Origin of the sequence: Collinsella sp. AF25-2LB, from assembly GCF_003458415.1 — a bacterium.
In the GTDB taxonomy this organism is placed as follows: Bacteria; Actinomycetota; Coriobacteriia; order Coriobacteriales; family Coriobacteriaceae; genus Collinsella.
The window spans coordinates 60,142-117,812 of record NZ_QRUF01000001.1 but is presented as its reverse complement, the minus strand read 5'-3'; the positions used below and the strand labels follow the sequence as shown (position 1 = coordinate 117,812).

At 60.8% G+C, this 57,671-nt stretch carries 51 protein-coding genes and 1 pseudogene (1 of these 52 running past the window's edge); 6 read left to right on the top strand and 46 right to left on the bottom strand.

The annotated features are described in order from the left end of the window. The 3 genes from DWY51_RS00560 to DWY51_RS00550 form a co-directional block, all read right to left on the bottom strand. Positions 1–85: the beginning of a class I SAM-dependent DNA methyltransferase gene (locus tag DWY51_RS00560; RefSeq protein WP_117769399.1), read on the bottom strand. Its footprint begins 1,712 nt before the window's first position; only the first 85 of its 1,797 coding nucleotides appear in the window; its start codon is at positions 83–85; the stop codon falls past the left edge of the window. Positions 86–87: 2 nt separating this feature from the next. Then, a complete protein-coding gene (locus tag DWY51_RS00555; RefSeq protein ID WP_117769397.1) occupies positions 88–294 on the bottom strand; it encodes a hypothetical protein in 207 nt (68 codons plus the stop codon). 329 nt (positions 295–623) lie between these two features. Continuing rightward, the gene (locus tag DWY51_RS00550; RefSeq protein WP_117769396.1) at positions 624–1,352 is read right to left on the bottom strand and encodes a 3'-5' exonuclease; all 729 of its coding nucleotides are present in this window, start codon (positions 1,350–1,352) and stop codon (positions 624–626) included. Positions 1,353–1,821: 469 nt separating this feature from the next. Between DWY51_RS00550 and DWY51_RS09715 the strand changes: the two genes are divergently transcribed. After that, the gene (locus DWY51_RS09715; protein ID WP_255412934.1) at positions 1,822–1,947 is read left to right on the top strand and encodes a hypothetical protein; all 126 of its coding nucleotides are present in this window, start codon (positions 1,822–1,824) and stop codon (positions 1,945–1,947) included. Positions 1,948–2,434: 487 nt separating this feature from the next. On the opposite strand, the gene DWY51_RS00545 is transcribed toward DWY51_RS09715, so the two are convergent. After that, positions 2,435–3,826, bottom strand: coding sequence for an ATP-binding protein (locus DWY51_RS00545; protein WP_117769394.1), 1,392 nt, complete (start codon positions 3,824–3,826; stop codon positions 2,435–2,437). A 714-nt stretch (positions 3,827–4,540) separates the two neighbouring features. Between DWY51_RS00545 and DWY51_RS00540 the strand changes: the two genes are divergently transcribed. Further along, a complete protein-coding gene (locus DWY51_RS00540) occupies positions 4,541–5,539 on the top strand; it encodes a hypothetical protein (RefSeq protein WP_117769392.1) in 999 nt (332 codons plus the stop codon). 480 nt (positions 5,540–6,019) lie between these two features. Here DWY51_RS00540 and xdh read toward each other — a convergent pair whose 3' ends face one another. From xdh to DWY51_RS00515, 5 genes are all read right to left on the bottom strand, one after another. Beyond that, positions 6,020–8,797 carry a selenium-dependent xanthine dehydrogenase gene (xdh, locus tag DWY51_RS00535; RefSeq protein WP_117769390.1) on the bottom strand — a complete coding sequence of 926 codons (2,778 nt, stop codon included), beginning with the start codon at positions 8,795–8,797 and terminating at the stop codon, positions 6,020–6,022. Between the two features lie 12 nt (positions 8,798–8,809). Next, the gene (locus tag DWY51_RS00530) at positions 8,810–9,289 is read right to left on the bottom strand and encodes a 4Fe-4S binding protein (protein WP_117769388.1); all 480 of its coding nucleotides are present in this window, start codon (positions 9,287–9,289) and stop codon (positions 8,810–8,812) included. Positions 9,290–9,300: 11 nt separating this feature from the next. Then, positions 9,301–12,300 (bottom strand): putative selenate reductase subunit YgfK, encoded by a 3,000-nt coding sequence (gene ygfK, locus DWY51_RS00525; RefSeq protein ID WP_117769386.1) that lies wholly within the window; start codon positions 12,298–12,300, stop codon positions 9,301–9,303. 148 nt (positions 12,301–12,448) lie between these two features. Beyond that, a complete protein-coding gene (gene ssnA / locus DWY51_RS00520) occupies positions 12,449–13,804 on the bottom strand; it encodes a putative aminohydrolase SsnA (RefSeq protein WP_117769385.1) in 1,356 nt (451 codons plus the stop codon). A gap of 195 nt (positions 13,805–13,999) precedes the next feature. Next, complete coding sequence (locus tag DWY51_RS00515; RefSeq protein WP_035137475.1) at positions 14,000–15,394, bottom strand: uracil-xanthine permease family protein; 1,395 nt, start codon at positions 15,392–15,394, stop codon at positions 14,000–14,002. A gap of 352 nt (positions 15,395–15,746) precedes the next feature. Here DWY51_RS00515 and DWY51_RS00510 point away from each other — a divergent pair, with 352 nt between their 5' ends. Further along, positions 15,747–16,403, top strand: a complete 657-nt coding sequence (locus DWY51_RS00510; RefSeq protein ID WP_233504574.1) for a transcriptional regulator — start codon at positions 15,747–15,749, stop codon at positions 16,401–16,403. A gap of 112 nt (positions 16,404–16,515) precedes the next feature. Here the strand turns inward: DWY51_RS00510 and DWY51_RS00505 are convergent, their stop codons facing one another. Next, positions 16,516–16,893, bottom strand: coding sequence for a Rid family detoxifying hydrolase (locus DWY51_RS00505; RefSeq protein ID WP_117769383.1), 378 nt, complete (start codon positions 16,891–16,893; stop codon positions 16,516–16,518). A 300-nt stretch (positions 16,894–17,193) separates the two neighbouring features. Between DWY51_RS00505 and DWY51_RS00500 the strand changes: the two genes are divergently transcribed. Both DWY51_RS00500 and DWY51_RS00495 read left to right on the top strand, forming a co-directional pair. After that, positions 17,194–19,689, top strand: coding sequence for a U32 family peptidase (locus tag DWY51_RS00500; protein ID WP_117769381.1), 2,496 nt, complete (start codon positions 17,194–17,196; stop codon positions 19,687–19,689). 15 nt (positions 19,690–19,704) lie between these two features. Beyond that, positions 19,705–20,364 carry an RluA family pseudouridine synthase gene (locus DWY51_RS00495; RefSeq protein WP_233504573.1) on the top strand — a complete coding sequence of 220 codons (660 nt, stop codon included), beginning with the start codon at positions 19,705–19,707 and terminating at the stop codon, positions 20,362–20,364. A 59-nt stretch (positions 20,365–20,423) separates the two neighbouring features. Here the strand turns inward: DWY51_RS00495 and DWY51_RS00490 are convergent, their stop codons facing one another. The 27 genes and pseudogenes from DWY51_RS00490 to DWY51_RS00360 form a co-directional block, all read right to left on the bottom strand. Then, the gene (locus DWY51_RS00490) at positions 20,424–21,170 is read right to left on the bottom strand and encodes a DeoR/GlpR family DNA-binding transcription regulator (protein ID WP_117769379.1); all 747 of its coding nucleotides are present in this window, start codon (positions 21,168–21,170) and stop codon (positions 20,424–20,426) included. 3 nt (positions 21,171–21,173) lie between these two features. After that, complete coding sequence (locus DWY51_RS00485) at positions 21,174–22,253, bottom strand: Gfo/Idh/MocA family protein (RefSeq protein ID WP_117769377.1); 1,080 nt, start codon at positions 22,251–22,253, stop codon at positions 21,174–21,176. Between the two features lie 430 nt (positions 22,254–22,683). Further along, positions 22,684–22,989 (bottom strand): 50S ribosomal protein L24, encoded by a 306-nt coding sequence (gene rplX, locus DWY51_RS00480; RefSeq protein WP_006235043.1) that lies wholly within the window; start codon positions 22,987–22,989, stop codon positions 22,684–22,686. A gap of 13 nt (positions 22,990–23,002) precedes the next feature. Continuing rightward, entirely contained in the window at positions 23,003–23,371 is a 369-nt protein-coding gene (rplN, locus tag DWY51_RS00475) for a 50S ribosomal protein L14 (RefSeq protein ID WP_006235041.1), read from the bottom strand. A gap of 118 nt (positions 23,372–23,489) precedes the next feature. Then, complete coding sequence (rpsQ, locus tag DWY51_RS00470; RefSeq protein WP_006235040.1) at positions 23,490–23,750, bottom strand: 30S ribosomal protein S17; 261 nt, start codon at positions 23,748–23,750, stop codon at positions 23,490–23,492. A 16-nt stretch (positions 23,751–23,766) separates the two neighbouring features. Next, positions 23,767–23,982 (bottom strand): 50S ribosomal protein L29, encoded by a 216-nt coding sequence (gene rpmC, locus DWY51_RS00465; RefSeq protein WP_006235039.1) that lies wholly within the window; start codon positions 23,980–23,982, stop codon positions 23,767–23,769. 107 nt (positions 23,983–24,089) lie between these two features. After that, positions 24,090–24,485: pseudogene (gene rplP / locus DWY51_RS00460) on the bottom strand (50S ribosomal protein L16); the annotation flags it as partial. Continuing rightward, positions 24,485–25,195, bottom strand: a complete 711-nt coding sequence (rpsC, locus tag DWY51_RS00455) for a 30S ribosomal protein S3 (protein WP_006235037.1) — start codon at positions 25,193–25,195, stop codon at positions 24,485–24,487. The pseudogene rplP and the gene rpsC, both read right to left, overlap by 1 nt. Positions 25,196–25,201: 6 nt before the next feature. Next, the gene (gene rplV, locus DWY51_RS00450; protein WP_006235036.1) at positions 25,202–25,573 is read right to left on the bottom strand and encodes a 50S ribosomal protein L22; all 372 of its coding nucleotides are present in this window, start codon (positions 25,571–25,573) and stop codon (positions 25,202–25,204) included. A gap of 14 nt (positions 25,574–25,587) precedes the next feature. After that, complete coding sequence (gene rpsS / locus DWY51_RS00445; protein ID WP_006235035.1) at positions 25,588–25,848, bottom strand: 30S ribosomal protein S19; 261 nt, start codon at positions 25,846–25,848, stop codon at positions 25,588–25,590. A gap of 32 nt (positions 25,849–25,880) precedes the next feature. Next, positions 25,881–26,711 carry a 50S ribosomal protein L2 gene (rplB, locus tag DWY51_RS00440; protein ID WP_055250219.1) on the bottom strand — a complete coding sequence of 277 codons (831 nt, stop codon included), beginning with the start codon at positions 26,709–26,711 and terminating at the stop codon, positions 25,881–25,883. A gap of 179 nt (positions 26,712–26,890) precedes the next feature. Beyond that, positions 26,891–27,178: a 50S ribosomal protein L23 gene (rplW, locus tag DWY51_RS00435; protein WP_022094197.1), complete on the bottom strand. Its 288-nt coding sequence runs from the start codon at positions 27,176–27,178 to the stop codon at positions 26,891–26,893. Then, positions 27,179–27,805: a 50S ribosomal protein L4 gene (rplD, locus tag DWY51_RS00430; protein ID WP_006235032.1), complete on the bottom strand. Its 627-nt coding sequence runs from the start codon at positions 27,803–27,805 to the stop codon at positions 27,179–27,181. It abuts the gene before it with no gap. 46 nt (positions 27,806–27,851) lie between these two features. Then, entirely contained in the window at positions 27,852–28,472 is a 621-nt protein-coding gene (gene rplC / locus DWY51_RS00425) for a 50S ribosomal protein L3 (RefSeq protein WP_035137484.1), read from the bottom strand. Positions 28,473–28,931: 459 nt separating this feature from the next. Continuing rightward, positions 28,932–29,558, bottom strand: coding sequence for a histidine phosphatase family protein (locus DWY51_RS00420; protein WP_158556874.1), 627 nt, complete (start codon positions 29,556–29,558; stop codon positions 28,932–28,934). Positions 29,559–29,597: 39 nt separating this feature from the next. Then, a complete protein-coding gene (locus DWY51_RS00415; protein WP_117769373.1) occupies positions 29,598–30,752 on the bottom strand; it encodes a cation diffusion facilitator family transporter in 1,155 nt (384 codons plus the stop codon). A gap of 149 nt (positions 30,753–30,901) precedes the next feature. Beyond that, positions 30,902–32,116: a PTS fructose transporter subunit IIB gene (locus DWY51_RS00410; RefSeq protein ID WP_117769371.1), complete on the bottom strand. Its 1,215-nt coding sequence runs from the start codon at positions 32,114–32,116 to the stop codon at positions 30,902–30,904. A gap of 40 nt (positions 32,117–32,156) precedes the next feature. Beyond that, a complete protein-coding gene (accD, locus tag DWY51_RS00405; RefSeq protein WP_117769369.1) occupies positions 32,157–33,881 on the bottom strand; it encodes an acetyl-CoA carboxylase, carboxyltransferase subunit beta in 1,725 nt (574 codons plus the stop codon). Further along, positions 33,868–35,211, bottom strand: coding sequence for an acetyl/propionyl/methylcrotonyl-CoA carboxylase subunit alpha (locus DWY51_RS00400; protein WP_117769367.1), 1,344 nt, complete (start codon positions 35,209–35,211; stop codon positions 33,868–33,870). Before DWY51_RS00400 ends, accD begins: the two co-directional genes overlap by 14 nt. Positions 35,212–35,221: 10 nt before the next feature. Next, on the bottom strand, positions 35,222–35,644 hold the full coding sequence (gene fabZ, locus DWY51_RS00395) for a 3-hydroxyacyl-ACP dehydratase FabZ (RefSeq protein WP_117769365.1): 423 nt from the start codon (positions 35,642–35,644) through the stop codon (positions 35,222–35,224). Positions 35,645–35,653: 9 nt separating this feature from the next. Beyond that, positions 35,654–36,130, bottom strand: a complete 477-nt coding sequence (gene accB, locus DWY51_RS00390) for an acetyl-CoA carboxylase biotin carboxyl carrier protein (protein ID WP_117769363.1) — start codon at positions 36,128–36,130, stop codon at positions 35,654–35,656. A 3-nt stretch (positions 36,131–36,133) separates the two neighbouring features. After that, positions 36,134–37,381, bottom strand: coding sequence for a beta-ketoacyl-ACP synthase II (gene fabF / locus DWY51_RS00385; RefSeq protein WP_117769361.1), 1,248 nt, complete (start codon positions 37,379–37,381; stop codon positions 36,134–36,136). Between the two features lie 39 nt (positions 37,382–37,420). Then, entirely contained in the window at positions 37,421–38,194 is a 774-nt protein-coding gene (gene fabG, locus DWY51_RS00380; RefSeq protein WP_117769359.1) for a 3-oxoacyl-[acyl-carrier-protein] reductase, read from the bottom strand. Positions 38,195–38,224: 30 nt separating this feature from the next. Then, positions 38,225–39,151 carry an ACP S-malonyltransferase gene (locus DWY51_RS00375; protein ID WP_117769357.1) on the bottom strand — a complete coding sequence of 309 codons (927 nt, stop codon included), beginning with the start codon at positions 39,149–39,151 and terminating at the stop codon, positions 38,225–38,227. Continuing rightward, the gene (gene fabK / locus DWY51_RS00370) at positions 39,139–40,083 is read right to left on the bottom strand and encodes an enoyl-[acyl-carrier-protein] reductase FabK (RefSeq protein WP_117769355.1); all 945 of its coding nucleotides are present in this window, start codon (positions 40,081–40,083) and stop codon (positions 39,139–39,141) included. Before fabK ends, DWY51_RS00375 begins: the two co-directional genes overlap by 13 nt. A 2-nt stretch (positions 40,084–40,085) precedes the next feature. After that, the gene (locus DWY51_RS00365; RefSeq protein WP_006235019.1) at positions 40,086–40,322 is read right to left on the bottom strand and encodes an acyl carrier protein; all 237 of its coding nucleotides are present in this window, start codon (positions 40,320–40,322) and stop codon (positions 40,086–40,088) included. 51 nt (positions 40,323–40,373) lie between these two features. After that, positions 40,374–41,333: a 3-oxoacyl-ACP synthase III family protein gene (locus tag DWY51_RS00360; RefSeq protein WP_117769353.1), complete on the bottom strand. Its 960-nt coding sequence runs from the start codon at positions 41,331–41,333 to the stop codon at positions 40,374–40,376. A gap of 176 nt (positions 41,334–41,509) precedes the next feature. Between DWY51_RS00360 and DWY51_RS00355 the strand changes: the two genes are divergently transcribed. Beyond that, positions 41,510–42,286: a biotin--[acetyl-CoA-carboxylase] ligase gene (locus DWY51_RS00355; RefSeq protein ID WP_117769351.1), complete on the top strand. Its 777-nt coding sequence runs from the start codon at positions 41,510–41,512 to the stop codon at positions 42,284–42,286. A gap of 115 nt (positions 42,287–42,401) precedes the next feature. On the opposite strand, the gene rpsJ is transcribed toward DWY51_RS00355, so the two are convergent. The 9 genes from rpsJ to DWY51_RS00310 all read right to left on the bottom strand — a co-directional run bounded on the left by rpsJ (position 42,402) and on the right by DWY51_RS00310 (position 57,396). Further along, positions 42,402–42,710 carry a 30S ribosomal protein S10 gene (gene rpsJ, locus DWY51_RS00350; RefSeq protein WP_022094184.1) on the bottom strand — a complete coding sequence of 103 codons (309 nt, stop codon included), beginning with the start codon at positions 42,708–42,710 and terminating at the stop codon, positions 42,402–42,404. Positions 42,711–42,770: 60 nt separating this feature from the next. After that, positions 42,771–44,870 (bottom strand): elongation factor G, encoded by a 2,100-nt coding sequence (gene fusA / locus DWY51_RS00345; protein WP_022094183.1) that lies wholly within the window; start codon positions 44,868–44,870, stop codon positions 42,771–42,773. Between the two features lie 19 nt (positions 44,871–44,889). Continuing rightward, positions 44,890–45,363 (bottom strand): 30S ribosomal protein S7, encoded by a 474-nt coding sequence (rpsG, locus tag DWY51_RS00340; RefSeq protein ID WP_006235013.1) that lies wholly within the window; start codon positions 45,361–45,363, stop codon positions 44,890–44,892. Positions 45,364–45,436: 73 nt separating this feature from the next. Next, positions 45,437–45,814, bottom strand: coding sequence for a 30S ribosomal protein S12 (gene rpsL, locus DWY51_RS00335; protein WP_006235012.1), 378 nt, complete (start codon positions 45,812–45,814; stop codon positions 45,437–45,439). 552 nt (positions 45,815–46,366) lie between these two features. After that, positions 46,367–47,443: a DUF4179 domain-containing protein gene (locus DWY51_RS00330; protein WP_117769349.1), complete on the bottom strand. Its 1,077-nt coding sequence runs from the start codon at positions 47,441–47,443 to the stop codon at positions 46,367–46,369. Then, positions 47,394–47,912: an RNA polymerase sigma factor gene (locus DWY51_RS00325; protein ID WP_117769553.1), complete on the bottom strand. Its 519-nt coding sequence runs from the start codon at positions 47,910–47,912 to the stop codon at positions 47,394–47,396. The genes DWY51_RS00330 and DWY51_RS00325 overlap by 50 nt, the downstream gene beginning before the upstream one ends. 311 nt (positions 47,913–48,223) lie before the next feature. Continuing rightward, complete coding sequence (locus tag DWY51_RS00320; RefSeq protein WP_199411334.1) at positions 48,224–52,702, bottom strand: DNA-directed RNA polymerase subunit beta'; 4,479 nt, start codon at positions 52,700–52,702, stop codon at positions 48,224–48,226. A 6-nt stretch (positions 52,703–52,708) separates the two neighbouring features. Next, positions 52,709–56,137 (bottom strand): DNA-directed RNA polymerase subunit beta, encoded by a 3,429-nt coding sequence (locus tag DWY51_RS00315; protein ID WP_230318720.1) that lies wholly within the window; start codon positions 56,135–56,137, stop codon positions 52,709–52,711. 350 nt (positions 56,138–56,487) lie between these two features. Further along, positions 56,488–57,396, bottom strand: coding sequence for a UTP--glucose-1-phosphate uridylyltransferase (locus tag DWY51_RS00310; protein ID WP_099432078.1), 909 nt, complete (start codon positions 57,394–57,396; stop codon positions 56,488–56,490). Positions 57,397–57,671: the final 275 nt, after the last annotated feature.

The following is a 57,671-nucleotide window of genomic DNA, read 5'->3' as shown; positions in this document are numbered from 1 at the left end:
GGGTATCGGCGGCACTCCAAATGAGAGATGCCTTCTCTTGAATATTGGCGCCAACGGCCTTGATAAGATCGTCGCTATCCGCCACTGCTATTTCTCCTTCTTGGTCAGATATTCGATGAGGCTCATCTTTACCAGCGAGGTAAAGCTGATGCCAGAAAGCGCAGCGGCGTCCTTCGCCGCATCACGCATGTTTTTAGGTATGCGGATGGTCACGGCAACGTTCTCGCCATCCACAAGAAAGCTCTTGAGCTCGCCTGTCTTGGCCTCTCCGTCGACAAGCTCGGCGTATTTCATTGGCAACCCCCGCGATTGCATGATGCAATACAAATGTGCTTCTGATTCTAGCAAAGGAACAGAAGCCAATGACCATCTGACGCAGATAGAAGGGGAAGTCGAGAGTCAACGTTCTGCCCATTCGCGATGCCATGGAATCTTAGGTCCCGTAGGCTTGTCAGCCATTCGGTTAAACCTATAGATATGAATTTAGGACCGGTGACTTGAATCAGCGGTCATCCCGGGCCCATCGATATGCAGTGTACCCAGGGCTAGCAGGTTTAACAAATGGATTTTCGTTAGCGCGACCTCGACCGTCCCAACTGCCTCGGCTACCAACTGAACGCCCCCTACCTCCCCTCCGCCTTCAGCTTCAGCAGCAGGTCGCCCAGCTCGGGGCACTTGTTGGAAAGGCGCATCTGGGCTCGATCGCCCATCCCCCACCGCTGGCGGATCTCCTGAGCACGCGGACTCACGCGATAGCCCCCGTCCATCACCTGCTTGAGCAACTTGGCGGTCACGCGCGCGTCGGCTAGGGCACTGTGGGCGTGACCCGTCGACTCGTCAAACTCGATGCCAAACCACGTCGCCGCGTCATTCAAAGAGACGCACTCGTGGCTGCCCACGTCCATGATCGAGGTGTAAAACGCCTGCAGATCGGCCCAGTCCGTAGGAAATGCGGCAAGGTCGATTTGCTTTGCCTGGCACTCGGTCATAAGCTGTCGACGGTCCGTCCCGCTCCAGCAAACTATCTGGGCGGAGTAGCGGCCGATCCAATCGCTGAGCCTTTTGATCACCATGTAGAGCGGGTCGGCCATCGCGGTGTCCACGGCCGATATACCTGTGAGCTCGCGGACGGGAAACGCAACGCCTTCGGTAAATTCCGTCTGCACAAACTGCGAGAACTCGCCCATAACGTTGCCGTGGTAATCGAGCTTGACGGCGCCGACCTCGATAATCTCATTGCGCAGTCCACGGCGCTGGCGCTGCTTTGGCACCGGCGCAAACTCAAAGTCCAGCACAATCTGGCGCGCAAAGTTCGTCGTATCGATAGCCGAGATACCCGGCGTCTTTTTCAACTGACACGGTTAGGGCCTTTCTCCGTTGCCTGCCGCTTGCTACATAGGCGGCTACATTGCCGTAAGGATAGGTGGCCGCGCGGACATGAAAGCTGGGCGCAATACCATGCGCCAGGCACACGCCATGCAGACGGCCCCAAGAGAGTTGCCCGCTCTATTCAAATGCATGAAAAAGATTTAGGCCCGGTGACTTGAATCAGCGGTCATCCCGGGCCCATCAATATGCAGTGTACCTACAGAGGGCTGGTTAATCAAACGGGCTTTCGGTGACGAAGACCTGCGCGTCTAGCCCCAATCGCCCAGCGCCGTCTTCTGCCGCCCTTACGAAAGGCTGCTATTCGAGGGAATCACGTTGCTGTTATTATCGAACATATATTCGTATTTATGACCGCGCTTTGATAGAATGGCAGTTGTTGACGGCAGTTCCATGTGCCGGGCAGCGCCCTCCATGCGACGGGAGGTGATGCCCATGACCGATCTGATTGATTTCGTGAAGCTCCTGACCGCTTTGGTCTCGCTCCTCACGGCGCTTATCGGACTTTCCGAGGCACTTAAGCAGCGTACGAAGCAAAAGAAGAGGGGTCGACGCCGTTAAGGCATTGACCCCTTGAACTAAGTAACGGCGCTGCCCAGCTATCACCCTTGGGCTGCCGTCGACTTTATTCTACCTACGGTTGCCAGGTTTAACAAATGAATTTTCAGTAATGGAGCCCCGGAGCCCGCTCGCTCAACCACCTGGCCATCGGATTAGCCGGATTCTGGGACACGCCTTCCGTCCCAGGCCTCTACCGGAAAATGCGTCCCACCCTGAGGCTCAATTCCGGAACACGGTTTCCGTTTGAAGCCCCGATGGGAAAGCGTGTCCCGTTCCGAGAGCTCATTCCTGGATGCAGTTTCCGCTAGAGATGCCACCGGGAAAGCGTATCCCGTTTTGGAGCCAAATTCCGGGTCGTAGTTTCCGCCTGAGGGCCGATCCGGAAACGGCATCCCATTCTGAAGCCGAAATCTGGGACACGCTTTCCGCCAAGGGTTGCAAAAGGAAAGCGCATCCCATTCCGAGCATCACATCAGAGCGCGCTTGGTTATCTCCGCTCGCACATCTCGGCAAACGAAATCAGCTTGGCATCTCCCCTGCTCGCCGCAGCTTCCTGACATCCTTGCGTAAAGCCACGCTTCGAAAAGATCACGTAGCTTTTATGCTGCCGCCTAAAGAGCTCGCTTCGGTACACGAGCTTTTCCAGAACATCCTCGCCTACCGGTTCATTGCGCCATTTGCACTCCGCAAACAGCGCATCGCCCTCGCCATCGTCAACAATCAAGTCGATTTCTTCCTGCGTATGCGTACGATTATCCGTCCCCCACCAGCGCCCGACGCTCGCCGGAACCACATCGAGCTGGCCCGCCCGCGCGAGTTCGTACACGTATTGTCTGCATATGAGCTCAAAGACCGTACCCATGTAATCCGATACGTACGGCTCAATGCGCTTATACGCCATCTCGGCCATATCGTTTTGAATCAGCCCGATGTTCTGCGGAACAAACTTGTACCAGAACCTAAACATCTGATCGCTCAGCAGATACACGGCTCGCTTATTGCTCGTCTCGTTTAGGGGCAGCTCGCGCTCGACAATCCCAAGCGACGCCAGCTTATCCACATAGCTCTTTACGTTGCTCGCAGGGATTCCCGTAGAGCTCGCAATCTCCGAGATCTTCGAGCGCCCCTGAGCAATTGCTTGCACGATTGCATCATATTGCTCGGGATTGCGGCACTCTTGCAATAGCAGGTTACTCGGCTCCTCAAAGAGATAGCCCGTAGGAGTAAGAAAAAGACGTTTGATGTTGTCCTTGAGCGGTGCGGCAGGATCGACTTTCTCGATATATGCAGGAATGCCGCCCGTCATGCCATAGCAAACTGCAGCGTCTTCGCGACCCATGCTCTGCCACAGGCCGAGAGTCGTCATAAAATCGAGCGGCAAGATCTTAAACTGGGCCGTACGCCTACCGTATAGTGGGCTCTCGTAGCCCAACACCTGTTCCTCCATAAACGAAAGAGACGAGCCGCACAGGATAAGCATGAGCTTGGTCTCTTTGTACAAGTGATCGATCTTGTCTTGCAGCAACGAGCTGATCTCGGGATTCGATTGGGCGAGATAGGGATACTCGTCAATCACAACAATCAAACGTTCCGTGCGAGCCATGGTGGCCAATGCATCGAACGCCTCGTCAAAACTACGAAACGACACGCCTGCAGCACCAACCGAACCCGCAAGTATCGCCTGGCTAAAGCCGTGCAGGTTTGCCTCTGCATTGGTACGACGAGCTTGAAAGTAAATAGCCCTCTTGCCTTGGATGAACTCTGTGATAAGGCGCGTTTTACCCACGCGACGGCGGCCGTAAATCACAGGCATCTCAAAGGAGCCCGTGCCATACAGTCGATTGAGCTCGGACATTTCCGCTGTTCTTCCGATAAACATAGGGCCATCCTTCCTTTACGTTATAGCTAGCTATATTATACCTTCCTATAATATAGCTAGCTATAACGTAATTCGACAGGCAGCGCACGCAAAAGGGGCGGTACACCACCGCACGTGGACCGTTCCGGAAAATGCATCCCGTTCTGGAGCCAAAACTGGGCCGTAGTTTCCGCCAAGCATCCCATCCGGAAAGCGTGTCCCGTTCTGAGTGGCAATTCCGGGACACAGTTTCCGCATGCGGCCCGTTGGGAAAGTTCATCCCGCTCTGAAGGCTCGTTCCGGGATGCAATTTCCGTTTGAGGCCCGATCTGGAAACGGCATCCCACTCTGAGGCCGAAATCTGGGGTGTAGTTTCCGCTTGAAGGGCTGTCCGGAAAGCGCGTCCCATTCCGAGTGGCAATTCCGGGTCACAGTTTCCGCAGATACAAGGCGACAGTCCGCCGCCCTTATCACATGCCTTCAAATATGCGATCCAGAAACACAAAACAGCAGATAGAATGCTCTTTTTCAAAAAGTACACGTCCCGAAACTTACCAAGACTTCATATCCAGTTACCGTTCACGGTCGCCGATTACCGCCCACCGATTCAAACAAGAAATATGTTGCCAAAAGCAGGTCATCTACCTGCATGGTTAGATTTTGGTCAGCTTTTGGTCAGCTGAGCGGCAAGTTCCAGCTGATACGTTTTTGCTACCCAAAAGGAGGCGGTAGCTCATGACCCATTGCAATGACCAGCTCATCGACCAACTGCTCACTCAAGCCGAACAAGAGGGGCGCTGCCTGATTCCCCCGAGCACGGCGATCCGAAAAGCGCTCCTTCGGCGCACCGGCGGCACGGTTGTCTCGCCCATGCCGGGGTTGTTTGCGCGAAAAACGCGCTGGGATGAACTCAACCGAGCGCAACGCCATTGCGAAATCCTCCGCGCCCTTGCGATCATCCACCCCGATTGGACGTTCTGCTCGTTTTCGGCCGCCTGTCTGCTGGGGCTCGAGGTCTCGTGGCGACACCTGAATGTCGTGCATGTCTGCAGTACCACCAAGCCGTCGGCTCGTCCGGGCGCACATATTCAGCGGCACCAGATTGAGCCGGCCGGAGCAAAACGCAGAGCCGGCATATCGGTAACGCCGCCCATCCAAACGGTTACAGATTGCCTGTTGCAGACCGGTTTTGCCGACGGTATGCCCATTGCCGATTCGGCGATCTCAAAGCTCGTCCTTGTGCGGGAACAGCTGATGGAGGCCGTCGAGCAACGAGCAACTGCCCGCAATGGTCGCGCGATTCGTACGGCTCTCACAACGCTTCGATATGCCGACGCCCGCGCCGAGAGCGGCGGGGAATCGGTCGCCCGAGCCGTCATGATCGAGACGGGCTTTGCGCCCGATTGGCTTCAATACGAGCTGACGGACCCCTTCAATTCGGCCAAGCCCATACGAACGGACTTTGCCTGGGAGCGCCAGGCGCGGGAACTCACGCTGGGCGAGCTCGACGGGCTCATCAAATATACCGACCAGACCATGCTGGCCGGACGCACCACCGCCGAGGCGCTCGTTGCCGAACGACAGCGCGAGGCGCACCTATCGCTCTACGGTCACCCTCTGCTGCGCTTTACCATCAGCGAGGTCCGCTCGGCAGGAGTGCTCGCCAAAAAGCTACAGACGGCAGGCATCCGGCAGACCGCGCTGCCGACATGGCTCAACGAGGTGGACCTGTAGGAGCTGTTGAGCTTATGCCCGCCTGCCCATCAAACTGGGGCACACTTTCCAGTTGGCGGCACCGCGGAAACCATATCTCAGATTGAGTGCTCAGAATGGGATGCGCCTTCCATATGGCATACCTAGCGGAAACCGTGTCCCGGAATCAAGGCCCAGAACGGGACACGCTTTCCGGCTGAAGCGCCCAGCGGAAACTGCATCCCGGAATAGACGCTCAAACTGGGACGCAATTTCCGCTGAGGTTCCATCCGGAAACTGTGTCCCACTCCGAGCGTCAATTCTGGGATGAACTTTCCGCCAGAGGGTTCAGCCGGAAACGGCATCCCACTCTGAAGCGAAATTCTGGGACGCAGTTTCCGCATGCGGAGGCGCTCCAAACAAAAGGCCCCGACTCACGATGGAGCTGGGGCCAAAGGCGCAGCATATGCAGTTGATGTTGAGCGCGAACAGCTCGTCAGTAATGGCTGTCCGCGCCCTACCCTACCCGCGGTTGCGGACGCGGCTGTAGGGCGTATCCACCATGGGCAGATTTGGACGCAGCTTGCCGTCAAACGTGCGGTAGGCGTTCTGCACGGCGGGCGCCGTGGGGATCGTTGCGATCTCGCCGATGCCCTTGCCGCCGTATGCCACGGGCAACAGTTCGTCCTTCTCCACGTAGATGGCGTGGATATCCGGAATCTCGGGCGCGCGGAACAGCCCGAGCGTGCCGTACCTCGCCTGGGGCACGCAGTCCTTGAGCGGCCAATCCTCGGTAAGCGCATAGCCCATACCCATGAGCACGCCGCCTTCGATCTGACCCTGGATGGAGATGGGATTGACCACCTTGCCGGAATCGTGTGCGGCATAGACCTCGCTCACGCGGCCGTCGTCGTCCAAAATGACCACATGCGTGGCAAAGCCGTAGCAGATGTGACTCTTGGGGTTGGGAACATCCGCACCCAGCTTGTCGGTCGGCTCCAGGTACACGTAGCCAAACTCGCATCCCTCGAGTGCCTTGATAGCAGCCGCGGGATCTTGAGGATACATACCCTGGCCGGCGACGAGTTCCTGTGTGTGCAGCTGATAGGCGCGACCGTCGTCGTACTCGATCTTGATGCCATCACCATGGGCGCTCACAGGAGCATCGGGTGCATGCTTGCCGGCCTCGATGTCAAGCATGGCATCGCGCAGCAGGAAGGCGGCGCCGCGCACGGCCTCGCCGGTCACGACCGTCTGACGCGAGCCAGACGTGGTGCCGGAGTCGGGAGCGTTCTCGGTAGAGCACTCGCCATTGGCGATGCAGCGAAGCGGCAGGCCGCATGCCTCGGCAACGTCCTGCAAAAAGACCGTGTTGCAGCCCTGGCCGATGTCGGACGTGGCAGCATAGACCACGGCCACGCCGTTCTCGACGCGAATCTTGCAGCGGCCGGCATCGGGCAGGCCCACGCCCACGCCGGCGTTCTTCATGGCGCAGGCGATACCGGCGTGTCCGGGATGCGCATAGTAGGCATCCTTGACCTCGAGCAGCGTCTCCTTCAGCGCCGTGGAGCAGTCGGCAATCTGCCCGTTGGGCAGAACCTCGCCCGGCTCGATGGCGTTACGGTAGCGAATCTCCCACGGATCCAGGCCGACCTTCTCGGCCAGCAGGTCGATCAGGCTCTCGAGCGCAAACTCGGACTGGCAAACGCCAAAGCCGCGGTACGCGCCGGCGGGCGGGTTGTTGGTGTAGTAGCCAAAGCCGCGAATGTCGGTATTCTGGTACTTGTAGGGGCCGACGGCATGCGTACAGGCGCGCTCGAGCACCGGGCCGCACAGCGACGCGTAGGCGCCGGTATCAAAGTTGATCTCGCAATCCAGGCCGGTAAAGTTGCCCTCGGCGTCGCAGCCCAGTGTAAAGGTGCCGTCCATGGCGTGGCGCTTGGGATGGAACGCGAGCGACTCGGCACGCGCGAGCTTGCACTTCACGGGACGCTGGAACTTATATGCGGCGAGCGCGGCCAGGTGCTGGATGGACACGTCCTCCTTGCCGCCAAAGCCGCCGCCCACGAGCATGGTCTCGACGACCACGCGCTCGGGCTCGCTATCCCAGCCAAACATGTGGGCGCACTCTTTACGCGTGTCGTAGGCGCCCTGGTCGGTCGACTGCACCTTGACGCCGTTCTTGTACGGGAAGGCGACGGCGCACTCGGGCTCCAAGAAAGCATGCTCGGTAAAGGGCGTAGTAAAGCGCTGCGTCACGGTGAACGCGCTCTCCGCCAGCGCCTTGGCGGCGTCGCCACGCGTCACGTGACGGCTCTGGCATACGTTGTCCTTGAGCTCCACCGTGTTGCCAAAGGCAAAGAAGCTGTCGTGCAGGCGCGGAGCGTCGGCAGCCCTGGCCTCGGCGATGTTACGCACGGGTTCCAGAGGCTCGTAATCAACCTTGACGAGCTTCTTGGCCTTCTCGAGCGTCGCCTCGTCCTCGGCAACCACCAGCACGATGGCATCGCCCACGCAGCGGGTGATATCGCCCTGGGCGATCATGACGTCCCAGTCCTGGATAAGGTGGCCGACCTGGTTGACCGGCACGTCCTCGGCGCGCAGAATGCCCACCACGCCGGGCAGGGCCTCGGCCTTGGAGGTATCGATGGAGAGCACGCGGGCACGCGGGTACTTCGAGCGCACGGCGCTGGCATAGGTCAGGCCCGGCTGGTCGAGCTCGTCGATGTCGTCGGGGTACTTGCCCTCGCCGAGCACCTTCTTGCGCACGTCGATACGGAAGGCGCGCTTGCCCACGCCGTAGTCATCGCCGCGCTCCAGGTCCTCGTCGATCTGCTTTTCGCCGCGGAGCACCGCGGCTGCCAGCGAAATGCCCTCGATAATCTTCTTGTAGCCGGTGCAACGGCAGACGTTGCCGCGAATGGCGTACTTGATCTGTTCCTCGGTGGGCTCGGGGTCCTCGGCGATGAGTGCCGCACCCGCCATGACCATGCCGGGGATGCAAAAGCCGCACTGCACGGCGCCCACGGCGCCAAAGGCGTACACAAAGGCCTCGCGCACGTCCTCGGGCAGGCCCTCGACGGTTACGATGTTACGGCCGGCGGCAAGCGCGGTGGTCAGCACGCACGCCTTGACGGCCGCACCGTCCACGTGGATGGTGCAGGTACCGCACGCGCCCTCGGAGCAGCCGTCCTTGGCGGAGTGAATATGCAGGTCGTCCCGCAGGTAGCGCAGCAGCGGTTTGTTCTGAGTCGTCGTGCGCTCCACGCCGTTAACGGTAAAAGTGAATTCCTGTGCCATGGTGATTCCCTTCTACACGCCGGCGGCAATGCCGGTGCGGTCGTGAATGGCGCCATGCAGGCACACAACCGCGCACATGCCGCACGACAGGCAGTCCGCGCCGTCGATATGGGCGCAGTTGTCCTCGATGCGAATAGCGCCGGCAGGGCACTTTTTGGCGCACATGCCGCAACCGATGCAGCTCGTGTCGCAGATCTTGCGCGCAATGGCGCCCTTGTCGGTGTTGTTACAGCGCACCAGGATGTTCTGGTAGCCGGGAACGAAGGCAATCACGCGCTGCGGGCACGCCATGCCGCACAGGCCGCAGCCCGTGCACTTGGAGCGGTCCACGCGGGCAACGCCGTCGACCAGTGAGATGGCACCGTGGGGGCAAGCCGTGACGCAGGCGCCACAGCCAATGCAGCCTTCGCTGCAGCGGGCATCGCCGCCTGCGGAGGCGCAACCGCTTCCGCAGGCAACGTAGGCCACGTTATGTTGAATGGATTTGGCCATAAGAGACTCGCCTATTTCTTAAGAAGGTACGAATAGTTGTCGCGCACAGCCCTGATGGTCAGGCGGACGGCCTCGGGAAGACCGGTGTTGACGGCATCGACCGAGACGGTGCGGACCGTGCCGGCGACGCGAACCTTAAAGTGGTCCTCGTCCACGGCCAGGAAGCCCTCGTTCTCGGAGTTCTCCATGTCCTCCTCGCTCCAGAACAGGGTGAGCTTGTCCTTGTAGGGACGACCCTCCTGGTAAGGGCAGAACACGGCGCAGTTGCCGCACTCGTTGCACATGCCGTCGACATGGACGACCTGATGCTTGGCCAGGCCCGGCACCTTAATTGCCACGTTGGCGCGGTTGGGGCACACGTCGCAGCAGACCTCGCACACCGAGCCGCAGCCCAGGCAGCGGGTCTTGGTGCAGTTGCGTTTGTCGCGGCACAGCGACCCCTTGCGCTCGTAGCAGGTGTCCTCGCGGCCGGCCTGAGCATTCTGGTCGGCGTACTTGTTAAAGTCCACGCCGGCGATGGCACGGGCAACCTCGGCGGCATCGGCGATGGCCTCGACCACGGTAGCAGGACCGCGACGGCAGTCGCCCGCAGCCCAGACGCCCTCGACGCCGGTGGAGGTGGCGGCAAGGCGGCCGCGACGGTCGTGCTCGACGCCCGCGGCATCGTACAGGCTGGCGTCGATGCCCTCGCCCACGGCGCAGATCACCGTGGTGGCGGGAAGCTCGACGGTCTCGCCCGTGGCGACGGGGCTGCGACGGCCGCTTGCATCCGGCTCGCCAAGCTCCATAACATCGCAGGTCAGCACGGCGCCGTTGAGTGCCTTGGGCGCCAGCAGCTCGCAGAACTCAACGCCGTCGGCAAGAGCAAGATCAAGCTCTTCCTCGTCGGCGGGCATCTGCTTCTTGGTGCGGCGATACACCAGGCGCACGTTCTTCACACCAGCCAGGCGCTTGGCCACGCGGGCAGCATCCATGGCGGTGTTGCCGGCGCCGATGACCACGACGTCCTCGCCCAGCTCGAGCTTCTCGCCCTTCTTGGCGGTCTCGAGGAACTCCAGCACGTCGAGCTCGGCACCCTCGCCCAAGCCCGCAGAGCCGGGCATCCAGGCACCGGTGGCCACGACCACGTCGGTAAAGCCCTGGGCCTTGAGCTCTTCAATGGAATCCACGCGAGCGTTGAGCTGCACCTTGGCGCCAAAGGCCAGGCAGAGCTCGGCATCGTGGGAGATATCGTCGCTCGCAATACGGAACTCGGGGATCACGTGGCGGACCACGCCGCCGAGCGAATCGCGGGCCTCAAAGATAGTGACGGGCACGCCGGCACGCGTCAGGAAGAACGCCGTCGCCAGACCGGCCGGGCCGCCACCGATAACGGCAACGTTGTGCTCGCCGTCGTTGGCAATGGCCTGGGCGCGCAGCTTGGGCAGCACGGCGGTCATGGCCTCGCGGGCAGCCTTGAGCTTGCTGGCGCGAATCTGGGCACCCTCGGGCTCGTAGAACGCACGCTCGCAAGCGCGGCCGCAGGGATGCGGGCAGATGGTGCCGGTGATAAACGGCAGGGCGTTGCGCTCGATGATGATGTTGAGCGCGTCCTCGAAGCGGCCCTCGTCAACAGCCGCCAGATAGGCGGGAATATCCTGCTGGATGGGACAGCTCGTGCGGCACGGCGTGGTAAAGCAGTCGGAAAGCGGGCTCTTGCCGGCGACCTTGCGGTCGGGCAGCGGGCGCAGCGGCTTCTTGTAGAGCGGGTTGGTGAGCGAGTCGGTCTGAATCGCGGTCACGGCCTCGAGCGAGACGCCCGCAAACGGCTTGCCATCCAGGTCGGTAAACTCGCCGGCCATCTGGCTAAAGCGCTCGTAGCCACCGGGCTTGAGCACGTCGGTCGCCAGGGTGACGGGCCAAATGCCGGCATCATACAGGGCGCGGATGTTGTAGACCGTGGCACCACCGGAGTAGCTGATGCGCAGCTTACCGTCAAACTGCTCGGTAATGCGGCGGGCGGCCTCGATGGTCAGCGAGAACAGCGAACGGCCGGACATGTACATCTCGGTAGAGGGCAGCTCGTTTCTCGTCACGTCGACGGGGAAGGTGTTGGTCAGCTTGACGCCAAACTCCAGGCCGCGCTCGGCGCACAGGGCAATCAGGCGCTCGAACATAGGCACGGCATCGGCCCACTGCAGGTCCTCACGGAAGTGCGTGTCATCGAAAACGATGTAGTCAAAGCCCAGCTCGTTCAGACGCTGGCGGGCAAACTCATAGCCCAGCAGCGTGGGGTTGCACTTGATGTAGGTGTTGAGACCCTTCTCGGTAATCAGATAGGTCGCGATGCGCTCGATCTCCGCCGGCGGGCAGCCATGCAGCGTGGACTCGGTAATGGAGTTGGAGACGCGCGCCGGGATGGACTCGACAAACGCGGCATCGACATGCTCAAACTTGTCCAGGTTAGCGAGCGCCCACGTGCGGCACTCGTTCCAAACCTCGGAGCCGCTGGCGTCCTTCATGCCCTCAATGTACGCATCGACCTTGGGGCTCTTGATGCCCTCGAGGTCATAACCCACGGACATGTTGAAGACAAAACCATCCGGGCTGCCCAGGCCGTACTCGCGAGCGATCAGGTGGCAGGCAAACCATGCCTTCACGTACTCGGCAAAGGCCTGCGGAACCTCGAGCTCGGTCGACCACTCGCAGTTGTAGCACTCGTCCTGCGCCACGATGCAGGGCTTGTTCACACACTTGGAGAGCTCCTCGCCGTCCATAACCTGAACGGTCTTGAGCTCAAAGAAGCGGGAACCGGCCACGTAGGATGCCACGATGTTCTGGGCCAGCTGCGTATTGGGACCGGCGGCCGGGCCAAACGGAGTCTCGATGCGCTCGTCAAAAATGGGAAGCGCGCCCTCCTGGTTGGTCGTGACCATCTTGCGCACGCCAAAGACGGCGCCCTGAGTCTTGTGCTCCTCGATGATCCAGTTCATCAGCTGCGAAAACGGGATCGGCCTCATGATGTCGCTCATAATGAGCTCCTCTCTGTAACGCCCGGCGAGACCGCGCGACGGGCGCAAATACGGTGTAGCGCTAGCACAGCGCCGGCGACCCCGCGGAGGCCGCCTATACGCGCGTCGAACGCGGCGAAACATCCGACGCGCGTGAATCTACTTGTAATTAGTAGGTGCGTTCGTTGAGCGTGCTCCAGAGCTTCTTGGACTCAGCCATGGTCCACGCGTTGATCTTGTCCTCATCAATGCCAACGAACTCGCGATCCTTGTACAGGACGCGGCCGTTGATGATGGTGGTGCGGCAGTTTTTGCCCATCATGCCAAAGAGCATGTGGCCGTCGATGTTCTCCTCGCTCAGCGGCGTAAAGGGCTTGTAGTCCATGACGATGACGTCGGCGGCAGCGCCGGCCTCGAGCACACCGAGTTTGCGATCGAAGTACTTGCTGGCCATCTTGGCGTTGTTCTCGAACAGCATCGTCATTGCCTCGCACCAGCCCACGTTGGGCATAGCGGCGTTGTGACGCTGAATGATCAGGAAGACCTTGAGGCTCTCGAGCATATCGTGGGTGTAGGCATCGGTGCCCATGCACACGGGGATGCCGCGGCGGAAGAACTCGAGCACGGGGGCGCAGCCCACGGCGTTGCCCATATTGGATTCGGGGTTGTTGACGAGCCAGGTGCCGGACTCCTTGACGATATCCATCTCGGCAGGCGTCACGTGGATGCAGTGGCCCAGCATGGTGTCGGGACCCAGCAGGTTGTGCTGCAGCAGGCGCTCGACGGGGCTGATGCCGCCGCGGTTGAGGCGGGAATCCCACACGTCGTTCATGCCCTCGCACACATGGATGTGGAAGCCGGTCAGGCCGTTGTTGGCCTCGGCCATCTTATCCATGGTCTCGTCCGAAAGCGTAAAGGTGGCATGTCCGCCAAACATGGCGGCGATCATATGGTTGTCGTTATCGCGACGCTCCTTGGCGGCCCACTGGGCAAATTCGGCGTTCTCGGCAATGGCCTGGTCGCATTTTTCCTGGCCGCGGCGATCGGAGACCTCGTAGCACAGGCACGAACGCATGCCCAGCTCCTGAGCTGCGTCCTTAATGGTAAAGAGGCTACCCGGGATCTCACAGAAGCTCGCATGGTGATCGAAGATCGTGGTGACGCCGTCGCGGATGGAGTCCAAGATCGTGGCATAGGCGCTGGCCTTGGTGCCGTCGAGCGTCAGGTTGTCGTCGATCTTCCACCACTGCTGCTCAAGATTCTCCAGGAAGTTGGTGGGGTTGCAGCCCTTGATGGCAAGGCCGCGGGCTAGACCCGAATAGATGTGGGTGTGGCAGTTGATGAGTCCGGGCATGATGAGGTTGCCCTGGGCGTCGACGTACTCGGCATCCGGGTACTTGGCCTTGAGCTCGCACTCGGGGCCCACTTCGACGATCGTATCTCCGTCAATGGCGACCGCACCGTTTGGAATAAACGGGGTCTGAGCGTTGCGGGTAAAGACGGAACCGTTAGCGACCAGAAGCATGGATGCTCCCTTCGACATCAGAGGCGGGGTTTGACACCTCTGACATGGCGGAGTGCGAAGCGCCGGCCTACACCGGAAACGGGCCCTCTCCCGTCAACGCTTCACCAAAGGGACAAACCCTTTGAAGTGCGGCTTGGCGCCGCATGACGTCGGCGGACGAGGCGATGCGTCCGCCGACGAATAGCACCGAATTGGTTACTTCTTGCTCTCGGGCAAGACCAGATCCACGGCAGCGTCCTTGGCAGCATCGATGTGCTGGGCCACGACCGGCGTCTGCGGAAGGATCAGGTTAAGGACAATGGCCATGATGGCGGTGGGGGTTACGGCATTGGAGCCGATGACGGTGGAAACCCAGGTGGGCATACCCTCGCCGGCAAGGCAACCGCTGGCCATCCAGATACCCAGGCCAAAGACGACGGAGGTACCGACGATGGTGGTAGTGCGCTGCGTGAGGCCCTCGCGGGTGAACATGCGCACGCCGTTCATGGTGATGGTGCCAAAGACGCCGACGGTCGCGCCGCCGATGACGGGCTGCGGGATAGCGGAAAGGACGGCAGAGAGCTGCGGGAACAGACCGGCGATGGCAAAGACGGCCGCAATGATCACAAAGACCCACTTGTTGACGACCTTGTTGGAGCAGATGATGCCCACGTTCTGGCCAAGGGCGCTGGTGGGAAGACCGCCCAGCAGGCCGCCGACCATAGAGGTGAGGCCCTGGGACACAATAGCGCCGGAGAGCTCGCGCTCGGTGGGCATACGGTCGATGGAGCCCAGGCAGGCGGCGGAAACGTCACCGATAACCTGGATAGCAACCATGGGGAACACGACGGCGAGGGTAATGCAGACCTCGGGATCAAACTCGAGCGCGTAGGGCATGAGCTTGGGAAGGGCGAAGACCTGAGCGGTGGCGACGCTGGAGAAGTCGATCATGCCAAAGGGGATGGAGACGATCATGCCAACGATCATGCCAAAGAACACGGATCCCAGCTTGAGCGTGCCCTTGCCAAAGTTGGCGAGCGCAAAGACCACGGCGAAGGTGATAAGAGCGACGCACCAGGCCTGCGGGGTGCCCCACAGCGGCGTACCCATACCGCCGGCCATATACTTGACGGCCGTGGGATACAGCGAAACGCCGATGGAGAAGATGACCGTACCGGTCACGACGGGCGGGAACAGCCACTTGATCTTGCTGTAGGCCAGACCAAAGAGGACCGCGACGGCGCCGCCGACGATCTCGCCACCCAGCAGCGCACCAAAGCTAAAGCCCGAGGCACCCATGGCCTGCAGGGCCGGCAGGAACGCGAACGAAACGCCCATGACGATGGGCAGGCCGCCGCCGATGCGACGGAAGGGAGCGAAGGCCTGAAGGGCCGTGTCGATCGCCGAAAGAATGAGCGCGACCTGGATGATGTCGGTACTCTGCTGGCTATTAAAGCCGTAGACGCCGGCCATGATGACCGCCGGGGTAATGATGCCGGCAAACGATGCCAGTACGTGCTGAAGGGCACACGGGATCATTTCCTTAACGGGAGGCATGCCTTCGCGAGTGAACAGGGCTTCAGTGCCGTTCGTAACCGTCTCCTGGGTCATTTGACCACCAATCCTCGAAGTAGTTGTTTTCGCATCTAACGCTCTATTGTGACGCAGTGCGGGGTTGAGGTTGTGCCTTCATTGCATATCGTATTAAAGATGATTCTCATTCTCAATAATAATTTTTTGTTATCAGACTATTCTTCAGCTGAAATAACGCATTTCCGCAGGTCAGGAAAGTGTCTGGTCAAAATAACATCTAACTTTTCTTTTGGTCAACCGTTTACCGCTAAATTCCTACCGTTCGTCTGCATTACGCAATGTACCTGCGGATATACGAGATGATGGGCAGCGTGTTACCATGAGAAAAAATTGTTATGAACATTTCCGATTTCACCCAAAGGAGTTGCCCGTGAACGAGACCGTACGTCGCTTTTTGCCGATGGTCGATTTTCTGGAGCAGATACTCGGCAAAAACAGCGAAATCGTGCTGCACGATTTCTCGGATCCCGACCACGCCATCGTCGATATTCGCAACGGCATCGTAAGCGGCCGCAAGGTCGGCGGTCCCGCCACCGATCTGGCACTCAAGATCATGCACGACGCCAAGTATCGCGACCTGCCGTTTATTACGGGCTACGAGGGGCGCGGTGCCGGCGGCAAGACGTTGGAGTCAGCGACGTACTTTATCCGCGAGAATGATGAGATCGTCGGTATGCTCTGCGTCAACACCGACCTCTCGACCGTGCGCTCCATCAACGCCATGGCGCAGCAGCTCATGGCGTGCTTCGACGCGGCGCCGACGCGCACGGAGCCCGCCCCTATCGAGGTCGAAAGCCTTTCGGAGTCTACACAGGAGCTCATCGACCGCAGCATTGCCGAGTTGCTGAGCGCGCGCGGGCTGGATGTAGCGTCGCTTGGTCAGAGCGACCGCGTGGACGTCGTTCGCCACCTCAACGGTAACGGGGTGTTCATGCTCAAGGGCGCCGTGGCCTGCGCCGCCGCCGCGCTGGGCATCTCAGAGCCCAGCGTCTACCGCTACCTGCAAAAAGTCCGCAAGGAAGGCTAACGAGCAAAATGGAGTGCGGCTCCACAAGCGATCCGTCACTTGATAAAAGACCCTGCAGCTCGCACGCGCTGCAGGGTCTTTTTGCATGTCATGTTTAGTTGTGGCCAACGCCTTAGAGAGCGGCAACGACCTCGATCTCGACCAGACCGCCAGCCGGAAGGGCGGCAACCTGGAAGGCGCTGCGCGCGGGGAACGGGGCCTCAAACTTGGAGGCGTAGATCTCGTTCACGGCGGCGAAGTCGACGATGTCGGCCAGGTAGACCGTGGTCTTGACGACATCGGCAAAGGTAGCGCCGGCAGCGGTCAGCAGGGCCTCGACGTTGGCGAGGGACTGCTTGGCCTGGGCCTCGACGCCCTCGGGCATCTTGCCGGTCGCGGGATCGATGCCCAGCTGGCCGGACAGGAACACCATGTTGCCGGCCTGGATACCGGGGGAATACGGGCCGATGGCTGCGGGTGCGTTATCGGAAGACACGACGGTCTTGCTCATGTTTTTCTCCTTACGATCAATTGAGAGAGCGTGAGCGCGGTGTTCGCACCGGGAGGCACAGTTCGGTCTGAACACCGCGCTTGATTGGGATAGTACTCAAGGTTTCTGTTTGATGCAAGAATATTATCAGCTTGCGAGAATATTTTATCGCCCAACGGTTTCCCCGAACCGCTGAACGGTTCTCATGTGGAGCAGCCAGTCCAAGCTGCTGAAGACTTTGTCCTGCTTAGGCTGCGGGCGTCGCCCACCGCAGCGACGCCACTATACTTTTGAGTATCTGAGCATTTTGAAAGGCAGGATATGACCGCAACCGCCAGTCGAACCACCAACCGCAGACCCGAGCTTTTGGCGCCCGCCGGAGGGCCCGAGCCTTTTGCCGCCGCGCTCGCTGCCGGGGCAGACGCCATCTACTGCGGCATGGGCAGCTTCAACGCCCGCCGCAAGGCAACAAACTTTACCGACGAGGCCTTTGAACAGGCCTGCCGTGCTGCACACCTGGCCGGCTCGCGCGTTTATGTCACGGTAAACATCGTCATCAAGCAGTCCGAGATGGGCGATGCGCTGCAGCTCATCCACCGCTGTTCCACGCTGGGCGCCGACGCCTTCATTATCCAGGACTGGGGCCTGTTCTTTGAGGTCAAGCGCACCATGCCCGGCATCGAGACACACATCTCGACCCAGGCGAACATCCATGACGACCGCGGGACTATTTGGTGCCGCGAGCAGGGCGCCGACCGCGTGACCCTCTCGCGCGAGCTCTCCATTGACGAGATCGCCGCCATCCACGACGCCGCGCCCGACGTCGACCTCGAGGTCTTTAGCCACGGTGCCATCTGCTTTTGCTACTCGGGTCTGTGCCTTCTCTCGAGTTTTGCCATGGCGGGCCGCTCGGCCAACCGCGGCATGTGCGCTCAGCCCTGTCGCCTGCCTTACGAGCTAATCGACGAGAACGGCCGCTCGCTCTCCCCTGCCGGTCGCGAACGCGCGCTATGCCCGCGCGACACCAATACCTCGCAGCTTGTTCGCCGTCTGTATGACGCCGGCCCCGCATCGCTCAAGCTCGAGGGCCGCATGAAGGCCCCCGATTACGTGTATTCCATCGTCGACGTGTATCGTCATCAGATTGATGACATGCTGGCCCATGTTTCGACCTCTAAGGATGAAGAGGCCGCCCGCCAGCGCCAACTCAAGCGCTGCTTTAACCGTGACTTTACGCACGCCTACCAAGACGGCACCTCGGGCGACGAGATGATGAGCTACGAGCGCTCCAACAACCGCGGCCAGATCGTGGGCACGGTGCTGGGCAGCCGCCTGGCCAACCGCGATGTGCGCGGGCTCAAGCCTGACGACCGTCGTCGCCGCGCCGCCATCGCCCGCATCGAGCTGTTTGAGCCCGTGGGCAAGGGCGACCTGCTGGAACTTCGTCACGACGATGAGTTCGACCAATTCCTGACCACCATCGCCGCCGATGATGCCGCTGCCGGCGACATCATCGAGTGCCGCGTGCCCCGTAGCATGCCCGAAGGTTGCCGCGTACGCGTGATTCGAAGCCAGCGCGCTATCGACGCCGCCGGCGCCGCGCTCAAGCGCGACGTGCTGCGCCGCCGCGCCGTAGACGTGTCCGTCGTGGCGCGCCTTGGCGAGCCTTTTACCGTGACGCTCACCTGCTGCGACGACCCCACGCTCACCGCCACGGCCACGGGCTTTACCGTCGAGGCCGCCAAGACCCGCGCGGTCGAGGCGTCCGATCTGGTTGAGCATGTAGGCCGCATGGGCTCCTCGCCCTTTGAGGCCGCGAGCTTTGATGTGACGCTCGATGAGGGCTGCGGCATGGGCTTTTCCGCCGTACATAAGGTGCGCACAGCCGCTTGCAAGGCGCTCGAGGAGGCCATTCTGGCACCGTACGCGAAGCGTGCCCGCACGCTCGAGCTGCCGGCGATTGTCACCAGTGATTCCCGCCCCATGCCCGAGCACTACCGCGATGAGCCGCAAATCTGCGCCACCGTCACCTCGTTCGAGGCCGCCGAGGCTGCTCGCGCCGAGGGTGCAACGCGCATCTACATGACCACCGACGCGCTCGATGCGGCCGAGCTCTCCCCCGCCGATGCGTTTGAGCAGGGCATCGTGCCCGTACTCGACGAGGTCTGCCGCGCCGTTGACCACGCACGCGTCGATCCCTGGATCAATGCCGGAGCCACCGTCGCCGTCGGCAATATCTCCGAGCTCGCCGTAGCCGCGCAGGCCGGCGCCACGGTCGAGATTCGCTCTTGCCTGCCGGTGCACAACACGCCCTGCATGGAGGCACTCGCCGAGCGCGGGGCCGGGGCGTTTTGGCTCTCGCCCGAGATCACGCTCGACGAGATTATCTCGCTTGGCACCTCCGCGCCCGCAGCCCTGGGCATCACCGTTTTCGGCCGCCCGCGCGTTATGACGAGCGAGCACTGCATCCTGCAGGTTGCCAACGGTTGTATCCACGATTGCGCCAATTGCCGCCTGCGCGCCCGCAAGCTGTCGCTCAAGAATATCGATGGCAAGGTCATGCCAGTGCGCACCGACGTCCACGGCCGCTCGCGCCTGTACGATGCCTACCCCATCGACCTCACGCCGCAGGTTCCGCAGCTGCTCGACGCCGGCGTGCGCCGTCTTATGGTTGACGGAACCCTGCTCGAGTCCGATGAGATTGGCCGCGCCGTCGCACGCGTCCGTCGCGCCATCGAGGCCGCGCAGGCCGGCCGTAAGCCCGCCGCCCGCCTGCACGGCGCCACCTCGGGCTGTATGTTTGTGGGAATTAGCTAACCGAAAGGCTTACACGTGAACGAAGAACCCCAAGTCCTCTACTGCGACGCCTGGCTCATGGCCATCGATAAGCCCGCCGGCATGATCGTCCACGGTGACGGCACCGGCGAGCGCACACTTACCGACTACGCCAGCGATCTGCTGCTGGCGATGGGCGACGGCTTTGCCGCGACCGACATGCAGCCGCTCAACCGCCTGGACCGCAACACCACCGGCGTGGTTCTGTTCTCGCTCGACAAACAGACGCAGCCCGCCTTTGACCAGATGGTGAACGACCACGCCTTCGAAAAGCACTATCTGGCGCTGGCCGAGGGCAAGATAGACTGGAACGAAAAGCTCATCGACAAGCCGATCGCCCGCGACCGCCACGATAGCCGCAAGATGCGCGTCGGTGCCAGCGGCAAGCCGTCTCAGACGCGCGTCAAGGTGCTCAAGCGCCTTAAGAGCCGTCGAGGCCTGCCCACGCGTTCGTATATCGATGTCGAGCTGCTCACCGGCCGCAAGCATCAGATTCGCGTCCATCTGGCCAGCGAGCACCATCCGCTGGTGGGCGACGACCTGTACGGAACGCCGCGCCCATGCGGATTGATGCTCCACGCCCACAGCGTGTCCTTTACGCATCCCGTTACCGGCGAGCACATCCACATCGAAGCCCCCTGCCCCTGGGAGCCCTAAACCACCACAATGGGGACAGGTACCTTCGCGGTGGTTTTGGCCTTAGCCTGCCCCTGCTTCTAGACCGTGATGACGTTGTCCATTGCCCGGTACTTGGCGGGGACCTCGCCCGCGGTAATAATCGTTGCATCGCGAAAATCCGCGAACTTGACGGGCGCCACCATGCCAAATTTACTGGCGTCCGAGATTACGAAGCGCTTGGCCGTATGGCGCATCGAGATACGCTTTACTTGCGCTTCCTCGATATCGGGCGCCGTGAAGCCCTGCTCGGCGGCAATGCCGTTAGAGCCCCAAAAGCCACAATTGAAGTTGTAGCGGTCTAGGGTTGCCAAGGCATCGGGGCCAACGAGCGCCTCGGTCTCGGGCTTGAGCTCGCCGCCCAGCACCACGGTACGCATGCCGCGCAAAGCGAGGTGCTGAGCATGGAGCACGGAATCGGTCACATAGGTGACATCTTCAAGGTGTGGAAGATGCTCGATGAGCTTGAGCGTCGTCGAGCCCGAGTCGATGTATACAAAGCTCTCGGGCTCCACAAGCGCCGCCGCACGGGCGCAGATACGCTCCTTGTCGTCGTTATGGAGGTCGCTGCGCTCGTTGAGTGTTAAGTCACGCGTCACGTGCGCGCGCTCAAGACTCGTCGCTCCACCGTGGACCTTAGCGATGCGGTGCGCTCGATCGAGCGTCTGCAGGTCGCGCCGAATGGTAGACGCCGTCACGCCCAGAGCCTCGGCAAGCTCCGGCACGGTAACCGAGCCGGCCTGCTGCACCATCGACACGATCGCGTTGAGCCTATCTTCCGCAAGCATCGCTTACTCCTCCTCGGGGTACACGACTCCCCAGTCGGTGCGAAGCTTGGTCATAAGCTCCATAACATCAGAAGCATAATCCAGTAGCTCGCGCTTGGAGTCGTCGCCGGCAACGGCCTTCTCAAGATCGGCCATCTCATAGCACAGGGCGTAAGCCTCGGTGCCGGCGTGGACCTCCTCGCGGTGGCCGTCCGCAGTCCACACGATGGTCGCGTGATCGGCACGCGGATACTCGTTGACCTCGATATAGCACTTGTCAAAGCTGATGACCGAGCGCTTGGGCTGCTTGGAGTGAAGCGTAAGGCTCACAACACCCAGCTGCTGCTCGGCATTACGGCAGACGATGCCGCCCGCAACGTCAACGCCGGTCTCACAGGTGTTGCCCAGCGAAACGACCTCAGCGGGCTGGCTTGCCATAAAGAGGCGCATAACGGACAGGGCATAGACGCCAATGTCGAGCATGGCACCGCCAGCAAGGTTGCGATTGTAGAAACGGTTGGTCAGGTCGCCGTACTCCTTGTAGCTGCCAAAGTTGAGTTGGGCGAGGTTCATGCGGCCAAACTCGCCGACATCCATGCGGCGGCGCAGCTCCTGATACAAGGGCATATGGAGCACCGTAGTGGCGTCCATGAGGATCACGTTATGCTCGTCGGCAATGGCACGCGCCTCGTCGAGCTCGGCGGAGTTGAGGGTGATGGCCTTCTCGCAAAGCACGTGCTTGCCAGCTGCCAGGGCCGCACGCAGATAGGTGATGTGCGTGTTATGCGGCGTGGTGATATAGATCGCGTCGATGTTCGGATCGGCATAGAGGTCCTCGACCGATTCGTAGACCTTCTCGATGCCATACTGATCGGCAAAAGCCTGAGCCTTGGACAGCGTGCGGTTGGCGACGCCCGCAAGCTTGCGGCCGGAAAGAGCGAGAGACTGGGCCATCTGGTTGGCGATAACACCGCACCCGATCACAGCCCAACGAAGCTCGGGAGCCGTAAAGATATCATCGGGGAATGGCTTGTCCTGGACCGAAGCGAACGCTGCCTTTGCGGCTGCCGCAGCATCAAGCGGAGCCTGTTTACAATCTGCCATATCTGCCTCCTGCGTCGTGAAAAGTCTTTTATTTCTGACAGCTCTATATTCGCACAAATGCGCGTGTATGTGCGTGCTTCTGCGTGTATTACCGCTAAATGGTCAAAATTCAGCAGCAGATGGCGCATATACAAGCACAATCACGCAATCCTACGCACGTAACTACACACAAATACGCATCACCTGATCCCTTGGGGACGGAGGAAAACGGATCATTTGAGGCGTCGCGCCAGCCAACAGTTGCCCTTTTAACCGTTGCCTCACCGAGTCCGCAGCAACGCACAAGCTGACCAACTGTCACGCCAGCCTTCGTGCGCGCAATCACTCATTTAAGCCTGTCCCCAATGAGTACCCAATGAATAGGGATCAAAAAAGGCCCGGGTGCCGTGGCATCCGGGCCTTTGCTAGCAACTTAACTGTTGCGGGCAGCTTAGAACTTGTGGCCGCACTTCTTGCAGACGCGCAGCTTGTTCTTGCCGTCCTTCTCGTGACCGACGCGGGTAACCTTACCGCACTCGGGGCAAACGAGATTGACGTTGGAGGCGTCGATGGGAGCCTCCTGCGAAACGATGCCGCCCTGCTGGTTGGCAGCGTTGGGCTTGACGGCCTTCTTGACGACCGAAACGCCCTCGACAACGACCTTGTTCTCGGCGGGGAGAGCACGCAGGACAACGCCCTGCTTGCCGCGATCCTTACCAGAGAGAACCTGGACCTTATCGCCCTTCTTGATATACATATATCTCCCCTAACTACAGGGTCTCGGGAGCGAGCGAGACGATCTTCATGTACTTCTTGTCACGAAGCTCGCGAGCGACGGGCCCGAAGATACGGGTGCCGACGGGCGAACCATCGTTGTTGATGACAACGCAGGCGTTCTCATCAAAGCGAATGTAGGAGCCATCCTTGCGGCGGATCTCCTTAACGGTACGAACGACGACGCAACGGACAACGTCCTTCTTCTTGACGTTGGCGCCAGGGGTAGCCTCCTGGACAGCACCGATGAACACATCGCCGATGCCTGCATAACGACGCTTGGAACCGCCAAGCACCTTGATGCAGCGAATCTTGCGAGCGCCGGAGTTGTCGGCGACGTTCAGCATGGTTTGCATCTGAATCATGGTAGATGTTCCTCCGAACTAAGAACCGAAGAGAGGTGCGCAGCCTTTATACGGCCCGTGGTATGCAAGCCAGGCATACGCACATCTTCGGAAACGTACAAGTCGTAAGAGCGACTGCTTATTTAGCGCGCTCGACGACCTCGATGAGGCGCCAACGCTTCATCTTGGACATAGGACGGGTCTCCATAACGCGGACGGTGTCGCCCACGCCAGCCGTGCACTCCTCGTCGTGAGCGTGCAGCTTCTTGGAGCTGGTCATCATCTTGCCGTACTTGGGGTGACGCTTGCGCTCGGTGATGGTGACAACAATGGTCTTGGCACCGGAGACGGAGGTAACGACACCCGTACGGACCTTACGCGAGTTACGCGAATCAGTCATGTTCTCTCCTTAGGTCCTACTCGGCGACAGCGGACTTCTCCGCTGCGATCTCACGGGCGCGCTGCTCCGTGAGGACGCGAGCGATGTCCTTCTTCACGGTGTTGACGCGAGCGGTGTTGTCCAGCTGGCTGGTGGCCATCTGGAAACGAAGGTTAAAGAGCTCGGCGCGCATTTCCTTCAGCTTCTCAACGAGCTGAGCGTCCGAGAGCTCACGAATCTCTGCGGGCTTCATTAGTTCTCCTCCTTGGCGGCGGCGGCGTCCTCAGCAGCCCACTTGGCCTCGAGAGCGGCCTCCTCAGCCATCTCCTTCTCGATGCGCTGCTCAGCGTTCTTGGCAGCAACAATCTTGGTCTTGATGGGAAGCTTGTGCTGTGCAAGACGCAGAGCCTCGCGAGCGACCTCCTCGGGCACGCCCTTGACCTCGAACATGATGCGGCCGGGCTTGACGACGGCCACCCACTCCTCGGGGTTACCCTTACCAGAACCCATGCGAGTCTCGGCAGGCTTCTTGGTGATGGGCTTATCGGGGAAGATCGTGATGTAGACACGACCGCCACGCTTCATGTAGCGGGTCATGGCAATACGAGCGGCCTCGATCTGACGGTTGGTGATCCAATGGGCCTCGAGAGCCTGGATACCAAACTCGCCGAAATGCAGCTCGGTATTACCCTTGGCCTGGCCCTTCATGGAGCCACGCTGCACCTTGCGGTGAAGAATACGCTTAGGGGCAAGCACTACTGACCCCTCCTCTCGGAGTTACGACGACGAGGACGGGAAGAGCCCTCGAGTGCAGGGTTGGGAACAGGCTGGCCCGGGAGCTTCTCGCCCAGGTAGATCCAGACCTTCACGCCACAGGCACCCATGGTGGTGCTGGCGACAGCCGTGCCGTAGTCGATCTTGGCACGGAGGGTGTGCAGAGGCACGCGACCCTCGCGGTACCACTCACGACGGCCCATCTCGGCACCGCCGAGACGACCGGAGCACTGGATACGGATGCCCTTGGCGCCGGCCTTGCGGGCGGACTGGACAGCCTTGCGCATAGCGCGACGGAAGGCAACGCGGCCCTCGAGCTGCTCAGCGATGGACTGAGCAACGAGGTTGGCGTCGAGCTCGGGACGCTTGATCTCGACAACGTCGACGGAGAGCTGGCCCTTGGAGACGCCAGCGACCTTCTCGAGCTCGGTGCGGAGGGTATCGATCTCGGCACCCTTCTTACCGATGACAACGCCGGGGCGAGCGGTGAGGATGATGACCTTCACCTTGTCGCCAGCGCGCTCGATCTCGACGCGGGAGACAGCTGCGCGGGAAAGACGCTTCTCGAGGTACTTGCGGATCTCGAGATCGTTACCGAGGGTCTTAGCGTAATCCTTCTCTGCGAACCAGCGGGAGCGCCAGTTCTCGGTGATGCCAAGACGGAAGCCGGTGGGGTAGACTTTCTGACCCATACAGCTTTACGCCTCCTTTCGAGGAGCAACGACGACGGTGATGTGGGAAGTACGCTTCAGAATGCGAGAAGCGGAACCCTTGGCGCGGGGACGGATGCGCTTAAGCGTCGGACCCTCGTCAACATAGGCAGCGGCGACAACCAGGTTGTCGGCACGCAGACCGTTGTTGTTCTCGGCGTTCGCAACGGCGGAACGGAGAACCTTCTCGACATCCACGGCGACGGCGCGGTCGCAGAAGTGGAGGATGTCGAAGGCCTGAGCGACAGGCTTGCGGCGGATCAGATCGACCACCAGGCGGGCCTTGCTGGGGGAAACACGCACGTACTTAGCGACGGCGCGAACCTCGGTGGCCTCAGTTTCAATAGACTTAGTTGCCATTTACGGTTAACCCCCTATTTGGCCTTGTGGCCACGGAACGTACGAGTCGGCGCGAACTCGCCGAGCTTGTGACCAACCATGGACTCGGTAACATACACGGGCACATGCTTGCGGCCGTCGTGGACGGCGATGGTGTGACCAACCATCTCGGGGAAGATGGTGGACGCGCGGGACCAGGTCTTCACGACGTCCTTCTTGCCAGCCTCGTTCATCGCGGTGATACGCGAGAGAAGGCGAGTCTCCACGAACGGGCCCTTTTTGAGACTTCTGCTCATAAGTGCTTTCTCCTAAAACTCGGTATCCGAAATTACTTCTTACGGCGACGAATGATGTGCTGGTTCGAGACCTTCTTCTTCTTGCGCGTACGAAGGCCCTTCGTCGGCTTACCCCAGGGGGTAACAGAGGGACGACCAGAGGTGTGGTTCTTGCCCTCGCCACCGCCGTGCGGGTGGTCGACAGGGTTCATGACGGTACCGCGGACGGTCGGGCGCACGTTCATGTGACGCTTACGGCCGGCCTTGCCGATGACGATGTTGGCGTGATCGGCATTGCCGACCTCACCGACGGTGGCGCGGCAGGTAACGAGGATGCGGCGCATCTCGGAGGAAGGCATACGGACGATAGCGTACTTGCCCTCCTTACCCATCAGCTGGCAGGAGTTACCGGCGGAACGGGCGATAGCGGCGCCCTTGCCCGGCTGGAACTCGACGGCGTGGATGAGCGTACCGACGGGGATGTCGGCGAGGGGCAGAGCGTTGCCCGGCTTGATGTCGGCGTCAGAACCGGACATGATGGTCTGACCGACCTCGAGGCCCTTGGGGGCCAGGATGTAGCGCTTCTCACCGTCAGCGTAGTGCAGCAGAGCGATGCGAGCGGAACGGTTCGGATCGTACTCGATCGTGGCAACCTTGGCGGGCACGCCGTCCTTGTTGCGCTTGAAGTCGATCACGCGGTAACGACGCTTCACGCCGCCGCCCTGGTGGCGGGTGGTGATGCGGCCGTTGTTGTTACGACCGGCCTTCTTGGGCAGGGGCTCGAGAAGAGACTTCTCGGGCTTGGTGCAGGTGATTTCGGAGAAGTCGGAGATCGTCTGCCAACGCCTACCAGCGGAGGTCGGCTTAAGGTGCTTTACAGCCATTACAATCCCTTTCAATAGGAATCCGTTAGCCATCGCAGACAGGGATTCGAGGTTCTGCCTCGGGTGCGATGACACCGGACGTATACACGGCTCCGGGCGTGTCCATTTTATACGCCCAAAACCTTGAGCTCTCGCCTCCCCTATTTGGGAGGCATGAGCTCACTCAACAGCAGCGAGTCTTAGGCCTGGTTGCCAAAGACCTCGATGGTGTCGCCCTCGGCCAGCGTGACGATGGCCTTCTTCCAAGAACGGGTCTTGCCGGCGACATAGCGCACGCGCTTGGTCTTGGGCTTGACCGTCAGGGTGTTCACGCGAACGACCTTGACGCCGAAGATCTCCTCGACAGCGTCCTTGATCTGATACTTGTTAGCATCCTTGGCGACCTCGAACGTGTACTTGTTCAGCTCCATGCCGGAGAAGGAACGCTCGGACACGATCGGACGGATGATGATCTCGTGGGCGGTCATTTATGCAAGCACCTCCCCGAAGTGAGCGGCGATGTCGGCGGGCATCAGCACAGCGTTGTTGTTGACGAGATCGTAGGTGTTGGCCTCGTCAGCGGTGATGATGAACGTCTTGGGAATGTTGCGGAACGACAGGTAGGCGTTGACGTCCTCATCGCGAACGATGATGGTCAGACGCTTGCCCTCAAGGCCGAGAGCCTTGAGCATGGCGACGGCAGCCTTGGTGGAAGGCTTCTCGAAGCCGTAGTCGTCAACGAGCACGAGCTCGCCATCGGCCAGCTTGGCGGACAGCGCGGAGCGCATAGCCAGCTTGACCTCCTTGTTGTTCATACGCTTAGCGTAGGAACGGGGCTTGGGGGCGAAGACGACGCCACCGTGACGCCACTGGGCAGCACGGATGGAACCCTGGCGGGCACGGCCGGTGCCCTTCTGACGCCAAGGCTTCTTGCCGCCACCGGAAACCTCAGAGCGACCCTTAGCAGACTGGGTGCCCTGACGCCAAGAGGCCATCTGGCACTTGACGATGTGGTGCATAACGTGGATGTTCGGCTCGATGCCGTACACCTCAGCGGCGAGCTCGGCCTCGGCGACCTTCTTGCCCTCGCTGTTCTTTACTTCAAACTTTGCCATTTAAGTGTTCTCCTTGGTATGACGCTGGGCTAAATGGGCTGGGCCCTTAGGCCATACGGATGGCGACGAGACCATTCTTGGCACCCGGGACAGCGCCCTTGACCAAGATGAGGTTCTGCTCGGCATCGATGCGGACAACGGAAAGGTTCTTGACGGTAACGCGCTCGTTACCCATGTGACCGGCCATCTTGACGCCCTTGAGGACGCGCGCAGGATAGGCGCACTGACCGATAGAACCGGGGTGACGCTGGAAGTGAGAACCATGCGTCATAGGACCGCGGCGCTGACCCCAGCGCTTGATGCGACCCTGGAAGCCCTTACCCTTGGAGGTACCGATGACGTCGACCTTCTCGACATCAGCGAAATCAGCGACGGTGACGACCTCGCCGACCTTGTGCTCCTCGCCGTTCTCGACGCGGACCTCACGAAGGAAGCGGACAGGCTCGACGCCGGCCTTGGCGAAGTGACCAGCCATGGGCTTGTTCACGTTCTTGGCCTTGATGTCGCCGAAACCGATCTGGACGGCGTCATAGCCGTCGGTTGCCTGAGTTTTAACCTGCGAGACAGCGCAGGGGCCAGCCTGGATGACCGTGACGGGAACGACGTTGTCGTCCTCGTCCCAAACCTGGGTCATGCCAATCTTGCGGCCGAGAATCATGCTGATCAAGATATGATCCCAACTCTCGCGTGGTCTTGGGACAATGCGTACACCACCGAGCGTACGCCCCTAGAGGACCACTACTTACACGACGTGCTCCCCAGCCTTGTATTTCGCCCGGACTACCTGACAACCCTATTAAGCAGGCATTTTGTCCAGCCAGAATACTCCCCTGGTTACACACAGCTGTTTAGTATACACGGCTGCGGGCGTATCCATCGAGATTCATATTTCACTCACATTGTTTACGCAGGTAAAGTGCGTGGCACGTTCCCAGTGTGCGGCGGAGGGGGCGGGCCTGAGACATATTAAGGTTGTCGCGAGTTCCGCACGAACAGGAGAGCACTTAATGTGCTCTCCGTCGTGAGCAGGACTGTAGAGCAGCAACCTTAATATGTCTCAGGCCCGCCCCCTCCGCCGCACACTGTGAACGCCACGTTGATGTCTGCTAAACCTTGCTCGCTCAGGCTAATGCCTTTGTTGGGGGTCCACTATTTGCTGGAGGGTGAACTTACATTGATGAGGCTCGCCTTCTGCTTGTGGCTTTGCCTCATCGAAATCGAAGATCATGATGGCGCAGTTGGGGAGTTTTGTTGGGAGCTCGAAGCCCTCTGGGGCTGCAGCCTTGATGAATTGGCGGCTGGCGCTGCCGTGGCTTACTGCTAGGAGGGTTTCGATGCCCTCGGCGCCCATGAGATTGGTGAGGGTGCCTACCATGCGCTCCTGCAGGGCATGGCTTCCTTCTCCGCCAAATGGAACCAGGTCCTCGCCGGGGTCCCAGACGTCGGTGGGCAGGACGTCGTGAGGGCCTTCTTCGAAGGTACCGTAGCTGCGCTCGATGATGCCTTCGCAGGGCTCGACCGCGGCGTCCGGGCCGAGGAGTTCGGTTGCGACGAGACTTGCCGTGTCCATAGCTCGGCCTAAGGGCGATGAGACCACTTTGTCCGGGACGACGTCGTGGCCCTTGAGCCATGCGGCCGCCATCCCCGCTTGTTTGCGGCCTAGGTCGGTCAACGGTGAATCACAGCGGCCCTGGACCAGCTTTTTGACGTTGAATTCCGTCTGGCCATGGCGGAGCAGATACAGCCTTTTCATGTTCTCCCCTTCTGTATACATTGCTTTGCCAGCACAGCCCTACTCGTGGGTATGGCCTACGTAGTCTTCATCAATCGTTATCTTGGCAATCGACTTGGGATATTCGGATTCGACCTTCTGGGCCAATGCACGTTTGAGCTCATCGGCGCCCATGCCCAGATCCGAGGGTCGCACGCAATCAAAAATCACATTGGTGTGCGTAGGACCCGGCACACAACGTAGGTCATGAATCGAGAGGCGACTATCGATCTCCTGTGCCATGGCGTTAATGCGCAAGCGCATGCTCGCCACCTTGGGGTCGTCGGTCACGATGGGGTCGTAATGGAGCGTGACGATCATGCCGTCTTCGTTCCGAAACGACTGCTCGATGTTGTCGAGTGTGTCGTGGCTTTCCAAGGGGCTAACCTCGGCTGCCATCTCGGCGTGAGCGGTTGCGAACTTCCTGCCCGGGCCGTAGTCGTGAACCATCAAATCGTGAACGCCCAAAACGCCGGGGTAGCTCATGATCTTGTCTCGGATATGTTTGACCAGCCTGGGATCGGGCGCCTGGCCCAAAAGCGGGCTCACCGTATCTTGGATAAGCTCAAAACCACTCCAGCCAATATAGGCGCCAACGGCAAGGCCGACCCATGCGTCAAGATTGATGTGCGTCACCTGCGAAACAATTGCGCACGCTAACACGGCGCCCGTAGCAAGAACATCGTTCTTGGAATCCTGCGCGGTCGCATGCAGCGTCTCGGACTCAATGCGATCGCCGAGCTTTTGGTTGAGGACCGCCATCCACAGCTTTACAACCATCGAAAGTGCCAAGACTGCCACCAGGGCAAGCGAGAACTCGACAGGTTCGGGATGGATGACGCGCTCGACCGAGGACTTGATAAGCTCAAGGCCGATCAGCAGTACGAGTGCCGCCACGACCAGACCCGAGAGATACTCGTAGCGGCCATGTCCGTAAGGATGCTCGGGGTCGGCCGGCTTGCTCGCCAGCCTAAAGCCCAGCACGCTCACGATATTCGAGCTGGCATCGGACAGGTTGTTCATGGCATCCGCCACGATCGAAACCGATCCCGACAGCACGCCAATTACGCCCTTCGCAGCACAAAGCGCAACATTGGCGAGAATACACACCACGCCCGTCAACGTGCCCACGCGCGCACGGTCGCCCTGCGCACGACGAACAATCCACTCAACCATCTATATCCGCCCCCACGGTACTACCTATATATCTATTGCTCAAACGGATTGTAGTGTAGCCACTTTGCCCCACAGATACAAAAAGGCCGCAACCCACACGGGCCACGACCTTGGAACATGACAAAGAAATCGCCCTTTGTCGCACGGGTTTATGCGCTTGCTTCGGCCACGCTCTTCGAGGTTTCGGGTGAATCAGCTCCGTCCCCCGTCGTCTGCCCCTTCGCCGGCACCACGCCAAAGCAGTAGCTCAGCGCCCCAGACACCGCAAATGCCACACCGCCGGCAGCACAGCACCACAGCAGGTTCGAGATGCCGCCCGTGGCAAAGCCAATGACCATGAGGACATTCGTCATGCCGATGGTATAGGCCGTAACGTGGCCCACGGCCGCAACAAGGCCTCCGACGGCACCGCCAATGGCCATGCACGTCAGACACCTGCCATATTTAAAGCCGCATCCGTACAGCGCTGGCTCGCTTACGCCGCCAAGAATACCCGAGATTGAATAGCCCAGCATGAGCGCCTTCTCGTCCTTATCCGCAACGCGGAGCGACGCGCCAAAGGGCATACCCCAAACGGCGAACGTTGCCATCGTCGCGGCGATCAGGATGCACGAATCCGTTCCCACACTCATAAACTGCGCATAGGCGAGCGATAGGACAACGTTGCTGACACCCGCGATCTTAAGAAACTCCCAGCCCGCGGCAAGCCCCATGAGCGTGAGCAGCGACACGATGCCACCGGAATTGCCAAGCATAAACATAAGCTGTCCCAACAGCATGCCCAGATAGCTGCCTGCCGGCGCCGTAACACACAGCGACACCGGAACCATGACAAGCATGGTTGCAAACGGTACAAAAGAAAACGCCACAGCCTGAGGGATAGTGCGCTTAAAGAAACGCTCCACCTGCCATAGCACGGGCACCGAGATGAGAACCGGAATAACAGTCGTCGTGTAATCGTTGACCGGCGCGGGAAGTAGACCATACACGAAAGTCATCGATGCCCCCGTCGTCGATGCGGCATCAACGAGCTTAAGCAGATCGGGCACAATCAATACGCCGCCCAGCATCATGCCCAGCTGCTCCGAGCAACCGAGCTGGCGGGCAGCGGCCCAACCAAGATAGATGGGCAAAAAGTAATAGCCAGCGTTATACAGCCAGCTGTAAAACAGGCGATAGATTTCGGAATCGGCAGGCCATAGACCAAGCATGCCTTCGCCCATAATGACGGCAACGGTGCGGAACAGCGCCGCGCAGACAATAAACGGCAACGCCGACATCATGCTTTTGGACAGATAGTCCACCACGGCCATGGCGTTTGATGAAACCGTCGTTGTAAACGAGGTGTTAGAAACTTGTGACATGGAACGCCTTTCCCAATGTGACATGCGGACTGTCCCTTTGTCACATCGTGCGGTACTGACCGATTGCGCGGTACTTTTCGTAGCGGAGGTTTGTGAGGGTCGCGTCGTCGAGCTGCCCAAGCGTATCGAAGGCATCAAATGCCGAGGACATGACGACACCGGCGATCTCCTCATGCGACAGGCCCCTATCGTCAACAATGCCGTCGATGATGCCGAGCGCCAACAGATCGGGGGCCGTGAGCTTAAGCGCCTCAGCGGCCTCATTCGCGCGCTCGGTATCCTTCCACAGGATCGACGCACAGGCCTCGGGGCTCACGACCGAATAGGCCGAGCTCGAGAGCATCAGGATGCGGTCGGCCACGGACAGCGCCAGCGCGCCACCAGAGCCGCCCTCGCCTGTCACCACCGAGACAATCGGCGTCTTAAGGCCGCTCATCTCCATGAGATTCCGGGCAATCGCCTCGCCCTGGCCGCGCTCCTCGGCACCGATGCCGCAAAACGCGCCCGAAGTATCAACCAGGCACAGAACCGGCCGACCAAATTTCTCGGCTTGGTGCATCAGGCGACGTGCCTTGCGGTAGCCCTCGGGATGTGCCATACCAAAGTTGCGACGCATGCGCTCTTTGGTCGTGGTACCGCGCTCGATGGCGATAACCGTCACGGGTCGCCCGTCTTTCCAGCCGATGCCGCCCACCACGGCAGCATCGTCGCCAAAGTAGCGGTCGCCGTGCAGCTCTACGAATCCGTCGAGACCCAACGAGATCATCTCGCCTGCCGTGGCGCGGTTCGCCGAGCGAGTCTGTTTGACGATTTCGAGCGCGCTTTTTGGTGCGGCCGAGCGCTTAAACAAGTGTCCCAGCTTTTTGTCGCGACGACCCGTATGCACGATCTCATGCGGTGCCCCCAGGCCGGGCGCGTGCCCTTCGTGCAGCGCCAGCAGCTCGCCTACCGTGAGCGCAATCTCACCACGCGGAACAACGGCATCGCAAAAGCCGTGCTCCAGCAAAAACTCGGAACGCTGGAATCCCTTGGGCAGACGCTTGTGCATGTTCTGCTCGATCACGCGCGGGCCGGCAAATGCCGTCAGGGCATCGGGCTCGGCCAGGATAATGTCGCCCTCCATGGCAAAGCTCGCGGTTACACCTCCGGTCGTGGGATCGGTGAGCACCGTGATATACAGGCCGCCCGCCTCGCTGTGGCGCCTAACCGCCGCAGAAATCTTGGCCATCTGCATGAGCGAGGTCACGCCCTCCTGCATGCGGGCGCCGCCCGATACGGTAAAGCCAACGACCGGCAGCCCCAACTCGGCCGCGCGCTCAAAGACACGACAGATCTTCTCGCCCACCACGGAGCCCATCGAGCCCATCATAAAGTTGGCGTCCATAAAGAAGAGTGCCGTATCGCAACCGCAGATTTTGCCCCTGCCGCACACAACGGCATCGCGCTCGCCCGAACGCTCGAGCGCGCCCTTGAGCTTATCGGCATAGCCGGGAAACGAAAGGAAGTCCTCCGACGCCAGATTGGCATCCCATTCCTCAAACGTGCCCTCGTCGACCGTCATGCGCATGCGCGCGCGACCGCTCACGCGAAAGTGTTTGCCGCAACGAGGGCAGACCTCAAGGTTGTCGTGCAGGCGTGCCTCATCGATCACGCGGCGGCACTCCGGACACTTGATAAATACGTGGCGCGCGGGAAACTCGGCGCACGACTCGGTCATCGGCCCCTCGAGGACGTTGACCGTCTTCGCTTTTCTATTCATCAGCATAGAGATGCCCCATCAGATCGGTGTGGTACATGCCCGACAAGAACTCATCGTTTGCCAGCACGTCGAGCTGAAGCTCGCTGTTTTCGCTCACGCCCTCAATCACGAGCTCGCCCAGGGCCGAGCGCATCTTGCGAATGGCGCCGTCGCGCGTGGGCGCACACACGATGAGCTTGCCGAGCATGGAATCGTAGTACGGCGGGACTTTCGCACCGGTAAACATGGCGGAATCCCAGCGCACGCGCGGACCACCCGGCACACGCAACGCGGTGACCGTTCCGCATGACGGCAGAAAGTCCGGCGTTTCGGCATTGATGCGGCACTCCATGGCGTGGTTGCGGACCGGTACGTCCTCCTGCTCAAAGGGCAGGGGCTGGCCGGCCGCCACGCGCAGCTGCCACTTGACCAAGTCGGTATCGGTCACAAACTCCGTAACCGGATGCTCCACCTGCAAGCGCGTGTTCATTTCCATAAAGTAGAAATTGCCGTCGTCCGAATACAGGAACTCGATGGTACCGGCTCCTTCGTAGCCGACGGCACGAGCCAGGTCACGCGCTGCCTTGTGCATGCGAGCACGAATGTCGTCGTGTCCGTCGAGGCACGGCGCGGGGCTCTCCTCGATTAGCTTTTGGTTGCGGCGCTGCACCGAGCACTCACGCTCGCCGAGCGAAAACACATGGCCCTGCTTATCGGCCATAATCTGCACCTCAACGTGGTGCGCCGGCGCGACGAACTTCTCCATGTAGCACTCGCCGTCGCCAAAAACGGCTTCCCCCTCGGCACGCGCCTCGATGAACGCCTTTGCCGCATCTTCCACGCGCTCGACCTTGCGAATGCCGCGACCGCCACCACCTGCACGCGCCTTAATAAGCACGGGGCAGCCAATGCGCTCGGCCTCGGCCGTTGCCTCCTCGGGGCTTTTGAGCAAATCACAGCCCGGCACGATGGGCACGTCCGCCGCGGCAGCCGTTCGACGCGCGGCGTCCTTGTCGCCCATGCTGTCGATCACCTCGGCCGAAGGACCGACAAACGCCAGGCCATACTTGTCGCAGTCGCGCACGAAGCTCGCCTTCTCGGAAAAGAAGCCATAACCGGGATGAATTGCCTTAGCTCCCGACTTTACGGCACAGGTGAGCACGGCATCGTCGTTGAGGTAGCTCTCGGCAAGACGCGGGCCGCCGATGCAATACGCCTCGTCGGCAAGCTGCACGTGCAGCGCGTCCGCATCGGCCGTGGAGTAGACGGCGACGGTCTTGATGCCCATATCGCGGCACGCGCGGATAACACGGACCGCGACCTCGCCGCGGTTGGCGATGAGCACTTTGTCGAACATGAAGCCTTCCTTAACTTTCGTGCATGAGTGCAAAAGACATATCGGCGCGACAGCAAACCTCACCGTTGACGCTCGCAGTACCCGTCGCAAAGCGGAACGGCCCGCGCGCACGCGTGATGGAGCACACCAGATCTACCGTGTCGCCCGGGCGCACCGGACGCTTAAAGCGCACCTTGTCCAGACTCGTGTAGAACGGTGTCGCACCGCGAGCTTCCTCATCGCCCATCAGCAGCACGCAGCAGTTCTGGGCGAGCATCTCGCACTGAATCACGCCGGGGACGACCGGGTTTCCCGGAAAATGCCCCTGCAAAAAGTACTCGTCGCCCGTAATCGTGATCTTGCCGTGGGCCTCGTTGCCCACCAGCTCGGCTTCGTCGAGCAAAAGCATCGGCTCGCGATGCGGCAACAGTTTCTTGAGCTCTTCTTTGTTCATGGATATCACCTATCCGATCCTCATGAGGCAGCTGCCAAACTCCACGAGGTCGCCGTCGGCCACGCAGATCTCGAGTACCTCGCCATCCGCCTCTGCCGTCACCTCGTTGAGAACCTTCATGGCCTCGATGATGCAGAGGGTCTCGCCGGCCTTGACCTTGGAGCCCACGTGCACAAACGGCTCGTCGCCCGGCGCCGGGGCAGCATAGAAAACGCCGACCATGGGAGCGGTCACCTCGGTGCCCTTGGGCTCCGGTGCGGCGGCAGGCGCCTGCGCGGCGGGCTCCGGTGCGGCGGCAGGCATGGCGACAGGAGCCACCGCCGGAGCAGTCACGGCACCCGGCATAGGCATGGGCACGGCAACCGGCCGCGCGGCGCTCGCGCGCTCGAGTTCGACCGCGGTGCCATCGGGCTCCTCAACGCGCACGCGCGTGAGGCCGCGGTCCTCCATAACATCAGCTATCTCAGCAAGTCTTTTGGAATCCATGCTCTAGCTCCTTGCATATCTACGCAGCGCGATGGCGGCATTGTGTCCGCCAAAGCCCAGATTGGTCGAAAGCGCCCAGGTAAGGTCGGCGCGAACCGCGCGATTGGGCGTGTAGTCAAGATCGCAGGCGGGATCGGGCGTGTGGTAGTTAATGGTCGGCGGCACCACACCCTGCTCGAGCGCCATGGCACAGGCCATGACCTCGATGGCGCCCGTGGCACCGATCATGTGGCCGGTCATCGACTTGGTCGACGAGACATGTGCGGCGCGCGCCGCGTCCTCGCCGAGCGCTCGTTTGATGCCCGCAGTCTCGGACGAATCGTTGAGCTTGGTCGAGGTGCCGTGGGCGTTGATGTAGAGGCCCTCGGAAGGCTTAACGTCGCCCTCGGCCACCGCCAACGATATCGCACGGGCGATACCTGCCGCGTCCGGGTCGGGACTCGTGATGTGGTAGGCGTCATCGGTGTTGCCGTAGCCCACGACCTCGGCGTAAATGTGCGCACCGCGAGCCTGTGCGTGCTCCATACCCTCGAGCACGAGCACGCAGGCGCCCTCGCCCATCACAAAGCCGTCGCGGTCTGCATCGAACGGGCGACAAGCCGTCGCGGGATCGGGGTTGGTGGTCAATGCGCGGCAGGACGTAAAGCCCGCAACGGCATCGGGGATAATGGCGGCCTCGGCGCCGCCGGCCAGGATTGCATCGGCATAGCCGTGCTTGATGGCGCGGAACGCCTCACCCACCGCATGGGCCGAGGTTGCGCACGCGGTCACCACGGGCAGGGTCGGGCCCTTTGCCTTATGGCGAATCGCGATGTTGCCCGAAGCCATGTTGGGGATCATCATCGCGATCATGTAGGGCGATGCGCGACGAGGCCCGCGATCGGCAATCGTGTGGACGTTGTCGACAAGCGTCTGCATGCCGCCCACGCCCGAGCCCACGTAGACGCCCAAGCGCTCGCGATCGATGGCGCCTTCGACATCAAAGCCCGCATCGTGCATGGCCTCGTCCGACGCCGCCATCGCAAACTGAACACAGGGGTCGAGATGCTTGGCGTCATGCTTGCCAAAGTACTCATTGCCGTCAAAACCCTTGACCTCGGCCGCCACCTTGACGGCAAATGCATCGGTATCAAAGTGCGTGATCGGACCGATGCCGCACGTGCCGGCGCACATGGCCGCCCAGGTGGCAAGCGCGGTGTTGCCGAGCGGCGATACGGCACCGATGCCGGTGATTGCAACTCTCTGTTCCATCATGGTCTCCTCATCCAAGCTGTTGTGTGGCTCTGGTTTCTACATCGCCATTCCGCCGTCGACGCGTATGACTTCGCCCGTAATGTAAGCAGCCGCATCGCTCACTAAAAAGCGCACCACACCGGCCACCTCCTCGGGCTGCGCCATACGCTTAAGGGGAATCTGCTCCTCGGTTGCCGCACGCACCTTCTCCGAGAGCTTTGCCGTCATATCCGTCTCGACAAACCCGGGGGCGACCGCGTTCACTCGTACGCCGCGGGGCGCAAGCTCGCGCGCCACCGCCTTGGTCAGGCCGATCACGCCCGCCTTGGAGGCAGCGTAGTTGGCTTGCCCGGCATTGCCAATCAGGCCCACGACCGAGCTCATGTTGACGACGCAGCCGCCGCGCTGGCGCATAAAGGTCTTGGTGAGCGCGCGCGTCGCATTGAACGTGCCCTTGAGATTGACATCGAGCACGCGGTCGAAGGCATCGTCGCCCATGCGCACGAGCAGGCCATCGCGGGTGATACCGGCGTTGTTGACGAGCGCCCAAATCGAACCAAAGTCGTTGAGCACGGCCTCAATGCACGCATTGACGGCATCGGGGTCGGCCACATCGCATTGATACGCGCGAGCTGTGGCACCAGCGGCCTCGCAGGCTTCGCACGTCTCGCGCGCCGCATCGACGCTACCGGCATAGACGACGGCGATATCAAAGCCGTCCTCCGCCAGGCCAACCGCACAAGCGCGGCCGATACCACGCGAGCCGCCCGTGACCAGTGCCACGCGACGTAAGTCGTTGCGCTCGAGCGTGCCGTTGTTCAAATTGCCCATGTCATTCCTTTCGGGTTACAGCCCTGTGGACTATGCGAGCTCGTCGGCAATAGCTGCGACCTGCTCGGCTGTTTCGCACGAATACACGCAAACGTCGCTCAGCGTACGCTTGACCAGGCCGGACAGCGTTTTGCCAGGGCCAACCTCAATAAACGTGTCGATGCCCTGATCCTGCAGAGTATGCAGCGTGTCGACCCAGCGCACGGCATGACTCACCTGGTTGGCCAAGACATCCGATGCCGCTCGCGGATCCGCCGGATAGGGCGCCGCCGTCATGTTTGCCATGACCGGAATCAGCAGCGGAGACGGCGCGTGGCCGGCTTGGATATACGTCGCCAGCCCCTCAGTCGCCTCGGTCATATAGGGACTATGGAATGCACCCGACACCGCGACTTTCATAGCGCGGCCGCCAGCCCCTTTTACTAGGACGTCGAGCTCCTGCAGCGCCTCGGGCGCTCCGGCAACAACCGTCTGCTGCGGGCTGTTGTAGTTGACCGGCCAGCAGTCCTCGCCGGCCTGTTTTGCCAGATTCTCGACTTGCTCCGCATCGAGCTTGATGACGGCGCGCATACCGCCCGGATGGCGCTCGGCAGCCGCGGCCATCAGCGCCGCGCGCTCGCACACGAGCTCAAAGCCCGCTCGCGTATCGAATGCCCCCGCAAAGGTGAGCGCGGCGACCTCGCCCAGCGAGAATCCCGCACAGGCGGCAGGCACCACGCCGCGCTCACGCAGAGCGGTAGCCGCTGCCAGGTCGTGAACGAACACGCACGGCTGCGTGTTCTCGGTCTGCGAGAGCTCCTCCTTGGAGGCGCTCCGGCACTGCTCGCTGGTCCCCGGGCGCACCTCGTCGACAATGGCGAACACCTCGGCGGCCGCCGGCGATGCCTCGATCAGGTCGACGCCCATCGCGGGGTGTTGGGCACCCTGGCCAGCAAACAGAAACGCTACGCTACCCATGCGGACGCACCCTTCAGGACGCGCTCGGCGCCATCGATCAGGTCGTCAACGATTTCACGTGCGCTCTGGCGCTCGTTGACCATGCCGGCAATCTGTCCACACAAAAACGAACCCTCTTCGTAATTGCCGTCCTTGGCGGCCTTGCGAAGGGCGCCCGTGCCCATGGCCCCGAGTTCCTCGACACTTACGCCCGCCGCCTCGCTCTTGGCGTAGGCGTTGGTAAAGGGGCTCTTGAGGGCGCGCACCGGGTGTCCCGTCGAGCGGCCGGTCGCACGCGTCGAGGTGTCGTTGGCCTTCAAGACCATCTCCTTGTACTGCTCCGATACGGTGCACTCGTCTGCGATCAGAAAGCGCGTACCCACCTGCACGCCGGCGGCGCCCAGCATAAAGGCGGCCGCCACGCCGCGGCCGTCGGCAATACCGCCAGCGGCCACAACGGGAATGTCGACCGCATCGACGACCTGCGGCACCAGTGCCATCGTCGAGGTCTCGCCAATATGGCCGCCCGATTCGGTACCCTCGGCAACAACCGCCGTGGCTCCACGACGTGCCACGAGGCGCGCCAGCGCCACCGAGGCAACGACCGGGACGACCTTGATGCCCGCCTCGTTCCACGCCTTCATGTACTTGGCGGGATTGCCGGCGCCCGTCACGACGACCGGCACTCGCTCGTCAATCACGACCTGCGCGACCTCGTCGGCAAACGGGCTCATGAGCATGACGTTGACGCCAAAGGGCTTATCCGTCTTGGCGCGCAGCTCATGAATCTGGTCGCGAAGCCAGTTGGCGTCGGCGTTCATGGCCGCGATGATGCCTAAGCCACCCGCCTCGGACACTGCGGACGCCAGCGAGGCATCGGCAATCCAGGCCATACCGCCCTGGAACACGGGCTTTTCGATGCCGAGCAGATCGCAGAGAGGAGTCTTGAGCATCTCTACTTCTCCAATGCCGCCTCGACCGTATCGGCGAACTCGCCGACCGTCTTGGGGTTCTCCTCGGTATCGAGCTGGATGCCAAACTCGTCCTCGACGGCGACGAGGATCTCGACGGTGCCCAGGCTGTCGAGACCAATCTCCTCGAGCGTGGACTCGGGCTTCATCTCGACATCGTCAAGACCGGCGGTCTCGCGGATAACGTCGCAAACGCGCTCGAAGGTCTTCTGATCTGCCATGGTAGTTCTCCTTTGGTTGTGCCCTAGGGCGTTTTTATTTCCTATGTGCGACTACTTCCAACGAAGCAGATAGCCACCTATATCCAGACCGGCGCCAAATCCAACCAAGGCGATGGTGTCGCCTGTGTGAAGTGCACCGGCGTTTGCCAGCCGGTCGAGGGCAAGCGGAATGCATGCGCTCGAAATGTTGCCGATCTCGCGCAGCGTTCGAACCACGCGCTCGTCTGGCACGCCGAGGCGCTTGACCGCCTGACTCAGGATTCGTTCGTTAGCCTGATGGAATACAAAATGGTCGATGTCTTCGACCGAAATGCCCGCATCGCCCGCAAGCTTATGGACCGTGTCGCAGATGGCGTTGACGCCGAACTTGAACACGCGGCGGCCATTCATGGACAGCACGCTCTCGCTATCTGCAGAGGCCTTAAACGGCGAGGTGCCGACCAGACCGGGTACGCGCAACGTCTCGACGTCGGGCGCCGTCGAAAGCTCAACGGCAAGGGGGTTGTCTCCCCCAGCTCCAATCACTGCGGCGCCTGCCCCATCGCCAAAGAGCACGCAGGTGGCGCGGTCGGTCCAGTCGAGCGTGCGCGTCATCTGCTCGGCAGCAACGACAAGCACGCGCTCGGCACGGCCGCGGGCGATATAGCCCTCGGCGACATCGAGCGCAAACACGAAGCCGGCACAAGCCGCCGAGACATCGAAGGCAGGGCACGTCGCGCCCAGACGCTCGGCTACGGCACACGCCTCGGCGGGAACAAGGTGGTCACCCGTTGTCGTCGAGCAGACGATTAGATCCAGCTGGCTCGCGTCGATTCCGGACACCTGGAGTGCCCGCTCGCTCGCCGCTACGGCAAGGTCGTCGAGTGACTCGGTGGTGCAGACGTGGCGGCTCTTGATACCGGTGCGGGTAAAAATCCACTCATCCGAGGTATCGAGGAACTCAGATAGCTCGTCATTGGAAACACTGCGCTCAGGAAGCGCCGAGCCTGTTCCAAGAATCGTGAAACCCATCACTAACCTCCTTTGAGTTGTTGACGTGTTTACATCGACCAAGAGAGGATAGCGCATTTTAGTCGTTGTTGACGTGTTAACATTAAATTGTCCAAATGCGACAAAGGCTTCACATTGTGTCTATCTCTCGACACCATTGCGCGATTGCCTTATTAACTTAGGAGGTAGCAGCTGTTATGGATTCTCGTTTAACGATAGTCGACGTAACCGGATCGACCAACGATGACCTGCTCGAAGCAGGAAAACAGGGAGAGCCGCACGGCACGGGACTTGCCGCCCGGACTCAGACGGCAGGACGCGGCCGGCGCGGCCACAAGTGGGATTCAACCGCCGGCAACCTATTGCTTTCGATTGTCCTGCGTCCATGCGTTAATCCTGCAAAGTACTCTGGTCTTGCCGCCATCAGCGGCTTAGCGGTGCTCGAGGCGCTCGAAAAGCAGGGTCTTGCAAACGAGATTGGCCTCAAATGGCCCAACGACCTGGTCGCGCGAGGACGCAAGCTCGGCGGCATTCTGGTCGAGGCCGCACGCGATAACGAAGGCAAACCTTTCGCCGTCTGCGGCATTGGCGTCAACGTAAACTACACGCCCCAAGAGGTGCCCGATGGCGGCCTGGCGGCAATTGGCCTCTCGGATCTCAACGAGAACGTTCCCGCCGTCGACATGCTCCTCGATGAGGTCTATCACGCAGTTATAGACGCTGTAGATGCCTGGGCAGAGCGCCTCACCGCCAAGGAAGAAGACGCCGGTCCGCTCGCGCCCGTCCACGATGAATATATCGCTCACCTCAATTGGATCGGGGAGCACGTTATCGCCCGCTCCCCCGCTGGGGACGAGCTGGCGCGTGGCATCTTTCAAACGGTCGATGGCTTTGGTCGCGCGTGCATCGAAACGGAAGACGGCTTTCGATCCTTCCATTTTGAGGAGGCATCGCTGCGTCCCTTGAGCGAATAGGGCGCCGCAACCACCTACTCGGCAGCATTACCCCACAGTCCAAACCATCATTCAAAACAAAAGGGCCCCGCTGCCGTAGCGGCAGCGGGGCCCTTTGAGCTATGAGCGATATCGCTTAGAGCTTGATGTCGATGTCGACGCCAGCGGGGAGGTCGAGACGCATGAGCGAATCAACGGTGCCCGAGGTGGGGTCGAGGATGTCGATGAGGCGCTTGTGGGTGCGCATCTCGAACTGCTCACGGGAGTCCTTGTTCACGTGCGGCGAGCGGATAACCGTGTACAGGTTGCGCTCGGTGGGCAGGGGGACAGGACCGGAAACGCGAGCGCCGGTCTTCTGAGCGGTCTCGACGATGAGCTTCGCGGACTGATCGACGACCTCGTGATCATAGCCCTTGAGGCGAATGCGGATCTTCTGGGTAGCCAACTTAAACCTCCAAAGAGTGCGAGAGATGTTCTCGCGGATTACGTAACAGGGAGCTCGAACTTAGGCGTTCTTGCTCATGACCTCGTCCACGATGGACTTGGGCGCGGGCTCATAAGAGTCGAACTGCATCGTGTAGGATGCACGGCCCTGGGTCTGGGAGCGAAGGTCGGTAGCGTAACCGAACATCTCGCCCAGCGGCACCTTGGCACGGATGAGCTTGCTGTTCTTGCGATCCTCCATGCCCTCGATCTTGCCGCGGCGACCGGAGAGGTTGCCCATAACGTCGCCCATGTACTGCTCAGGGGTCTCGACCTCGACAGCCATGATCGGCTCGAGCAGCTGCGGATCGGACTTCTTGAGGGCGTCCTTGATAGCCATGGAACCGGCGATCTTGAAGGCGGCCTCGGAGGAGTCGACCTCGTGGTAAGAACCGTCGAACAGGGTGACCTTAACGTCGAGGACCGGGAAGCCGGCGATAACACCGGTGTTCAGGGCCTCCTGGATGCCCTTGTCGATGGACGGGATGTACTCCTTGGGCACGACGCCGCCGACGATAGCGTTGACGAACTCGTAGCCGAAGCCCTCCTCCATCTTCTCGAGCTTGATGACGGCGTGGCCGTACTGACCGCGACCGCCGGACTGACGGACGAACTTGCCCTCAGCCTTCTCGACGTCGTGACCAGCGGTCTCGCGGTAGGCAACCTGGGGCTTACCAACGTTAGCGTCAACCTTGAACTCGCGGAGCAGACGGTCGACGATGATCTCGAGGTGCAGCTCGCCCATGCCGGCGATGATGGTCTGGCCGGTCTCGTGGTTGGTGGACACCTGGAAGGTCGGGTCCTCTTCGGCGAGCTTGGTCAGAGCCAGGGACATCTTGTCCTGCTCGGCCTTGGTCTTGGGCTCGATGGCAACGTCGATAACGGGCTTAGCGAACTCGATCTTCTCGAGGACGATCTCCTTGCCCTCGGCGCACAGGGTGTCACCGGTGGTGGAGTTCTTGAAGCCGACGCAAGCGACGATGTCGCCAGCGGCAGCGTCGTCACGGTCGATACGCTCGGCAGCGTTCATCTCGAGGATGCGGCCGAGGCGCTCGCGCTGACCGTTGGAAGCGTTGACCACGTAGGAGCCGGACTCGGCGCGGCCGGAGTAAACGCGGACATAGGTGAGCTTACCGACGAACGGGTCGGTCATGATCTTGAAGACCAGGCCGGAGAAGGGCTCGTCGAAGGAAGGATGACGCTGAATCTCCTCGCCGGTGTCCGGATCGGTACCGGTGACGGCCTCGACGTCGAGCGGGCTGGGCAGGTAGTCGACGACAGCGTCGAGCAGCTCCTGAACGCCCTTGTTCTTGTAGGCGGAACCCACGAAGACGAGGTTGAGCTCGTTGGCCAGAACGCCCTTGCGCAGAGCAGCCTTGAGCTCCTCGACGGTGAAGTCCTCCTCCATGAGAATCTTCTCCATGAGCTCGTCGTCAAAGCTGGCAGCAGCGTCGAGGAGCTCCTCGCGCTTGGTGGCAGCGATGTCGGCAAACTCAGCCGGGATCTCGTCCATCGGCTCGGGGTAGGTCATGCCCTTCTCGTCGGCCTTGAAGTCCCATGCAGTCATGGTGACCAGGTCGATGACGCCCCAGAAGTTGTCCTCGGCGCCCATCGGGACCTGAGCGGCCACGGCGTTAGCGTCGAGACGATCCTTCATGGTCTCGATAGCGTTGAAGAAGTCAGCGCCCACGCGGTCATACTTGTTGATGAAGGCGATGCGGGGGACGTTGAAGGTAGAAGCCTGACGCCAAACGGTCTCAGACTGGGGCTGAACGCCGGCAACGGCGTCGAAGACGGCGACAGCGCCATCGAGGACGCGCAGGCAGCGCTCGACCTCGGCGGTGAAGTCAACGTGGCCCGGGGTGTCGATGATCTGGATGCGGTAGTCCTTACCGTCCTTGTTCCAGAAGCACGTGGTAGCAGCGGAGGTAATGGTTACGCCGCGCTCCTGCTCCTGAACCATCCAGTCCATGGTGGCAGCGCCCTCATGGACCTCACCGATCTTGTGGGTCTTACCGGTGTAGTAAAGAATACGCTCGGTCGTGGTGGTCTTACCGGCATCGATGTGGGCCATGATGCCGATGTTACGGGTATCGGAAAGCTTGTACTTAGGCTTAGCCATGTTAGTTCCTTACCTTAACTTACCAACGATAGTGAGAGAACGCGCGGTTGGCCTCGGCCATCTTGAAGACGTCCTCACGCTTCTTGACGGAAGCGCCCAGGCCGTTGGAAGCGTCGAGGATCTCGTTGGCGAGACGCTCGGCCATGGTCTTCTCCTTGCGAGCGCGGGAGAAGTTGACGATCCAGCGGATGCCCAGAGCGGTGGAACGACGGGAGTTGACCTCCATCGGGACCTGATAGGTAGCGCCACCGACACGCTTGGGCTTAACCTCGAGCGTGGGCTTGACGTTGTCCATAGCCTTCTTGAAGGTAGCGAGAGCGTCGCCACCCTCGGACTTCTCGGCAACGATCTCGAAAGCGGTGTAAACGATGCGCTCAGCGGTGGCCTTCTTGCCGTCAAGAAGGACCTTGTTGATGAGCTGAGTCACCAGGCGGTTGTTGTAAACGGCGTCAGGCTGAACCTCACGACGATTAGCTGCTGCACGACGCGGCATGTGAAATCTCCTTAAGTGTCTACCGTGCGGCGCTTAGGCGGCACACGGCGAAAGTATCAAAACGTTATCTGGCTTATTTGGCCTTGGGGCGCTTAGCACCGTACTTGGAACGGGCCTGCATACGGTTCTGGACCGGAGCAGCGTCGTAGGCGCCACGGATGACGTGATAACGGACACCAGGGAGGTCACGGACACGACCGCCGCGGACGAGCACGATGGAGTGCTCCTGCAGGTTGTGGCCCTCACCCGGGATGTAAGCAGTAACTTCGATGCCGTTGACAAGGCGAACACGGGCAACCTTACGAAGAGCCGAGTTCGGCTTCTTGGGGCTCGTGGTGAAGACGCGGGTGCACACGCCGCGCTTCTGGGAGTTGTGCTGCAGAGCAGCGTTCTTGGACTTCTTGGGCACGGAACGACGGCCCTGGCGAACCAGCTGGTTAATAGTAGGCAAAGCGTACTCCTTCTCGAATGATTCCAGCTTTCTGTAAAGTGCAACGGCTTGAATCGAGGGGTCAGCATCCCCCTACGAAACACGCAGTTCGATAGGATACGTGGCGTTAGCTGTGCCGTCAACAGACCACGCCGCCGGGCGTATCCAAAAATTGGTACATTTCCGCAAAGCCTACACAAAAGGAATCCCCTCCTGTGCGCTTGGGAGGATTCCCGGACCGGGCGGCCCAGGTTTTAAGTTTGCTGCTCTACAGTCCTGCGCAAGACGGAAAGCACATTAAGTGCTTTCCTTTGCGTGCGGAACTCGCGACAAACTTAAAACCTGGGCCGCCCGGTCCGGGAATCCGACGTGCTCGTTGGGGCAACGCCACCTGCCAAAAAGGGACAGGTTTATTTTGGTCGGTTTTATCTGGGGAAACGTCGCGCTCCGGCGGTGATCTGCTTTCGTCTTTCGCATGGAAATCGGCGGCGTTTTCGGAAGTATATCGCTCGGTCTAACCGTCCATTTAATGCAAAATGGGCCGCCTCCCCTAGTAGGAAGCGGCCCCAAATCTTACGAATAGATGATGGTAAAGGGTACTTCTGTTTCGGTCTCTCCTGTTGATGTGTATCTCGTGCCCTCAAGCGTTACTGAGACCACTTGATCGACATTGATCAGTTTTGTCGGCACCCAAATGTTCTCTCCGCTATTGCGTGCCATCGAAACATAGAAATTGTACGCCCCTGCGTCGTCATCTTCGATAATCTGCTCCGATCCATCCTTGTAGCTGACGGTCAGTTTATGATCAACTGCTTCATAGCCCAGATCATCGATGTGCGTCTGGATGGAAAACGGGCTAATCTCGAGAGGCGAGTCATCAGAGCGGAGTTCCTTTGTATCGACGTGCGCTCCGACGTTAAACTCTGGCGTCGATACCTCGATCACCTTCGCATCCTCACCTTTGCCCTCCGTCCAGCTGATATTCCAGGTGACCGCATGTCCCAAATCTCGCTCGCGATTCCACGAGGCAAAGTACATCGTGCCATTAATGACCGTGTCGCTTGATGTGTCCTTATCAATTGTGCAGCGTGTGTCAGCCCATTCCTCGCCGAAGTTCATGCTGGGTGTACCGATGCCTTGTTCTTCTTCACCATAGAGAACAAGTTCGCCTGTCTCTGCTGCCGGCTTGTAGTAGTTAACGCCATTTGGATTGGACAACGTAAACGTCACGGCTCCGCAGCCGTTTTGGTCAATAGCCATCTCATGGATATCAAGCGTATAGCCGTTACCCTCGACGGACAGATTAACCTCCTGGACTGCACCCTCCAGGCTTTGGGGCGCGATGCCATCACCAAACTCTCTGGTGTAGGTATATTTAGTTCCCGATGAGCCTCCGTTGGTCCAGGTAATGGAATCCCCATTGCCGTGGTTTCCCCAGGCTGAGGCAAAATAGCTGGAATTGACAACGGCGTAGGCGACCCCTCCGGTCGCCAACACTCCGGCAAGACATCCGATTACGGCAACATACAGAGGTTTCGCGTGACCCTTTCGACGAAGCGGCTTTCCAGCCGCAGCATCAATAACACGGTCGGCAAGATCGCTATCGGCTTGGATGGACTCGAAGGCCTGCTTGATTTGATTGGATTTCACGGTCGCCCTCCTCTAGGATGAATTTGAGCTTCGATCGACCACGAGCTAAACGCGTTCGAGCGGTCGCGGCTGGCACATGCAGTAACTCGGCAATCTCTGAGGTCGAAAAGCCCAGATAGTAATAGAGCACGATGGGAACACGGAATCGCTCCGGAAGTCGCATAACGTCTGACAGGACCGCCTTGGACTCCTCCTGCGCCGTCGAAAGCGAATCGGCCAGGTTCTCAATATCCTCCACACGCCTCCATGGCTTTCGAAAGAGCGATTTGCATTCATTGATCGTGACCCGGATAAGCCAGCGGCGAAGATGCTCCCGACTTTCAAAGTGTCCATCGCTTTTGAGCAACTTAAGAAAGACGTCTTGTGCAACATCGTCGGCATCGGCGCGATCGCGCAGGTACGTCAATGCGATTCGAAACACGACATCCCGGTGATCTTCGACCGCCTGTCTAAAAGCTTGTTCTTCCATAATCACCTCCCGGTGATGCTGATATTTCTTGCTGAGGCCCTCACCATAGATACGCTTTGACCGAACGAAATGTTTCAAATTCAAGCAGGAATAACCTACCAAAAAAAACTCTGCCCCTTATTGGCAAGGGATCGACGGAACGCAACAGGTTGAGCATACGCAAGCGAGCGGCCCCCAGAGCGTACAAGGTGGCATGAAAAAGGCAGGGCATTGACCTTTTGGTCATGCCCTGCCTTTTGAATGACAGATTGTAGCTCTGGGGGCCGCGCAGCGACGGAGATCGCCGCCGTTCGTTAGAACGGCGGAACTAGTTACTCCTCGTCGTTGTCCTTGGCCTCTTCGGCGTCGTCGGTGTCCACGAGCTGGTTGAGCAGCTCGTCGAGGGACGCCATGTCCTCGTTGATGGCACCGTTGGCGGGAGCCTTCTTGTCGTCGATCGGAGCGCCCAGGAGCTCCTCGTCGGCGTCGGCGTGATGCGTCGGCGCGGCAGAGGTGCCCAGCAGGATGTCGTCCGGACCGTCGGGGCTAAAGACCATCTGCAGCAGCTGCGAGAGGTCTTCCTCGTCGGCAACGTCGTCGTTGTTCTCGAGGATGTAGAGCAGGTCGTGGGCCTCGAGGCCGTCACGGAGCTCCTCGATCGCCTTGGCACCGATGCCATCGATGCGCAGCAGATCTTCCTCGGACTTGCCGACCAGGTCGCCGACCGTCTCGATGCCGACCTCGCTGAACTTGTTGGTCCAGCGCTGCGACACGCCCAGGTCGTCGAACAGGTACAGGCGAGCCTTCTCGGCGGAGATGGTGTGGCCGTTGCGGGTGAACGAACCGTCAGCACCACCGAACTCGTCGTAGCCGGCCCAGTCGAGCTGCTGCGGGAGCTGCTCGTCCAGGTCCTTGAGCTCCACAGGAGCCCACTCGGGCAGCGACTTGGCGTTGGGCGAAGCCGGGCCGTCGATGTCCACGTAGCCGTCGGCCGTACGATACGTCAGCTTGGCGTTGGCGTACGGCTTGAGGCCGGTACCGGCCGGGATCTTCTTACCGACGATGACGTTGGACTTAAGGTCGAGCAGGTGGTCGACCTTGCCCTCGATGGCAGCCTCGGTAAGGACGCCGGCGGTACGGATGAACGAAGCGCTCGACAGCCAGGAGTCGATGTTGGACGCGACCTTGAGCGTACCCAGGATGACGGGCTCGGCCACAGGAGCCTGACCGCCCAGACGGGCAACGCGCTCGACCTCGTCGGCGAACTCGTAGCGGTCGACGTACTGACCAAGCAGGTACTTGGAGTCACCGGGGTTGGTGATCTGAACGCGACGCAGCATCTGACGTGCGAGCACCTCGATGTGCTTGTCGTTCAGGTCGACGCCCTGGCTGGTGTAGACGTCCTTGACGCTCTCGACGAAGGTGTGCATCGTCGACTCGATGTCAGTCAGCTTGCGCAGGTTGCGGAAGTTGACGAAGCCCTTGGTGATCTGGTCGCCGGCGCGAACCTCGCAGCCGTCCTCGATCTCGGGCATAAAGCGAACCGAAGCGGGGACGCGACGCTCGTCGAGGACACGGGTGTGGTCCTCGGAGTCGGTGAGCGTCAGCACGTACTCGGACTTCTCGGGCTTAATCGAGAGGTGGCCGGAGTACGGAGCCAGCTCGGCCTCGCGACCCAGAATCTTCTCGTTGACGTTGCCGACGATATCGAACATACGGCTGACCGTAGGCAGACCCTGCGTAATATCGTCGACGCCAGCGACGCCGCCGGAGTGAATGGTACGCATCGTAAGCTGCGTACCGGGCTCGCCGATGGACTGGGCGGCAATAATGCCGACCGCGGTACCGATGGCGACCGGACGACGGGTGGAAAGATCCCAGCCGTAGCACTTCTGGCACACGCCGTACTTGGAGCGGCAAGTGAGCAGCGCGCGGAGCTTGACCTTCTTAAGGCCGGCATCGACCATCTTCTGAATGTCGGCAACCTTCTCGATGTAGCCGTCCTGCTCAAAGAGCACGGTGCCATCGGGAGCCACGACGTCCTCGATGAAGCAACGGCCGACGAGGTCGGTGTTGAGGTCGGTGGTGCCGGGGATGATGAGGTTGTAGGTGACGCCCTCGTGCGTGCCGCAGTCCTCCTCGCGGACGATGACGTCCTGGGCCACGTCGACCAGACGACGGGTCAGGTAACCAGAGTCCGAGGTGTGGGATGCGGTATCGACCAGGCCCTTACGGGCGCCGTAGGTCGAAATGAAGTACTCGAGCGGCAGCAAGCCCTCGCGGAAGTTCGCCTTAATGGGAAGGTCGATCGTCTCGCCGGACATGTCTGCCATCAGGCCACGCATGCCGCCGAGCTGACGCAGCTGGGTCTTAGAACCACGGGCGCCGGAGTCGGCCATCATGTACAGCGGGTTCTCCTCGTCGAACATGTCGAGCATGAGCGCTGCGACCTTGTCGGTACAAGCGGTCCACTCGTTAACGACTTCGATGTGGCGCTCCGTCTCGTTGATGAAGCCCTCCTCGAAGTACTCGTTGATCTGGTCGACGTTGGCCTGGGCGCGGTCGAGCAGCTCCTGCTTCTCGGCAGGGATGAGAGCGTCCCACACCGAGATGGTGAGGCCGGCGCGGGTAGCGTAGTGGAAGCCGGAGTACTTGATGGCGTCGAGGATCGGGCCGACCTTGGCCTCGGGGTAACGATCACAGCAGTCCGCAACCAGCTTGGCCACATCGCCCTTGACCATCTTGTAGTTCATGAACTCGTAGTCTTCGGGCAGGCACTGGCGGTTGAAGATGATGCGGCCGATAGAGGTCTCGAAGCGCGCGGTCTTATTGCCGGTGACATCGTAGTCGACAAACTCGTTCTTGCCGTTCTTGACGCGGAAGATACGGGTGCCGTCCTCATTGATGACGTTGGCATCGGCAGCGGACACGCGGACCTGGATCTTGGCCTGCATGTCGACCTCGGAGCGGCAGTCATAGGCGTGCAGCGCGTCGTCGAAGCTCGAGAACACGTGGTTCTCGCCCGGCAGACCCTCGCGGACCTGGGTCAGGTAGTACACACCGATGATCATGTCCTGCGAAGGGATGTTGACCGGCTTGCCGGATGCCGGCGAGCGCAGGTTGTTCGCAGAGAGCATGAGCACGCGGGCCTCGGCCTGAGCCTGGCTGGACAGCGGCACGTGGACAGACATCTGGTCGCCGTCGAAGTCGGCGTTGAAGGGCGAGCAGACCAGCGGGTGCAGGTGGATAGCCTTGCCCTCGACCAGCACCGGCTCAAAGGCCTGGATGGACAGACGGTGCAGGGTCGGTGCACGGTTGAGCAGCACGACGCGGCCGTCGATGACCTCTTCGAGGATATCCCACACAAAGGTGGCACCGCGGTCGATAGCGCGCTTGGCGCCCTTGATGTTCTCGACCTTGCCGAGCTCGACCAGGCGCTTCATAACGAAGGGCTTGAAGAGCTCCAGCGCCATGGTCTTGGGCAGACCGCACTGGTGCAGCAGCAGCTTGGGGTCGGTAACGATAACCGAACGGCCGGAGTAGTCGACACGCTTACCCAGCAGGTTCTGACGGAAACGACCCTGCTTGCCCTTGAGGGCCTCGGCGAGCGACTTGAGCGGGCGACCGCCACGGCCAGAGACCGGGCGACCACGACGGCCGTTGTCGAACAGGGCGTCCACGGACTCCTGGAGCATGCGCTTCTCGTTGTTCACGATAATCGCAGGGGCATCCAGGTCGAGCAGGCGCTTGAGTCGGTTGTTACGGTTGATCACGCGACGATACAGGTCGTTGAGGTCGGACGCGGCGAAGCGGCCGCCATCGAGCTGGACCATCGGGCGCAGATCGGGCGGAATGACCGGGATGACGTCCAGGATCATGTTTGCGGGGCTGTTGCCGCCCTTCAGGAAGGCGTCAACGACCTCGAGGCGCTTGACGGCCTTCTCGCGCTTCTGCTTCTGGGAATCCTCGTCGGCGATGATGGCCTTGAGCTTCTCGGCCTCGGAGGGGAGGTCGATAGCAGCGAGCAGGTCGCGGACAGCCTCGGCACCCATACCACCCTTGAAGTACATGGAGTAGTAACGGGTCATCTCACGGAACAGCGGCTCATCGGAGATGAGGTCGCGCTCGGTGAGCTTCATGAAGGCGTTGAAGGCGTCCGTGCGGAGCTGCTTCTCGTCCTTGCACTCTTCCTCGATGTCGACGATGCCAGAGGCGATCTCCTCGGGGGTCAGCGGCTCCTCGTCGGAGAACTCGTCAAAGTTCTCGGGGTCGCCCTGCTCCTTGAGGGACTCGATCTGACGGGCGCACTCGGCATCGATCTCTTCCAGATCGGCGGCGAGCTCCTCGCGCAGGTCGTCGGCGTCGGCCTCGCGGGCCTCATAGTCAACCTCGGTGATGATGTAGCTGGCAAAGTACAGAACCTTCTCGAGGTCCTTGGACTTGATGTCGAGCATACGGCTCATCGGGAAGCTCGTGGGGCTCTTGAAGTACCAGATGTGGGACACGGGAGCGGCGAGCTCGATATGGCCCATGCGGTCGCGACGCACCTTGGCCGAGGTAACCTCGACGCCGCAGCGCTCGCAGACGATACCCTTAAAGCGGATGCCCTTGTACTTGCCACAGGAGCACTCCCAGTCCTTGGCGGGACCGAAGATCTTCTCGCAGAACAGGCCGTCCTTCTCGGGCTTGAGGGTACGGTAATTGATGGTCTCCGGCTTCTTGACCTCACCGTGCGACCAGGAACGGATCTGGTCGGCGGAGGCAAGGGAGATCTTTACCGAGTCAAAATCAGTAGCTTCGAAATCTGCCACAGTCAACTACTCCTTATCAGTGGTCGTGGCGGCGACAGCCTCGGGTGCCTCGACGGTCTCGGCATCCTCGGCCTCGACGTCGGCGTCAACGCCGGCGAGCGCAGCCAGGTCGTCGAGAGCAGAGGTCTCCTCGGCGGTCACAGGGGCGGAGGCGTCCTCGTCAGCATCGTGCATGGGCTCGATGTCCAGCGCGAGGGAACGGATCTCCTTGACGAGAACCTTGAAGGACTCGGGGATACCCGGAACAGGAACGTTCTCGCCCTTGACGATGGACTCGTAGGTCTTGACGCGGCCCACGGTATCGTCGGACTTGACGGTCAGAATCTCCTGCAGGACGTTGGAAGCACCGTATGCGTACAGTGCCCAAACTTCCATCTCGCCGAAGCGCTGGCCGCCGAACTGGGCCTTGCCGCCCAGAGGCTGCTGGGTAACCAAGCTGTAAGGGCCGGTCGAACGGGCGTGGATCTTGTCGTCGACCATGTGGCCGAGCTTGAGGATGTAGGACGTACCCACGGTAATGGGCTCGCGGAACTCCTCGCCGGTGCGGCCGTCGAACAGGCGGGTCTTGCCGCGCTCGTCAAGCTGGGTGACGAACTCGGGACGCATGTGATCGCCAAAGGCAGCGGTGGCCTTGTTGAGCATGTTCTTGTTGGCACGACGAATGACCTCGGCGATCTCGTCCTCCTTGGCGCCGTCGAAGACGGGCGTCGCGGTGAAGAACGGACCGGGGACGTACTTGTCGGAGTCGGCCTTCTCGGTATCCCAACCGCAGGCAGCGGCCCAGCCAAGGTGGCACTCGAGCAGCTGGCCGACGTTCATACGCGAGGGAACGCCCAGCGGGTTGAGGATAACGTCGATCGGGGTACCGTCAGCCATGTAGGGCATGTCCTCGACCGGCAGAACGTTACAGATAACACCCTTGTTGCCGTGGCGGCCGGCGATCTTATCGCCCTGCTGGATCTTACGACGCTGGGCGACGTAGACGCGCACCTGCTCGTTGACGCCGGGGGCCAGATCGTCGCCGTTCTCGCGGCTAAAGCGGACGACGTCGATGACGCGACCGTAAGCGCCGTGAGGCATCTTAAGGGAGGTGTCGCGGACGTCGTGGGCCTTGGCACCGAAGATGGCGCGCAGCAGGCGCTCCTCGGCGGTCAGAGCGCTCTCGCCCTTAGGCGTGACCTTGCCGACCAGGATGTCGCCAGGGCCGACCTCGGCGCCGATGCGGATAATGCCGTCCTCGTCGAGGTTGGCAAGCATATCCTCAGAGAGGTTCGGGATCTCGCGGGTGATCTCCTCGGGGCCGAGCTTGGTGTCGCGGGCATCGATCTCGTGACGGGTGATGTTGATGGTCGTCAGCAGGTCCTCGGCCACCAGACGCTCGGACACGACGATACCGTCCTCGTAGTTGAAGCCTTCCCACGGCATGTATGCCACGGTGAGGTTCTGACCCAGTGCGAGCTCGCCATGATCGGTCGAAGGACCGTCAGCCAGGGGCTCGCCCTGCTCAACGGTGTCACCGACGCGCACGAGCGGACGGTGGTTGATGCAGGTGGACTGGTTGGAGCGCTGGTACTTGGCCAGGTGATACTCGTCCATGCCGCCGGCATGCTTGACGATGATCTTGGCAGCGTCGGCAAAGATGACCTCGCCGGCGTTCTTGGCCAGGGTGACCTCGCCGGAGTCCAGAGCGGCGCGACGCTCCATGCCGGTACCGACATAGGGAGCGGCAGGGTGAACCAGCGGCACGGCCTGGCGCTGCATGTTAGCGCCCATCAGCGTACGCTTGGCGTCGTCGTGCTCGAGGAACGGGATCAGCGTGGCTGCGACGGAGAGCATCTGACGCGGCGAGACGTCCATGTAGTCGACGTCCTCGACAGGCACGTCGGCGGGAGCGCCGAAGGAGCCGTCGAAGTCGCGGGTACGGGCGATCACGGTGTGCGGGCGGACAAGCTTGCCCTCGGCATCGGTCGTGATGAACTCGTTGGTCTTGGGATCGAGCGGCGTGTTGGCCGGCGCGATGACGTGCTTCTCTTCCTCGTCAGCGGTCATCCAGTCGATCTGGTCGGTGGCAACGCCGTTCTCGACGCGACGGAACGGAGCCTCGATGAAGCCGTACTCGTTGACGCGGGCGTAGAGAGCGAGCGAGCCGATCAGGCCGATGTTGGGGCCTTCGGGGGTCTCGATCGGGCACATGCGGCTGTAGTGCGAGTTGTGAACGTCGCGGACGGCCGTCGGCACGTTGGTGCGGCGGCTGGAGCCGGACTTGTGGCCGGCAAGACCGCCAGGGCCGAGTGCGGACAGACGGCGCTTGTGGGTCAGACCGGTCAGGGGGTTCGCCTGGTCCATGAACTGCGAGAGCTGCGAGGAACCGAAGAACTCCTTGATGGAGGCCACGATCGGACGGATGTTGATGAGCGACTGCGGGGTAATCTCGTCGATGTCCTGGGAGCTCATGCGCTCACGGACGACGCGCTCCATACGGCTCATGCCGATACGGAACTGGTTGGCGACGAGCTCGCCGACGGTGCGGATGCGGCGGTTGCCAAAGTGGTCGATGTCGTCGACCTTGAAGCCCTGCTCGCCGGCAGCGAGGGACAGCAGGTAGCGCAGCGTCGCGACGATATCCTCGTCGGTGAGCACCGTGACCTCTTCCTCGGTGGTGAGGTTGAGCTTCTTGTTGACCTTGTAACGACCGACGCGGGCCAGATCGTAGCGCTGCGGGTTAAAGAGCAGGCCCTCGAGCAGGCTGCGGGAAGCGTCCACGGTGGGAGGCTCGCCCGGGCGCAGGCGACGGTAGATCTCGATAAGGGCATCCTCGCGGGTGAGGGCGGTGTCGCGCTCCAGGGTGCGCTTGATCACATCGGAGTTGCCGAGCAGCTCGATGATGTCGTCGTTGGTGACGGCGATGCCAAGGGCGCGCAGGAACATCGTGGCGCTCTGCTTACGCTTACGGTCGATGGAGACCATGAGCTGATCGCGCTTGTCGACCTCAAACTCGAGCCAGGCACCGCGGGACGGGATGATCTGGGCCTTGTAGATCTGCTTGCCCGAATCCATCTCGGAGCTGTAGTACACACCCGGGGAACGGACGAGCTGCGAAACGACGATACGCTCGGTACCGTTGATGATGAAGGTGCCCTGATCGGTCATCATGGGGAAGTCGCCCATAAAGACGAGCTGCTCCTTGATCTCGCCGGTCTCCTTGTTGGTGAGACGGACGTCGGTCAGAAGCGGAGCCTGATAGGTCATATCCTTCTCGCGGCACTCCTCGACGGTGTGCGCGGGGTCGCCGAACTGATGCTCGCCGAAGGTAACCTCGAGAACATGGTTCTGACTCTGGATGGGGCTGGATTCCTTGAACGCCTCACGAAGGCCCTCGTCCTTAAAACGCTCAAAGGATTCCCTTTGAACAGAGATAAGGTTGGGGAGCTCCATGGCCTCCGGGATTTTCCCGAAGCTGACGCGCTTGCGCTCAGTGGCAGTGTATGCGTAGGTCACCAGGTTTTTCCTCCTTCACGGAAATGCTCGGTGGGTTGGCGAGGCATAGCTTCGCCAGTTATCGCAACCTAATAGTTTATCAGGTACCGACCGTTGGGCAAGAAAAGCCTTGACGCGATTGAGTTTTTGGAGTAGCAAAGTTTTTCGGCAGAAAACACGCAGGTAGATGTATGTGTATCGAACATCTGTTCATATATTTTCTGTGAACAGAGAGCCAGCAATCGCAGCTCTTATAAAAAACGGGTGCAGACCGAAGTCCGCACCCGTAAATGTCGATGCCCGAAGGCTTATTTGCGCATCAAGCCGCCGCGCTCGTCGATGGCGTCCCAGAAGGCGCTGGCAAAGCGAGGATCGCTTGCGGCCATGAGGGCGTTGGTGGCCATCCAGCCAGACGGGGTGCCGGTGTCGTAGCCCGAGAGCGGGTCGATGACGACAGCGTACATGGCCTCGCGATCGAGCGAGCGGGCCATGGCGTCGGTGAGCTGGATCTCGCCGCCCTTGCCGGCCTGCTGATCGGCGAGCAGGTCCATGACCAGCGGGCTCAGCAGATAACGGCCGACAATGTACAGGTTGGACGGAGCCGCCTCGGGAGCGGGCTTCTCGACCAGACCGCCGATGCGCCAGACAGCGCCCGGCTCTGCATCGGCAACGTCCTCGGCGCCCTCGAGCGAACCGACGCGCTCGCCGGCGATAACGCCGTAGCGGCTGACTTCCTCGGGCGAGCAAGCAGCGACGGCGATAACCGAAGCTCCACCGTGCTCCTTGGAAACGGCGAGCATCTTGTCGCAGATGTCGCGATTAGGCACAACGTAGTCGCCCAGAAGAACCAGGAAGTTCTCCCCTGCCACGGCGTCGGCAGCAGAGCGGATAGCATGGCCGAGGCCCTTGGGCTCGTACTGATAACGGAAGTCGACCGGCATACCGCCCGCATGGGCGACGGCGTCGGCGTAGGCGTCCTTACCGCGCTCGCGCAGCAGATTCTCGAGCGAGCGATCGGGCTGGAAGTAGCTCAGCAGCTCGGGCTTACCGGGAGAGGTAACGATGATGGCGTCATCGACCTCCTCGGGGTCGAGCGCCTCCTCGACGACATACTGAATGACCGGCTTGTCGAGCACCGGCAGCATCTCTTTGGGCGTGCACTTGGTGCCAGGCAGAAAACGCGTGCCAAGACCGGCGGCGGGGATGATTGCCTTCATGTTATTCAAGGATCCTTTCGCAGGCGCAGAATGCGCCCTGTGCGTGCGGCACGGCGGCCGCAGACCAAATTGCGATACCGAAGTATCTTACCGCCGGAGACATACGTCGCCGTAAGGCAAACGCAATTCTTCAGCAGGTCAACGCAAATTATTGCTCGAATGGTGCAATTTTACGCCCCAGCGGTAACGGGAATGGCACGGCGAAGACAACGATGCTCTGCGTGCCGAGCAATGGGAATGAGGAGCCAAAAACAAAAAAGACGGGGCTCGCATAG

Bases quoted from the DNA above. Each gene is read 5' to 3' on its own strand.
- DWY51_RS00375 (WP_117769357.1), bottom strand. From the start codon at position 39,151: ATGGGTAGCGTAGCGTTTCTGTTTGCTGGCCAGGGTGCCCAACACCCC.
- fusA (WP_022094183.1), bottom strand. From the start codon at position 44,870: ATGGCTAAGCCTAAGTACAAGCTTTCCGATACCCGTAACATCGGCATC.
- rplB (WP_055250219.1), bottom strand. From the start codon at position 26,711: ATGGCTGTAAAGCACCTTAAGCCGACCTCCGCTGGTAGGCGTTGGCAG.
- DWY51_RS00415 (WP_117769373.1), bottom strand. From the start codon at position 30,752: ATGGTTGAGTGGATTGTTCGTCGTGCGCAGGGCGACCGTGCGCGCGTG.
- rpsQ (WP_006235040.1), bottom strand. From the start codon at position 23,750: ATGACTGATTCGCGTAACTCGCGTAAGGTCCGTACGGGTGTCGTTACC.
- accB (WP_117769363.1), bottom strand. From the start codon at position 36,130: ATGGATTCCAAAAGACTTGCTGAGATAGCTGATGTTATGGAGGACCGC.
- DWY51_RS00360 (WP_117769353.1), bottom strand. From the start codon at position 41,333: ATGGGTTTCACGATTCTTGGAACAGGCTCGGCGCTTCCTGAGCGCAGT.
- DWY51_RS00490 (WP_117769379.1), bottom strand. From the start codon at position 21,170: ATGCTTGCGGAAGATAGGCTCAACGCGATCGTGTCGATGGTGCAGCAG.
- DWY51_RS00505 (WP_117769383.1), bottom strand. From the start codon at position 16,893: ATGAGCAAGACCGTCGTGTCTTCCGATAACGCACCCGCAGCCATCGGC.
- fabG (WP_117769359.1), bottom strand. From the start codon at position 38,194: ATGGGCAATTTGAACAACGGCACGCTCGAGCGCAACGACTTACGTCGC.
- rpsG (WP_006235013.1), bottom strand. From the start codon at position 45,363: ATGCCGCGTCGTGCAGCAGCTAATCGTCGTGAGGTTCAGCCTGACGCC.
- DWY51_RS00400 (WP_117769367.1), bottom strand. From the start codon at position 35,211: ATGTTCGACAAAGTGCTCATCGCCAACCGCGGCGAGGTCGCGGTCCGT.
- rpsS (WP_006235035.1), bottom strand. From the start codon at position 25,848: ATGAGCAGAAGTCTCAAAAAGGGCCCGTTCGTGGAGACTCGCCTTCTC.
- rplW (WP_022094197.1), bottom strand. From the start codon at position 27,178: ATGACCGCCCACGAGATCATCATCCGTCCGATCGTGTCCGAGCGTTCC.
- DWY51_RS00310 (WP_099432078.1), bottom strand. From the start codon at position 57,396: ATGAAGGCAATCATCCCCGCCGCCGGTCTTGGCACGCGTTTTCTGCCT.
- DWY51_RS00500 (WP_117769381.1), top strand. From the start codon at position 17,194: ATGACCGCAACCGCCAGTCGAACCACCAACCGCAGACCCGAGCTTTTG.
- DWY51_RS00485 (WP_117769377.1), bottom strand. From the start codon at position 22,253: ATGGCAGATTGTAAACAGGCTCCGCTTGATGCTGCGGCAGCCGCAAAG.
- ygfK (WP_117769386.1), bottom strand. From the start codon at position 12,300: ATGAGCGACATCATGAGGCCGATCCCGTTTTCGCAGCTGATGAACTGG.
- ssnA (WP_117769385.1), bottom strand. From the start codon at position 13,804: ATGCTTCTGGTCGCTAACGGTTCCGTCTTTACCCGCAACGCTCAGACC.
- DWY51_RS00325 (WP_117769553.1), bottom strand. From the start codon at position 47,912: ATGGAAGAACAAGCTTTTAGACAGGCGGTCGAAGATCACCGGGATGTC.
- fabZ (WP_117769365.1), bottom strand. From the start codon at position 35,644: ATGAACAAAGAAGAGCTCAAGAAACTGTTGCCGCATCGCGAGCCGATG.
- xdh (WP_117769390.1), bottom strand. From the start codon at position 8,797: ATGGCACAGGAATTCACTTTTACCGTTAACGGCGTGGAGCGCACGACG.
- rplN (WP_006235041.1), bottom strand. From the start codon at position 23,371: ATGATTCAGATGCAAACCATGCTGAACGTCGCCGACAACTCCGGCGCT.
- fabF (WP_117769361.1), bottom strand. From the start codon at position 37,381: ATGGAACAGAGAGTTGCAATCACCGGCATCGGTGCCGTATCGCCGCTC.
- rpsC (WP_006235037.1), bottom strand. From the start codon at position 25,195: ATGGGTCAGAAAGTCTACCCCACCGGCTTCCGTCTTGGCATCACCGAG.
- DWY51_RS00365 (WP_006235019.1), bottom strand. From the start codon at position 40,322: ATGGCAGATCAGAAGACCTTCGAGCGCGTTTGCGACGTTATCCGCGAG.
- accD (WP_117769369.1), bottom strand. From the start codon at position 33,881: ATGCTGATGAATAGAAAAGCGAAGACGGTCAACGTCCTCGAGGGGCCG.
- DWY51_RS00540 (WP_117769392.1), top strand. From the start codon at position 4,541: ATGACCCATTGCAATGACCAGCTCATCGACCAACTGCTCACTCAAGCC.
- DWY51_RS00315 (WP_230318720.1), bottom strand. From the start codon at position 56,137: ATGGAGCTCCCCAACCTTATCTCTGTTCAAAGGGAATCCTTTGAGCGT.
- rplX (WP_006235043.1), bottom strand. From the start codon at position 22,989: ATGTATATCAAGAAGGGCGATAAGGTCCAGGTTCTCTCTGGTAAGGAT.
- DWY51_RS00545 (WP_117769394.1), bottom strand. From the start codon at position 3,826: ATGTTTATCGGAAGAACAGCGGAAATGTCCGAGCTCAATCGACTGTAT.
- DWY51_RS00355 (WP_117769351.1), top strand. From the start codon at position 41,510: ATGGATTCTCGTTTAACGATAGTCGACGTAACCGGATCGACCAACGAT.
- DWY51_RS00515 (WP_035137475.1), bottom strand. From the start codon at position 15,394: ATGACCCAGGAGACGGTTACGAACGGCACTGAAGCCCTGTTCACTCGC.
- rpmC (WP_006235039.1), bottom strand. From the start codon at position 23,982: ATGAAGCCCGCAGAGATTCGTGAGCTCTCGGACGCTCAGCTCGTTGAG.
- DWY51_RS00555 (WP_117769397.1), bottom strand. From the start codon at position 294: ATGAAATACGCCGAGCTTGTCGACGGAGAGGCCAAGACAGGCGAGCTC.
- DWY51_RS09715 (WP_255412934.1), top strand. From the start codon at position 1,822: ATGACCGATCTGATTGATTTCGTGAAGCTCCTGACCGCTTTGGTCTCG.
- fabK (WP_117769355.1), bottom strand. From the start codon at position 40,083: ATGCTCAAGACTCCTCTCTGCGATCTGCTCGGCATCGAAAAGCCCGTG.
- DWY51_RS00410 (WP_117769371.1), bottom strand. From the start codon at position 32,116: ATGTCACAAGTTTCTAACACCTCGTTTACAACGACGGTTTCATCAAAC.
- DWY51_RS00420 (WP_158556874.1), bottom strand. From the start codon at position 29,558: ATGAAAAGGCTGTATCTGCTCCGCCATGGCCAGACGGAATTCAACGTC.
- DWY51_RS00530 (WP_117769388.1), bottom strand. From the start codon at position 9,289: ATGGCCAAATCCATTCAACATAACGTGGCCTACGTTGCCTGCGGAAGC.
- rplD (WP_006235032.1), bottom strand. From the start codon at position 27,805: ATGGCAAAGTTTGAAGTAAAGAACAGCGAGGGCAAGAAGGTCGCCGAG.
- rplV (WP_006235036.1), bottom strand. From the start codon at position 25,573: ATGGCAACTAAGTCTATTGAAACTGAGGCCACCGAGGTTCGCGCCGTC.